Consider the following 57,671-nt stretch of genomic DNA (forward strand, 5'->3'; position numbering starts at 1 on the left):
CTTGCCGGCGATAGCGGTGTATCAGTCGCTGGAAATATTGACAGATCTACCGCGATCGCCGGCAAGCCGGGCTCCTACATTAGTGGACGCGGATCAGCCTGGGAAATTGGCCCGCAACGCCTCAAGCCCACCGCTGTAGACACCGGCAAACAGCTCTTCCACCGCTGCATCCGTGGTCCCCGCCGCCGGCGTGAACACACCGGACCAGGTCACTTTCGCCGACGCCTCGCTTAATGCCTCGACCTGCACCGTCGCCAGGTACGCACTCACCGGAAACGGCGACTGCTCGATGGTGTAGCTGTAAGTCCGGCCGACGTTATCAAAGCTCTGCAAACGTTCCACCACCACGCCGCCATCGGCGGTTTGCAGGTGACGCACGCGGCCGCCATCGCTGGCCTCGCTCTTGACGATAAACGGCAGCCAGTCCGGCAGGCTGTTGAAGCCGCCGATCAATTGCCACACCTGATCGGCCGATACCGGGATTTCAATTACAGAAGACGCTGTTGCCACGTTAATTACTCCAGAAAATAGAAAACAATTCAGATCGCCATGCTGTCGACAACACCGCCGTCGACCCGCAATGCAGCACCTGTGGTTGCAGAAGACAGGGGTGAAGCAATGTACGCCACCAGGTTGGCGACTTCATCCACATTCGCCGCGCGCTGGATGATCGACGTCGGCCGCGCATTACGCACAAACACATCCGCCTCGTCCCGCGCACTGCGCCCGGACTGCTGTGTCGCGTCCTTGAGCATCTGCTCCAGGCCGTCGGTAAACGTCGGGCCCGGCAGCACGGCGTTGACCGTCACACCGGTACCCGCGAGGCGCTTGGCCAGGCCATGGGACACCGCCAGGTTGGCGCTCTTGGTCACGCCGTAATTGATCATGTCCGCCGGTATCGCCACGCCGGACTCCGACGACAGGAAAATCACCCGTCCCCAGCCCTGCCCGACCATGCCCGGCACGTAATGCCGCGCCAGGCGCACGCCGGAGATCACATTGACCTCATAGAAGCGTGCCCATTCGCTGTCCGGGACCTCGAAGAAATCCACATCGTTGAAGATCCCCAGGTTGTTGACCAGGATGTCGGCACGCGGTTCGGCGGCGAACAGTTTTTCTGCGCCTTCGGCCGTGCCGAGGTCCGCCACCAGCCCGCGCAGGTCCGTACCGGGGACGGCCAGGCGGATGCTCGCCAATGCGTCGTCCACCTTGCCGGCTTCACGCCCGATCACCACCACGGTGGCGCCGCACGCTGCGAGCGCCTGGCTGATGCCCAGGCCAATGCCAGCCGTACTGCCGCTGACGATGGCCACTTTACCGCTCACATCAATTTTCATCGGTTGAACTCCTGAAGTTAAAGCGGCAGGGGGGCACGGTCCGAAATCAAACGGGCATCGCGCAGGGCCTGCCAGAAGTCTGCCGGGATCTTCTCTGACAACGCCGCGACGTCTTCGGCAATCCGCCCCGGACGACTGGCGCCTGGGATCACCGCCGCCACGGCCGGATGAGCCAGGGAGAATTGCAGCGCGGCGGCTTTTACGCTCACGCCAAACGCCTGGGCAATCGCCTTGATCTGTTCGACCTTGCTGATGATCGCCGGGCTGGCTTGCTGGTACTCGAAGTGTGCGCCGCCAGCGAGGATGCCGGAACTGTAGGGACCACCGACGACGATCTCGACGTTCTGCGCCAGCGCCGCGTCCATCAGGCGTTGCAGGGCGCGATCGTGGTCCAGCAGCGTGTAGCGGCCAGCCAGCAAAAAGCCGTCGGGTTGCGCTTCGGTCAGGTCCAGGGTCAGTTCGCAAGGCTCGACGCGGTTCACACCCAGGCCCCAGGCCTTGATCACGCCCTCTTCACGCAGGCGGGTCAGGACTTTGAAGGCTCCGGTGCGGGCCTGGTTGAAGTACTCCAGCCACTGGTCGCCATAGAAGTCCTGGGCGATGTCATGGATCCACACAATGTCGAGGCGATCGGTTTTCAGGCGGGCCAGGCTGTCTTCAATCGAGCGCATCGTCGCGTCGGCGCTGTAGTCGTTGACCATCTTGTTCGGGCGACCGTGTTCGAACACGCCGCTTTTTTCGCCGAGGTCGCGGGGGCTTGCTTCGATTTCGTCGAGAATCACCCGGCCGACTTTGGTGCTGAGCACGAAGTCATCGCGGTTGTACTGCGACAGGGCCTGGCCCAGGCGGATTTCCGACAGGCCCGAGCCGTAGAACGGCGCGGTGTCGAAGTACCGCACACCGGCGTTCCAGGCGGCCTCGACAGTGGCCTGGGCTTCTTCTTCGGGAATGGCGCGGAACATGTTGCCCAGGGGTGCGGTGCCAAAGCCCAGGACGCCGGGCAGTTTGTCTTTCAAGCTCATGGTTGGATCCTCAATCGGTTCGTGGTCGTCGTTACCGTTGAGCAGATCCTAGATTGCATAGATCGGACCGTCCAAGACATACTACGACCAACTTGAGTCCCAGCAGGTCTAATATGATCGATCTCCGCCAACTGCGCTACTTCGAAGTGGTCGCTGAAGAAGAACACGTCGGCCGCGCCGCCGAGCGTTTGCACATCTCCCAATCGCCGCTGAGCCGGCAAATCGCCCAGCTTGAAGAACGCCTGGGCCTGACGCTGTTCGAACGCAGTCAGCAACGCATCCGCCTGACCCGTGACGGCCAGACCTTTCTGGCGGAAACCAAGGCGCTGCTGACCCACGCCAATCGCCTCGAATCCCTGGGCAAGCGCCTGGGTCGCGGCGAAGAAGGTGGCCTGTGCATCGGCTATATCGAAAACGCCATGCATGCCGGTGTGTTGCCCAACGCCCTGCGTGTCCTGAGGGACGACCGACCCACCGTGCATATCAAGCTGTACAACCTGCCGTCCCTCGAACAACTCGAAGGCCTGCGCCAACGCAGCCTGGACATCGCCCTGGTCGGCGAACCACCGGCCGCCGATGACCCAGACCTGATCGCGCGGCAAGTGCTGGATGCCCCGATGCTGCTGGCCTTGCCCGAGCATCATCCGTTGGCCCGTCAAAGCGAACTGTTGCCCGAGCACCTGGCCGACCAGGAGTGGATCGGCGTGCAGCGCAAGCCCGGCGCAAACCCCGCCGACGACTTCGTGGCCGCCTGCATCCGCGCCGGTTTCACCCCACAGATCCCCATGGAAGCCAGCGAACCGTTTACCGCGCTGGGGCTGGTCGCGTCAGGGCTGGGCGTGGCAATGGTGCAAAAAGGCCTGAGCCGCAATGCCCCGCCCGGCGTGGTGCTGCGGGAGTTGCCGTGGCTGAGTTACACCACCCCGCTGTGGGCGGCGTGGCATCGGATCAACCTGCGCCCGCTGGTGGAAACCTTCCGCAAGGTACTCACCGAACCCAAGGCCTGACGCCGTTCAAAACTGTGGGAGCGGGCTTGCTCGCGAATGCGGTGGATCAGTCAGTGCATGTGTCACTGAAAGACCGCTTTCGCGAGCAAGCCCGCTCCCACATTAGGATGGTGGTGTCGGTTAGATCAACTCCCGCAGGCGATACCACAGCATCCCCAACGCCAGCAGCGGCGATCGCAACGCCTTGCCGCCGGGAAAGGTCATGTGCGGCACCTGGCTGAAAATATCCAGCCCCGTGCTGTGACCGGCGTGAATCCCCTCGGCCAGCAGCCTGGCGCACCAGTGCGTCACATTCAGCCCATGCCCGGAATAACCCTGGGCATAGAACACGTTGGGATACTGCTTCAACCGCCCAACCTGCGGAAAGCGATTGGCGGTGATGCCAATCTTGCCGCCCCACTGGAACTCGATGGCGGTGTTGGCCAGTTGCGGGAACACCTTGAGCATTTTCGGCTGCATATAGGCCGCGATGTCCGCCGGATCGCGTCCGGAGTAATGACAGGCGCCGCCAAACAACAGGCGACGATCAGCGGACAAGCGGTAGTAATCCAGCCCGACTTTCTGGTCGCACAGCGCCAGGTTCTGCGGGTTCAACTGATTGGCCATGTCCTCCGATAACGGCTCGGTAGCGATGATGTAGCTGCCGGCCGGGAGCACCTTGCCGCTCAAGCGCGGTTCCAGTTCTTCCAAGTGCGCATTGCAGGCCAGCACCAGGCTGGCCGCGCGTACGGTGCCGCCGGCACAGCGCACCTGCACGGTGTCGCCATGGAGCAGTTCCCGCACTTCGGTGTGCTCGAAAATCCGCACCCCCAGTGACTCGGCCAGCCGCGCTTCTCCCAACACCAGATTCAGCGGGTGCAAATGCCCGGAGCCCATGTCCACCAGCCCGCCGGCGTACACCGTCGAACCGACCACCTGCTGCATGTCCCCAGGACCGACCAGGCGGGTTTCATGGGTATACCCCAGCTCCGCCAGGTGCGCCTGCTCGCCCTTGAACGCCGCGAACTGTGCCGGCGTATTCGCCAATTCACAAAAGCCCCAGCGCAAGTCGCAGTCGATGCCGTGCTCACGAATGCGCTCGCCCACCAGCGCCACCGACTCGATGCCAGCGCGTTCCAGGTAGCGCACGCCCTCCTCGCCCACGTATTTGGCAAACCCCGACACGTCATGGCCGATGCCGCGAATCAGTTGCCCGCCGTTGCGCCCGCTGGCGCCCCAGCCGATGCGCCGGGCCTCCAGCAGGATCACCGAGAGCCCACGTTGGGCCAGTTCGATGGCGGTGTTGACGCCGGTGAACCCGCCGCCGATCACACACACGTCGGCGGTCAGGTCGGTGCCCAATGCCGGGCGCTCCACCAGGGCGTTGGCCGTGGCCCGGTAGTAGGACCGGGCGTGGTCAGTCGATTGAATCATTTGTTGGTCTTCACTTTGCTCCAGGCGCGGGTCATCAGGCGCATGGTCGCCGGGGTCGGCGTGGTGGAAATATAGAGTTTGTCGAGCACTTCCTGCGGCGGGTATACCTCGGCGTTGTTCACCAGTTCCGGGTCCATGAAGGCCTTGGCGGCAGGGTTGGCGTTGGCATACCCCACCGAGGCGCTGACCTTGGCGATCACTTGCGGGTCGAGCAGGAAGTTGATAAAGGCGTGGGCTTCCTTGGGGTTGCTCGCGTCGGCGGGAATCGCCAGCAGGTCGAACCACAGGTTGGAGCCTTCCTTGGGAATCGAATAAGCGATGTTCACGCCGTTCTTGGCTTCCTTGGCGCGGTTGGCCGCCTGGAACACGTCGCCGGAATAACCGAAGGCCACGCAGATATCACCGTTGGCCAGGTCGGAAATGTATTTGGAGGAATGGAAGTAAGTGATGTACGGACGCAGCGTCAGCAGCTTGGCTTCGGCCTGCTTGTAGTCCTCGGGGTTCTCGCTGCGCGGGTCCTTGCCCATGTAGTTGAGGATCGCCGGGAACAGCTCATCCGCCGAATCGAGGAAGGCCACGCCGCACTGGTTGAGCTTCTTGATGTTCTCGGGCTCGAACAGCACCGCCCACGAGTCAATGTGGTCGATACCCAGCACCTGCTTGACCTTGTCGACGTTGTAGCCGATGCCATTGGTGCCCCACAGGTACGGCACCGAGTGCGCGTTACCCGGGTCGTTTTTCTCCAGCAGCTTGAGCAGCTTGGGGTCGAGGTTCTTGAAGTTGGGCAACTGCGCGCGGTCCAGCTTGAGGAACGCACCGGCCTTTACCTGGCGTGCCAGGAAGTGGTTGGACGGCACCACCACGTCATAGCCGGTGCGCCCGGCGAGCAGCTTGCCCTCCAGGGTTTCATTGGAGTCGAACACGTCATAGATCGGCTTGATCCCGGTCTTGGCCTGGAAGTCGGCCAGGGTGGTCTCGCCGATATAGTCAGTCCAGTTGTAGACGCTGACCGTAGGCGCTGCCTGGCTGGCGCTGCTGAACGCGGCCACCAGGGCCAGCGGGAGAAGCTTTTTCACAAGACGCATATCGACACCCCTTTATTGGTTTTTTTAGACGCTCAACAGCAGGAACTCACGCTCCCAGGAACTGATCACCCGCTTGAAATTCTCGTGCTCGGCGCGTTTTACGGCGACGTAGCCACGCACGAATTTGTCGCCCAGGTACTGCTTGACCGTGTCGCAATCCTCCATGCGTGCCAGCGCATCCTCGAGGGTGAACGGCAGCCGCAGGTTGCGGCGCTCGTAGGCGCGACCTTCCACCGGAGCGCTGGGTTCGATCTGCTCGACCATGCCCAGGTAGCCACACAACAGACTAGCGGCAATGGCCAGGTACGGATTGGCATCGGCGCCGGGCAGGCGGTTTTCCACGCGCATGGCGTCGGGGCTGGAGGTGGGCACACGCAGGCCGACGGTGCGGTTTTCTTCGCCCCACTCGACGTTCACCGGCGCCGAGGTGTCGGGCAGGAAGCGGCGGAACGAGTTCACGTTGGGCGCGAACATCGGCAGCAGCTTGGGGATGTACTTCTGCAGGCCACCGATGTGATGCAGGAACAACGGGCTCTTGTTGCCCTCGGCATCGACGAATACCGGCTTGCCGGTGGCGATGTCGACCACGCTCTGGTGCAAGTGCATGGCGCTGCCCGGCTCGTCGGCCACCGGCTTGGCCATGAAGGTCGCCGCCACGTTGTGCTTGAGCGCGGCCTCGCGCAGGGTGCGCTTGAACACGGTGATCTGGTCGGCCAGGTCGAGGGCGTCACCGTGGCGGAAGTTGATTTCCATCTGCGCCGGGCCGTCTTCGTGGATCAACGTGTCGAGGTCCAGGCCCTGGGCTTCGCACCAGTCGTAGACGTCTTCGAAGAGTGGGTCGAACTCGTTGGCAGCGTCGATGGAAAACGACTGGCGGCCGGTCTCGGCACGGCCCGAGCGGCCCACCGGGGTTTTCAGGGGCAGGTCCGGGTCTTCGCAGCGCTGGGTCAGGTAGAACTCCATCTCCGGCGCGACAATCGGCTGCCAGCCCTTGTCGGTATAGAGCTGCAGGACTTTCTTCAGCACGTTGCGCGGCGACAGTTCGATGGGGTTGCCCTGTTTGTCGAAGGTGTCGTGGATCACGATCGCCGTCGGCTCGATGGCCCACGGCACCACGTAGGTGGCGTTGGACACCGGGCGGCAGATCATGTCGATATCGGCCGGGTCGAGCAGGTCGTAGTAGATGTCGTCGTCGACAAAGTCCCCGGTTACCGTTTGCAGCAACACACTTTCCGGCAGGCGCATGCCTCGCTCATGCAGGAACTTGTTGGTGGGCGCAATCTTGCCGCGTGCGATGCCAGTCAAATCACTGATCACGCATTCGACCTCGGTAATCTTGTGTTCTTTCAGCCAGGCGGACAGCTGATCGAAGGGGGCGTTCATAAGGACCTCGTCATGGGTTGGGTGCATGCGCCGGCTTGTACTCCTGGCGCATTGAGGTCTATCTTGATGCCGCCGCACCTTGGCATCTATCCACTTTGCACGAACCACAACGCACCAATAGAGTGCGCCCAGGTTACCCATGACACAGGCAACAGCTTTGCGCGTACAGGCCTTCACCACCGGTGATGTGGCCGCTCAATGCAGTGCGACACCCGGCTGGGTGCAGCAGTACCAGCAGATGTCCCCGGGGCATTTCGCCGGGCAGATCCGTTACCTCGACCTGCAAGGTGTCGAGGTGTACGAAGAGTGCATGAACACCCGTGTGGAGCAGCATTTCAACGCGCCCGCAGGCTCCCTGGCGTTCTGTTTCGACGGCAGCGACAACGCGCTGTACATGCTCAATGGCGAAAGCCGCAACACCTGGATCACCCCGGAAAACTACCGTGAAGTGGCGGTGGTGTTCGGGCCGCAGTTCGTGCAGCGCCACGGGCTGGATGTGGCGAAACTCGAAGGCCTGTTCATGGCGCCGCTGACGTGCCAGCAGAATGCGCTGTTCAGCCGTTGGCTGAGTGGCACCCTCACCCGCTTGTCCGCCGTGATCGAACCCGCCAGCCGCGACGCCCTCACCCAGCAACTGCTTGACGATTGCCTGTTCATCCTCGACAACGCCTGCGTGTGCCTGGACCGCCACTCGTTGCAGCGGCGCAGCGAAGAACGCCGGCTGATGGCGCGCATTGGCGAATGGGCGGCGGATGCGCCGGACGAGACCGTCAACCTGCTGGAACTGGCCCGAATTGCCGGCGTACCGCTGCGTCAGTTGCAACAGGGGTTCAAGACCTACACCGGGATGAGCCCGGCGCAGTGGTTGCGGTTGCGCCGGTTGAATGGGGCGCGGCGGGAATTGTTGGGGTCACCGGAGTCCACCGTGGCCGAAGTGGCAATGAATTGGTCGTTCTGGCATTTGGGGCGGTTCTCCAACAGCTACCGCGCGCTGTTCAAGGAACTGCCGAGCGAAACCCTCAAGCGCCACCCCTGACCAATTCTCCCCCCCGCAGGTGCTGGCAAGCCGGCGCCTACGGAAGTCTCCAGCCGCGAATCATTCTCGAAAACTTGTAAAAGTGCGCGCTTATGCCTAGCTTATGCGCCCCCCGCCCTGCGCTTTAAGGCCCAGCCCCCATGGTTTTGCGTTTTCGTCCCGTCGTCACCTCACGTTTCGCCCTCGGCCTGCTGCTCAGCGGTGGCATCGGCAGCAGCCTCGCGGCTGAAATCGAACTGCCGGCGGTCAAGGTCCAGGGCCAGGATGAATCCGGCTACCGCAGTGAAACCGCCTCGGTGGGCGGCTTCGATGACGCGCCGCTGCTCGATACGCCGGCCTCGATCAGCGTGATCAACGCCGCATTGATCAAGGACCAGCAGGCGCGCCTGCTCAGTGAAGTGCTGCGCAACGATGCCTCGGTGGGTGACAGTTATGCCCCTATCGGCTACTACGAAAACTTCGTGGTGCGCGGTTTCTCGCTGAATGCGGCGAGCAGCTACAAGATCAATGGGCGCACCATCACCGGCGAGCAGAACGTTGCCCTGGAGAACAAACAGCAGGTGGAAGTGCTCAAGGGCCTGGCGGGCATGCAAAGCGGCATCTCCGAGCCGAGCGGCGTGATCAACTACGTCACCAAGCGCCCGGAAGATGTGCGCTCGGTGACCGTCTCCACCGACGATCGCGGCAGCGGCTATATCGCCACCGATGTCGGCGGCTGGTTTGGCAGCGAACAACAGTTCGGCCTGCGTGCCAACGTGGCCCATGAAGACCTCAATGCCTATGTGGAACACGCCAATGGCCAGCGCGACTTCGTGTCCCTGGCCTTCGACTGGAACATCAGCCCCGACGCCGTGCTGCAACTGGATGCCGAGTACCAGGACAAGCAGCAACGTTCGGTGCCGGGCTACCAGTTGCTGGGCGGTACCGAAGTGCCACACGGTGCTTCGCCGAAAAAGCTGCTGGGGCACCAGACCGGTTCCAGGCAGGTGGGCATCGATTCGCTGAACCTCAACGGCAAGTTCGAATACCGTTTCAGTGATCAGTGGACAGGCAGCGTGAGCGCGGCGCGCAGCAAAGTGGTGATCGATGACTACAGTTCGTTTGCCTACGGTTGCTTCTACGTGACCGATTGCGGCACCGCCTTCTTCAGCCCCACCGGCGACTATGACGTCTACGACTACCGCAGCCCCGACGACACCCGCCGCGACGACGAAGTGCAGGCGACCATGACCGGGTTGTTCAACACGGCCAGCCTGGGCCATGAACTGACCTTTGGCACCAGCGCATTTCGCCGGGTGGTCGACAAGCGCAAGTCGGTCAACGAATACATCGGCAGCACCAATATCAACGTCGACGCCCCGGCCTTCACCCCCACCGACAAGCCGCTCAACGACAGTCACCGCAACCTCGACAGTCGCCAGTACGGCCTGTTCGTCACCGACCGCATCCGTCTCAACGAGCAATGGCAAACCATCCTCGGCGGCCGCGAAGTGCGCCTGGACGAAAAGGCCTTCGACGGCACCTCTGGCGACCAGGTTCGCCACACCCAGCAATACGTGTTCCTGCCGCAGGCTTCGCTGATTTACAAACCGGTCGAGAACATCTCGCTCTACACCAGCTACAGCAAAGGCCTGTCCCTGGGCGGTCAGGCGCCGTGGACCACCATCAACGACGGCGAAACCCTGGCGCCCACCACCTCACGGCAAATCGAAGCCGGCGTGAAATACGACTGGCGCCGCATCAGCTTTGCCGCCGCGGTGTTCCAGACCCGCCAGGCCTACCAGTACGCCAAGCCGGATGGCGCGGGCACCTTCACCTATGTGCAACAGGGCGAGCAGAAAAACACCGGGCTGGAATTGTCGGCCAACGGCTGGGCCACCGAGCGTTTGCAGATTGCAACCAGCGTGGCCGCGTTTCGTGCGCGGGTCACCGGCAGCGGCACACCAGCGTACGAAGATCACCAGGCGATCAACGTACCCAAGCTGCGCGCCAGTGTGTATGCCGACTATGCCTTGCCGTGGGTGAACGGCCTGGCGGTGCTGGGCGGCGTGCAATACAGCGCCAAGAAGTACGCCAATCGCACCGGCAATGTGGAGGTGGGGGACTACGCGGTGGTGAATGTGGGCAGCCGCTACACCACCAAGGTGAGCGGCTATGAAACGGTGTTTCGCCTGAGCGTCGACAACCTGTTCGACAAGCGCTACTGGCGCGACGCGGGCGAGTACCTGGGCGATGACTACCTGTTCCAGGGCGCGCCACTGACGGCGCGCCTGAGTGCGTCGGTCAACTTCTGAACACCCGCGGCGCGGCCAGCCACAGCGCCACCAGGCCGCAGGTCAAGAGGCTCCAGCCAAGGTCCTGCGCCCAGGCCACCAGGGTCAGCCCGGCGCCAATCACCAGGTAGTAGAGCAGGCCAAATACCGCGGCGGCGGTGCCCAGGCGGTCTTGATAAGCCACCAGCGCCGCCCCCAGCACATTGGGGATCGCCATGCCGAATGCCAGCACCACCAGCAGCATCGGCCCTACGAACAGCCAGCTGTCTTGCAGCATCAGGACTGACAGGCCGCCCAGCAGTGCCAACCCGGCAGCGGCCAGCACCAACTGCTCGCCATTCAGGCCACACTTGAGCAAGGCCTTGTTCAGCCACGCCCCAAGCCCCGACCCAAGCGCCAGCAACACACCGCTGTAGCCGAATTCCGCAGCGGACAAACCCAGCCGCGCGAACATAAACGGCCCCACGCTGTAGTAGCCAAACAGCGCAATATTGAACGCCGCCACCAGTCCGACGGAACGCCATACCCCGGCGTCCCGGAGCATCAGGCCCACAGTTTGCCCCAAGGGCGAGGCCGGCAAGGAGGCCGGGCGCGTCTCGGGCAAGGTCCACGCGCAGGCGGCCCACAACACCGTCGCCATCAACAGCAAGCCCGTGAGCATGCCGCGATAGCCGAAGTACTGCACCAGGGTTGCGCCGCTGAACAGGCCAAGTGCCGGGCTGGCCGCCAAGGCAATGCCCATCACGGAAAACACCTGGGCCAGTTGCGCACCGTGAAAGCGGTCGCGCAGCAGCGTCTGCGTGGCCACCGAGCCGACCGCCGCGCCGAAGGCCGCGATGGCCTGGGCCAACAGCAGACCGTTGAACGTGCGCACGCTCAGGGCCAGCAGCGTGGCGGCGACATACAGCCCCAGCCCGGCCAGCATCACGGGACGCCGGCCCCAGCGATCACACAAACGGCCCCAGACCACCACGCCGAACGCAAACGCCAGGAAGTACACCGACAAGGTCTGTCCGGCGCGTTCAGGCCCGACCGCGAAGACCTGGCCGATATCGCCCAGGGCCGGGCTATAGAGGGTTTGGGCCAGTTGCGGGAACATCAGCAACGCCACGGCCAGCACCAGCAAGTGTCTAGATGTCATGGGACAGAACCTTCACGGGAAAACAAGCGGAAGGATTCTAAGCAGTGTGGCCTGGGGTATTATCCGGACTTCGACAATATATCCATGAAATCGGACAAACCATGGCTTGGCTCGCCGCCGACGCATCCTTCGACCCTGACAGCTACCAGGCACCGGTCATCGGCATTGCCGCCCTCCTCGGCGACCACGACTCCGGCCTGCACCAGCACCGGTGCGGTCAACTGCTGTTTACCCAGCAGGGCTGCACCCGCATTACCCTGGACAATCAACTGTGCCTGCTGCCACCGACCCGCGCGGCGTGGATACCTTGCGGCGTGCCCCACCGTGCGGTGATGAGCAAGACCGTGGATTACCGCTCGGTGTACGTAAGCCCGACCGTTGCGGCCCGGTTGCCGACACAGGTGCGGGTGATCGAGGTGAACGCCTTGTTGCGGGCAGTGCTGGAACCGATGGCCATGGCGCCCTTCGACACCGATTGGCACACCGGCCGATATGCCCATTTACTGGCATTGTGCCTGGAGGAAATCCAGGGTGCGGCCGAGCAAACCCTGCGCCTGCCCCTGCCACAGGACAAGCGCCTGGCGCCATTGCTGGCCAATCTCGAACGATTGCCGCCCACGCTGCAAGACCTGGAAAAGCAGATCGGCGCCAGCACCAAGACCATCGGCCGGATCTTCCTGCGGGAAACCGGCCTGGGGTATCAGCAATGGCGCCAGCAGTGGCGCTTGATGCGCGTCATCGAGTTGCTCGCCACCGGGCGCAGCCTCGGCTATTGCGCCTTTGAACTGGGATTCGCCAGCGACAGCGCGTTGATCGCCTTCTTCAAGGGCATGACCGGGACCACGCCGCGCGGCTATTTCAAGACAGGCTGAGGCCTTATTTTGGCATCTTGCGGAAGCCCACGGCCAGGCGGTTCCAGCTGTTGATGGTGGTGATCGCCACGCTGAGGTCAACCTGCTCCTGAGGGCTGAATTCGGCGGCCAGGGCGTTGAAGTCCTCATCCGGAGCGTGGGTGTGGCTGAGCAGGGTCAGGCTTTCGGCCCAGGCCAGGGCGGCGCGCTCACGCGGGGTGAAGAACGGCGTTTCACGCCACGCCGACACGGTGTACAAGCGGCGCTCGGTTTCGCCACCCTTGCGCGCATCGGCGGTGTGCATGTCGAGGCAGAATGCACAGCCGTTGATCTGTGAAACACGCAGGCGCACCAGCTCCAGCAACGGCAGTTCGATGGACAGTTTGCCGACCGCGGCTTCCAGGGCGAGCATGGCTTTCATGGCGTCTGGGGAGGCCGTGTAGAAATCGGTACGGGTTTGCATGGTGGAACTCCAGAACGGTGGGATTGGTGGCTAGATTAGTCACCGGGGGTGGTGCGCGGAATATCCAATTGCGGGGAAGATCAGGTAGCCAATGTCTCAACCCGGCAGCGGAATCACCCGCAACGGTCGCACTGACTTGTAGGAAAAACTCGAGTAGATCTCCTTCACACACGGCAGCGTCTGCAACACCTCCCGCGCAAACTCGCCAAACGACTCCAGGTCCTTGGCCACCACTTCCAGCAAAAAGTCGTAGCGCCCCGAGACGTTATGGCATGCCACGACCTCCGGTATCTCCAGCAGGCGCTGCTCGAAAGCCCGGGCGATTTCCTGGGTGTGACTCTCCATCATGATGCTGACAAACGCGGTCACCCCATACCCCAGGGCCTTGGGCGAGAGGATCGCCTGATAACCGCTGATGACCCCGCTCTCTTCCAGGTTGCGCACCCGCCGCCAGCACGGCGAGGTGGTCAGGGAGATGCGGTCGGCCAGCTCGGCCACCGTGAGCCGGGCATTGCCTTGCAGCGCGTTTAAAAGGGCTTTGTCGGTACGATCCAGGCTGACGGGCATAACTTGCCTCTGATTGTTGTTTTTAGCGGTTTTTCATCCCAGGACGCGGGAATTCGCGGCAAATATTGCAACGTTCATCTTTGGTTATGAGCATAGCATTGTAGGAAATAAGGAGCGTCCGGCATGAACAATAAACACAATGCATTCGGCTTTTCCACCCGTGCCATCCACCACGGCTACGACCCCAAGGACCATCACGGCGCGCTCGTTCCGCCGATCTACCTGTCTGCCACCTTTGCCTTTCCCACCGCCGAATATGGTGCGGCATGCTTTGCCGGCGAGGCCGACGGCCACTTCTATACGCGCATTTCCAACCCGACCCTGGCGCTACTGGAATCGCGCATGGCGACCCTGGAAAACGGTGAGGCGGCGGTGGCGTTCAGCTCTGGCATGGGCGCGATCGCCGCGACGTTCTGGACCCTGCTGCGCCCCGGTGATGAAGTGATCGTCAGCCAGACCCTGTACGGCTGCACCTTTGCCCTGCTGCACCACGGCATCGGCGAATTCGGTATCAAGGTGCGGCACGTCGACCTCACGGACCTGGCAGCCCTGCAAGCGGCACTCTGCCCCGCCACCCGCATGGTCTACTGCGAAACCCCGGCCAACCCCAACCTGCAGTTGGTGGATATCGCCGCCGTGGCCGCCCTCGCCCACCAACAGCCCAACGTCACCGTGGTGGTCGACAACACCTATTGCACGCCCTACCTGCAGCGCCCCCTCGACCTCGGCGCCGATGTGGTGGTGCATTCGGCCACCAAGTACCTCAGCGGCCACGGCGATATCACCGCGGGCATCGCCGTGAGCAACCAGGCGCTGGCCCAGCGTATTCGCCTGCAAGGCCTCAAGGACCTGACCGGCGCGGTGATGTCGCCCCAGGACGCCTCGCTGCTGATGCGCGGCCTCAAGACCCTGGCCCTGCGCATGGACCGCCATTGCAGCAACGCCCAGGCGGTGGCCGAAGCCTTGCAGGCGCACCCGGCCGTGGAACGCGTGACTTACCCGGGGCTGCGCTCTTTCGCGCAATACGAGCTGGCGACGCGGCAGATGAAAATGCCCGGCGGCATGATCGCCTTCGAGCTCAAGGGTGGCATGGAAACCGGCCGCCGCTTCATGAACGCACTCAAGCTGTTCACTCGTGCAGTCAGCCTGGGGGATGCCGAGTCACTGGCCCAGCACCCGGCGAGCATGACCCACTCCACCTACACCCCGGAGGAGCGCGCCCGGCACGGGATCAGCGAAGGGCTGGTGCGTTTGTCGGTGGGGCTCGAGGACGTTGCCGACCTGCTGGCGGATGTGCAGCAGGCATTGGCCACGTGCAACGGCACGCTGCCAGGACGTGTCAGGAAGGCTTCAGCTTCAAATGCCGCGCATACCAGGGCCGCTTCGGCACGCGCTTGAACAGGCCCTGCAGCATGCCTTCGTCTTCGCCGAAGGTAATGCGCAGCGCCAGCTTCATGGTCTCCGGGTCCATCTCCATCGACCGGCCCATCTGCAGGCCCGGCGTGGTGCTGCAGCCATGGGTGTCCGGGCCCAGCCAGGGGTCGCCGACTTCCACCCAGCGGCCGGGCGCGAACCAGGCCACACCATTGACGTCCATGCGGCTGACCTCGCCCGGATTGAAACGCTCATGGGCGCGAAACCAGTCTTCGATGCGGTCATCGATCCAGCCGTGGAAGTGCCAGAACACCGGGTTGACGTGGGAAGAAAACGGATCGCCGAGGAAGTCGTTTTCCGCTGCATACCAGCGCGGGGCAAAGTCCGACGGGTCGCGGGCCATGGGTACGGGTGCGCCGTTGGAGGGATCGCGCGGCACCGAGGCCCAGCGCATGTGCAGCCAGTCGTGCAGGCCCAGTTCCATTTCGGAACCCAACTGCCCGAGGGTGAATCTGGCCAGGTAGCGCGGGTCGCGGTATTGGGACTCCCAGACCTGGAAGTTGCTGTGATAGGTCTCGGCAGCCTTGATGTCGCTCACCCACTGGGTGTATTCGCTGTCGTCCGGCGCCGACCAGGTGGGCGGCAGCGCGAAGCCGTCGTGGTTGTCGAAGTAACGCAGAAAGCCCAGGCGATCACGCTCCAGTGCCGGCTGCGGTTCGGGGAATTGCGGCCACGACGGCAGATCCTGCAGGGAGCGCGCAGTGCCGAGCATATGGCGGTGCATGAAGAAGAAGTCGATGCCCGAGCCGTTGCGGTCCTTGCGTTTACCACGGGCGTCGCGTTCCTGGCCGCGTGGGCCGGGTTGCCAGCCGATGCCGCGCAGGGCGTCGCGCTTTTCTTCGGAGAGTTTGTGCCACTGGTCACGGGTGGCGTGCCACAGTTGGTGAAACAGGCGGTGCTCGGGGGAAATCAGCCGGGCCAACAGGGTCGGATTCAGGCCGATACGCTGGCGGGCTTCGGGGAACCACTGCTTGTGGGCGATGAAACGATTGTCGCGCTCAACTAGAGCCAGCGGCCGGTCGAGGTCGAGGATCTGCCCACTGAGGGTGCTGCTGCCCGCGTTGGCAAAGTCCGCCCAGACCTGATCGAGGGTCATCTTGAATTCATAGGCGGGCGTGCCGTCGGCCGAGTCGCGGTCGATCAGGCGCCAGTAGAGCACGGCGCTCTCCCCCGTCAGCAGATCACCCAGCACACGGTAGCGCGGTTCGCCCTCGGCACGCAGGTTGGCGGCGGTGTCGAGGTAACCCCGCAGGCCACGCCCACGCGGGGCGATGTCGAGCAGCAGCGCCAGACCTTGCAGCGGCAGCCCCTTGAGGCCGGCGTCGCGGCCTTCCAGGCGCAGGTTCCAGACCCCACGCAGCGTGTTCGCCAGGTGCTGGCCGGCGGTGTCGGCCAGGTCCACCGTGGCTTCACCGGGGGTGATGGGGAATTCTTCTTCGCGCGTCAACTCGCGATGGGCATAGAAGGCTGCCGGCACGGCGGCACCTGTCAGTGCCAGGCCTGCGATGAACCCACGTCGAGAGATGGTCATTGTCTACCTTAGGAAACGGCTTTATCAGAGCTAGAACGTTTGCACGCCGGGGAAATTTACCGGTGCGCCCTGCCCGCCTAAATTTCCCCGCCCATCACTCGTTCTTCCCTGATAGCGAAGGCCTCAACTGACTGAGATGGCAATGACAAAACCACGTTCGAAAAAGGCGCTGTATATCGGCTTGCCGCTGGCACTGGCCATCGGTGCCGGGGCCGGTTTCCTGGTCTGGGACCACTGGTTCAAGGGCAATGCCGGCTATCCGCTGGCGGTGATCAAACAGGCCAATGAGATGCAGGACCGGCTGTTGTCGTTCGACAGCCATATCACCGTGCCCGTGGATTTCGGCACTGCCGGCAACGAGGCGGACAAGGACGGTGAAGGCCAGTTCGACTTGGCCAAGGCGGCACGCGGGCGGCTGTCGGGTGCGGCCCTGACGATTTTTGGCTGGCCGGAAATCTGGAACGGCCCCAATGCCCCGCACAAGCCCACCGACGGCTTTGTCGAAGCCGCCCGCAACGAACAGGAAGTGCGCTACAAGATCATCAGCGGCATGGTGCGCGACTACCCCAACCAGGTCGCCATCGCCTACACCCCGGATGATTTCCGGCGCCTGCACGGCGAAGGCAAATTTGCGATTTTTATCAGCATGCTCAACGCCTACCCGCTGGGCAATGACGTGAACCTGCTGGACCTGTGGGCGGCGCGTGGCATGCGCATGTTCGGCTTCAGCTATGTGGGCAATAACGCCTGGTCGGACTCGTCGCGCCCGCTGCCGTTTTTCAATGACTCCACCGACGCCCTCGACGGCTTGTCGGACATCGGCAAGCAAGCGGTGCACCGCCTCAACGACCTGGGGGTGATCATCGACGTGTCGCAGATGTCGACCAAGGCCCTGGAGCAAGTGGCGCAACTGAGCCGAACGCCGATGGTGGCATCGCACTCGGCGCCGCGCGCGTCGGTGGATATCCCGCGCAACCTGAGCGACAAAGAGCTGCAACTGATCAAGAACAGCGGCGGAGTGGTGCAGATCGTGGGCTTCTCCGCCTACCTGCGTCCGCTGAGCCAGCCGACCCAGGACAAGCTCAACGCCCTGCGCGCACGCTTCAACCTGCCGCCCCTGCCCAACCTCGCCGTGGCGCTGATGCCGGGCGACGCGATCATTGCCGCCTGGCCGGAACACACGTTCGGCGAATACGCCAGCGCGCTGTACGGCATCCTCGATGAAGAACCCAAGGCGACCCTCAAGGACTTGGGGGATGCCATCGACTACACCGTGCGCAAGATCGGCATCGACCATGTCGGCCTCGCTTCCGACTTCAACGATGGCGGCGGCGTCCAGGGCTGGAACAACGTCGGCGAAATACGCAACGTCACTGCCGAACTGATCCAGCGCGGCTACTCCGAAGCCGACATCGCCAAGCTGTGGGGAGGCAACTTCCTGCGGGTGTGGGACCAGGTACAAAAAGCCGCCAAGCCGTTGGCCAACCGCTAATCATCCAGAAGCCAGTCCATGACCGACCGCCGCACATTCCTCAAGCAGGCCGGTGTATTTGCCGCCAGCCTGCCACTGGGCGCCGCCCTGCTCCCGCAGGCCATCGCCGCCAACACAACCGATGACCCATGGACGAGGCTCAAGCAACTGTTCAACCAGGACCCGGACTACCTGCACTTCTCCAACTTCCTCGTGGCCACGCACCCCAAGCCCGTACGCGAGGCCATCGAGCGCTACCGCGCGCAGATCGACCGCAACCCTGGCCTGGCCATGGACTGGGACCTGCAGGAAACCTGGAAACGCGAAGGCCAGGTACGCGAGTGGGCCGGCCGCTACCTGAACGCCACGCCGCCGCAGATCGCCCTCACCGGCAGCACCTCCGAAGGGCTGGCGATGATTTATGGCGGGATCAAGGTGCGGCCTGACCAGGAGATCCTCACCACCGTCCACGAACACTACGCCACTGAGTTCAGCCTGGACTTCAGGGTGCGCAAGGAGCAGACCCAAGTCCGCAAGATCCGCCTGTTCGAGAACGCCCACCGCGTGTCCGTCGACGAGGTGCTGGGCAACATCCAGCGCAATATCCGCCCCAACACCCGCGTACTCGGCATGACCTGGGTGCAGTCCGGCAGCGGCGTGAAACTGCCCATCGGCGAGATCGGCAAGCTGGTGGCAGAACACAACCGCAACCGGGATGACAAGGACCGCATCCTCTATGTGGTCGACGGCGTGCATGGTTTCGGCGTGGAAAACCTCGACTTTCCGGACATGCACTGCGACTTTTTCATCGCCGGCACCCACAAGTGGATGTTCGGCCCGCGCGGCACCGGACTGGTGTGCGCTCGCGACCCGCAAAACAAATACGTGACCCCCATGGTGCCGACCTTCTCCGAAGACAAGGACTTCGCCACCATCATGACCCCAGGCGGCTACCACGCCTTCGAGCATCGCTGGGCAGCGGACGAAGCCTTCAAGCTGCACCTGCAACTGGGCAAGGCGCCGGTGCAGGCGCGCATCCATGCGCTGAATACCGAACTGAAAGACCACCTGCTGGCACATCCGCAGATCGAACTGGTCACACCGCGCAGCCCTGAGCTGTCGGCCGGCTTTACCTTCTTCAGGGTCAAGGGCCAGGAGAGTGACGCCGTGGTCGCCTACATGATGAAAAACCGCGTGGTGATCGATGCGGTAGACCGTGATGTCGGCCCAGTGATCCGCACCGCGCCTGGGCTGCTCAATTCTTCCGCAGAGATCCAGCGCTTCATGACGCTGCTGGGCCAGCGGGTGTAACGCACACCTTTTCCACGTTGAATGAGAGGACCCCATGAACAAACCCCTCACGGCATTGGCACTGACCGCCCTGTGCGGCGCCTTGTTGCCAAGCCTCGCCCAGGCCGCCGCGCCACAACCCGGCAAAGTGTTCAAGGACTGCAAGGACTGCCCGGAAATGGTGGTGCTGCCCGCTGGCACCTTCACCATGGGCACACCCGAGGGTGAAGTCGGCCGCGAGCCGGATGAAGGCCCGATGCACGACGTGACCTTCGCCAAGCCGTTCGCCATGAGCCGCTTCCATATCACCGCCGGCGAATGGGACAGCTACATCCGCCAGACCGGCGTGAAAATCGCCGACGGCGACACCCGCCCCGGCCGCGAATGCATCGCCAGCAAGCCGCGCTACCCTCAGGGCCCGCGCCAGCCGGCGGTGTGCATGGACATGGACGACATCAAGCAGTACGTGGCCTGGCTGTCGAAAAAAACCGGCCAGCAGTACCACATGGTCAGCGAAGCCCAACGTGAATACGCCGCGCGTGCCGGGTCTACCGGGCCGTTCCCCTTCCCGTTCGATGAGGGCAAGGACTACAGCATCGCCAAGCACGCCAACACCTATGGCCCGGCCGATGGGTACAGCTATTCGTCACCGGTCGGCAGCTATCCACCGAACGCTTTCGGCATGTACGACATGCATGGCAACGTCTACGAACGAGTGGCCGACTGCGAACACCCCAACTACGTCGGCGCGCCCACTGACGGCAGTGCGTGGATGACGCCGAACTGCGAGGGCTACATGATTCGCGGCAATGACTGGGGTGAAGCGCCGGTGTTCTCGCGCTCGGGTAACCGCAACACCATCTACCCGCAGACGCGGGGGGATTGGATCGGCTTCCGCGTCGTGCGCGACCTCTAATAACGCCAGAGATCCAATGTGGGTTGGGCTTGCTGTGGTGAGCAGGCTTGCCCTGCGCGGGGCTGCGAAGCAGCCCCATTAGATCTGCGGTGAACCCGTCGGGGGACAAGCCCCACTCACCACAGCAAGCCCGCACACATTTTCAACCGTGCCCGCTTTAGATTGCCTGCTTTGCCAGCAACGCCAACCCTTCATGCAACGCCGGGAACAGGCTGTTGTTGAAGTTGTTCCAGCGCAGTTCGAGGATGGTATCGTCCGGCGAGATCTCGGTCTTGAGCACGTCGTGGAACACTTCGCCCGAATCGATGCCGTTGTCCACGTAGTGGAACGAGGCGCCGGTGAGGTAAAGCGGTTCCGAAGGCGTCGTGGCCTTGGTGGCCCAGTCCGTGACGTTCAACCCACGCGCACCGTACAGGGCGTTCCAGGTCGCATAGGCGCCCCGGCGCTCGTAAGGTGACTCGATGCGAGTGATCCCTGGGTGGATGTTCATGATGCGACGGGCAAACGGCGCACCGGGACGCACCAGCTCATCGAGAATCACCAGCAATCCGTCCAGCACCACGATGTCGGCCTTCAGCTCCACCAGCGTGTCGTGCAGGCGGCGTTCGAAATCCTGCTTGCCGGCGATGTGTTCCGCACTGCCCCGTGGCAGGCGCCGATAGGTGGACGGCACGCTCAGCAGCAAATCATTGACCAGGCGTCCCTGCACACGCAGATCGGCCGGATACAGCCACTGGCGCCCCGGCTGGTAGGCAAAACCGTAGTCACGGACCAATTGCTGGTCACGCGGGTTCTGCTCGTCATCGTCGTACACCACCCCCACCAGGTTGTACGCCTCGCCCAGCTGCGTGTCGTTCAGCGCCCCCGCCAGGGATTCCAGCACCGACATCATGTAGCGCTCGTGGTCCTTGTAGGCCACCGGCTGCCCGGCCTTGTCGGCAGCGGCATTGCGCAGGGACCACACGTACACCAGGTTCTTTTTCGTCATTGTCTCGCTCTCGCTGGATAGATCAGGCACGCGCCAATACGCGTGCGCCTACACCACAAGAACGAACCAGGCCCTGCCCGATTTATCGATCACCGCCACCGCCGGGCACGCCGAGCTAAATAGTCGCGCCAATCCTTCGTTTGTCATGGGTAAGGGTCTGTGTGCCCAGCCCCCTCTTTTTCATTTTCCGGGAAGTATTTATGACCGACCCCAAGCGCGGCGCCTTCAACGGTTTGCTCGCATTGCTCAGGCCCTTTCGCACCATTGTGATCGTTTCCGTCGCCCTGGGCATGGCCGGCGGCCTGGCCATCACGTTGTTGCTGGCGACCATCAATAACGCCCTGCACTCTTCCACCGGGATGACGCAGGGAGTGATCCTGACGTTTGCGGCGTTGTGCGTGTTGGCGCTGACCAGTTCGATCGTCTCCGATATCGGCACCAACTATGTGGGCCAGCGGATTATCGCCGCCCTGCGCAAGGACCTCGGTGAAAAGGTGCTGTCAGCGCCCATCGAACAGATTGAGCAGTATCGCTCCCACCGGTTGATTCCGGTGCTGACCCACGACGTCGACACCATCAGCGATTTTTCCTTCGCGTTCACCCCGCTGGCCATCGCCACCACCGTCACCCTCGGGTGCCTGGGCTACCTGGCGTACCTCTCGGTGCCGATGTTCCTGATGATGATCGTCGCCATCGTGATTGGCAGCAGCGTGCAGTTCATCGCCGGGCACAAGGGTATCCGCGGCTTCGACGAGGCCCGCGACCAGGAAGACGAACTGCAGCGCTACTACTCCGCGATTGCCTCGGGCGCCAAGGAGTTGCGTATCCACCGCCCTCGCCGCTATCGCATGAACACCCACCGTATCCAGGAAACCGCCGACCGCATCAGCGATATCCAGGTGCGCTCGGTGAACATCTACATCGTCGCCAAGACCTTCGGCTCGATGCTGTTCTTCGTGGTCATCGGCCTGGCCCTCGCCATGCAGGCCTACAACCCCAACCCGGACCCGGCGGTGATCACTGGCTTCGTGCTGGTGCTGTTGTACATGAAAGGCCCGCTGGAGCATGTAGTGGGTTACTTGCCGATCATCGGCAAGGCGCGGATTGCCTTTGCGCGCATCACCGAGCTGTCCGACCGCTTCTCCTCCCCCGAACCGCACCTGCTGATGGATGGCAGCGAAGCACCCACGCCGGTGGTCAACAGCCTGGAATTGCGCGGCGTGACGTACAGCCCGCCGCCGGTGGAAGGCAGCCAGCCGTTCCATCTTGGGCCGATCAACCTGAGCATCCAGCAGGGCGATATCGTGTTTATCGTCGGCGAAAACGGCTGCGGCAAGACCACCCTGATCAAGCTGTTGCTGGGCCTGTATCAACCCCACGCCGGGGAAATCCGCCTCAACGGCGAAACCGTGACCGACCCGGCACGCGACGACTACCGCCAACTGTTCACCACGGTATTCGCCGACTACTACCTGTTCGATGACCTGGTCCAGGGCAGCGCCACGCAGTCGCTGGACAGTGCCGCCAAGTACCTGGAACGCCTGGAAATCGCGCACAAGGTCAGCGTCAAGGACGGCGTGTTCAGCACCACCGACCTCTCCACTGGCCAGCGCAAACGCCTGGCCCTGGTGAATGCCTGGCTGGAAGAACGCCCGGTACTGGTGTTCGACGAATGGGCCGCGGACCAGGACCCGGCCTTCCGCCGCGTCTTCTATACCGAGCTGCTGCCGGACCTCAAGCGCCTGGGCAAGACCATCATCGTGATCAGTCATGACGACCGCTATTTCGATATTGCCGATCAGTTGGTGCGCTTGAGTGCCGGCCAGGTGGTGCATGAAATGGAACCCGCGTGAATTTCTTTTCCGGTTTCTGCAGGTAGGAACGTCTCACTAGTGGTAATGAGAACCAACCACAACAAATATTTATAATCTGCCCACTAAATATCTAGAAGAGAATTCACCCATGCCAGCAACATTTGGTCTGAGTCCCTTGAGCAAGGCACTCTCCATGCGCCGCCTCTTGAACACCCGCGTACTACCAGGCGCTATTGCCGTTGCGCTGACGCTGCCAGTGGCAGGTTATGTTCAAGCGCAGGAGATCGAGCTGAATGTCCCCGCACAGTCGCTGGGTAGCGCTCTTCAAGAATTTGGTAAGCAGGCCAACCTGCAAGTGCTGTACAGCCCGACTGACGTCGAAGGTAAGCGCAGCCACAAGGTCAAGGGCAAGTTGCAGCCTGGCCAAGCCATGACGACCCTGCTGACCGGCACCGGCGTCGACTTCGACCTGCAGGGCAACACGATGACACTGACTGCCGGCCGCTCGTCCGCCCTGGAGCTTGGCGCCACCCAGGTGACCGCCAACCAGCTCGGCACCATCACCGAGGGCTCCGGCTCCTACACTCCCGGTACCATTGCGACCGCGACCCGCATGGTGCTGACGCCACGGGAGACGCCGCAATCGATCTCGGTGGTGACCCGCCAGGCCATGGATGACTTCAACCTCAAGTCGATCGACGACGTGATGCGCCATACCCCCGGCATCACCGTCGCCGCGTATGACAGCGAACGGACCAGCTATTTCTCCCGTGGTTTCGCCATCCAGAACTTCCAGTACGACGGCATTCCAATCCTGCAGGATGCCCAGTATTCGTCCGGCCACACCTTGACCGACACGGTGATCTACGATCGCGTCGAGGTGCTCAAAGGCGCTACCGGCCTGCTGACAGGTGCCGGTGGCCCTGGCGGTACCATCAACATGGTACGCAAGAAGCCAACCTCGGAATTCAAGGGCTACGTCGACCTGGGCGCCGGTTCCTGGGATAACTACCGCTCGGAAGTCGACGTCAGCGGTCCGCTCACAGAGTCCGGTAACGTGCGCGGTAGGGCTGTGGCGGCCTACCAGGACAAACACACATTCCTCGATCACTACCAGCGCAAGACCAGCGTGTACTACGGCATTCTGGAATTCGATCTGGCACCAGATACGCTGCTGACCGTCGGTGGCGACTATCAGGACAGCGACCCGCAAGGCTCCAGTTGGTCAGGCTCAGCCTCGCTGTATGACTCCGAGGGCAACCGCATCAGCACCCCGCGCTCGTTCAACAACGGTGCCAAATACAGCAAGTGGGCACAGTACACCCGTACTGGCTTCGCGACCCTGGAACACACTTTCGATAACGGCTGGGTCGGCAAGGCGCAGTACAACCACCAGATCAACGGCTATAAGGCTCCGTTGTCCGCCCTGCTGGCGCCGAACGCGACCACCGGCAAGGCCTCGCTGCTCACGCGCACCTACAATGGCGAGACCACCAGCGACACAGGCGACCTGTACGCCACCGGGCCTTTCAGCCTGTTCGGCCGCGACCATGAGCTGGTAGTCGGTGCATCGGTCTCGCGTTCCCGCTGGCTGGGCCGCGACTACACCAACGCCACCAACTACAACAACAGCCACGACTACTTCGATTGGGACGGCGACGCACTCAAGCCTGACCGCGGCCCACAGACCAAGCGCAACGATGAACTCACCCGCCAAAGCGCCCAGTACATCACCGGCCGCTTCAGCCTGGCCGATGACTGGCACCTGATCCTGGGTACCCGCGTCAACAACTACGAAGTCAGCGGCACCAGCCAGGTCAAGGACACCGGCAAGGTCGTGCCTTACGCCGGTATCACCTACGACTTCACCGAGAACCTCTCGGCTTATGCCAGCTTCACCGAGATCTACCTGCCCCAGGACGACTACCGCGACCGTAACAACAAGCCGATCGAGCCGGATGAAGGCAAGAACTACGAGGTCGGCTTCAAAGGCGAGTTCTTCGACGGACGCCTCAACGCCAGCCTCGCCTACTTCGAAGTGCACGAGAAAAACCGTGCCATCGACGACAATGACTATATTCCCGACAGCTACCCAGGCCTTGACTATGCGTCCAAGGGCACCGAGGCGAAGACCAAGGGCTACGAAGCGGAAATCTCCGGCGAGCTGGCACCCGGCTGGCAACTGCAGGCGGGTTACACGCACAAGATCATGCGCGACAAAGACGGTGAAAAACTCTCAACCTGGGAGCCGGAAGACCAAGTCAACATCTACACCAGCTACAAGCTGACCGGCGCCCTGGACAAGCTCACCCTGGGCAGCGGCGTGCGCTGGCAAGGCACGGGCTGGAAGCTGCTGACGAACAACTACACTACAGGTTCTCAGGATAACTTCTCCCAGGATCCGCTGTGGCTGGTGGACCTGATGGCCCGTTACCAAGTCACCGACAACGTATCGGCCAGCCTCAATGTCAACAACGTCTTCGACAAGAAGTACTACACCAACATCGGCTTCTACAACTCGGTTTACTACGGTGACCCGCGTAACATCATGCTCAGTACCCGCTGGAACTTCTGATGCGTAGAACCTAGACGCACCACTCCAAGCCCCTGGTCATGCGCAATGACCAGGGGCTTTTTAGTGCCTGCACACCACCTGCGCCTGCGCGCAAGCCAGGCAAAAAAAAGCCCCTGGCCATTGGGCCAGGGGCGTTGGGTTGACGTTGACCGCTACTTCATTGCATCGGCGAAGCTCTGTACGAACGCGGCGTTATCGATGATGCGATCGTGGGTGGAATCGATCATGACTGACTGCTGTATGCATGCGCTGCCCACCACCTGCTGCATGGTCGCCTCGATCAACTGGCGATGCTGTCCCGCACGGCTCCCGGCAGCCCACCAGCAACTGATCGGCGCCTTGAGCGGCTTGAAGTCGGCATCCTTGAGCCGCTGGCCCAAGGTGCGATCCAGCTCCCAGGAAATCTGCGCTTCATCACCCTCGAGCAAGGTGGCCTTGATTTCCCGAAACGTCTCACCCAACGCGTCGTCAGCCCAGGCACCCAGCGCCTGCCATTGCTGCCCTTCATCGCTGGAGAGCACCTGGCTGTCCAGCCAGGCGGAGTGGATTTGCTGGCTCGAGGCGGGAAACATCACCTGCAACAGTTCAACACGGCGCTGGTTGACCGACAATTCAACGTCATCAGCAATGACCGCCGCGTCCCAGTAAGCCTTCAGCCAGTATGGTGGCGAGGCATCGATCCAACCGACAACTTCCACCTCGCGCCCGGCTTGCTCCAATGCATAGGCAACTTCCATGGCCAGGTTACCGCCCATGGACCAGCCGGCGAGGCGATAGCGGCCCTCGGGCAAGGCATCGAGCAACTGTGCGGTGTAATCCTCGACCATCGCTTGCCAGCTCGGTACTGCACTGCCCTGCTCCGCCAGCGCGCGGCAGATCACCCCCATCACCGGTCGCTGCTCGCGCAGGGCCAAGCCGATGGCCTTGTAACAATGCACCGAGCCGTAGCTTGGGTGGAACAGGAACAGCGGCGTACCTTGCGTCTGGCTGTTGAGCTTGACGATCAGAGAGTGCCCTGCACCGTTACCCAGGCAGCTCACCTGCCCTGCGACCGTCGGGTTAAGCATCAACTGGCTGACCGACAGCGACCTGCCGGTGGCCTTGCGGATACGCTCCCGGAGCATCAGCACCAGCAGCGAATGACCACCCAGCTCAAAGAAGTTGTCAGCCAGGCCAACGCGCTCGACGTCCAGTACCTCACCCCAGATCGTTGCCAGACATTGCTCCAACTCGGTCTGCGGCGCACGAAACGCCTGCGTGTGCTGACCTGCATCGGGCTTGGGCAATGCCTTGCGGTCCAGCTTGCCATTGGGACTCAGGGGCATCTGCTCCAGCAGCACCCACTGCGCCGGCACCATATAGTCGGGCAAGTGCGCAGCCAGGTGCGCACTCAGCGGCTCGCGCCAGTTATCACCCGGCGCTTGCAACACCAAGTAGCCGACCAGGTGCCTGCCATCGACAACCTGCACCGACGCCTCCTGCACGTCATCGGTTTCGAGGATGCGCGCTTCAATTTCACCCAGTTCAATACGCAGGCCACGCAACTTGACCTGATGATCCAGGCGCCCGAGGTATTCGATGACACCATCGACGCGCTGGCGTACGCGGTCGCCGGTACGATACAAGCGCGCTCCCGGCTCGAACGGCGAGGCAATGAAACGCTCGGCCGTCAGCCCGGGACGGCGATGGTAGCCACGCGCCAGACCGATGCCACCCAAGTACAACTCGCCTGCTACACCTACGGCTACTGCTTGCAACTGTGCATCCAGCACATAGGTCTGCAAATTGGCAATGGGTTGGCCAATAGGTACTGTATCGCGGCCCTCTTCGACGCAAGTCCAATGGGTCACGTCGATGGCGGCTTCAGTCGGACCGTACAGGTTGTACAAGCCGGCGGCGGGCAATTTGGAGAATACCTGTTGCTGGGCATCCGCCGGCAGCGCTTCACCGCTGCACACAATGCGTCGCAAACAGTGGCAACTGGACACTGCTGCATCCTGCAAGAACGCCTGCAACATCGACGGAACAAAGTGCAGCGTCGTCACCTGCTCGGCATTGATCAGCGCCACCATCCTGGCGGGGTCGCGGTGATCACCCGGCGCTGCGACCACCAGACGCGCGCCGGTCATCAGCGGCCAGAAAAACTCCCACACCGACACATCGAAACTGAACGGGGTCTTCTGCAAGACCGTATCACTGGCGGTCAGGGCATAGGCTTCCTGCATCCAGCACAGTCGGTTGACCAGTGCCGAATGGCGGTTGCCCGCCCCCTTGGGCTGGCCGGTTGAGCCGGAGGTGTAGATCACGTAAGCGAGGTTTTCACCATCCAGCACGATGCCAGGATTGGTGTCGGGGTAACGCTCGAACGTCGACTCCCCCAGCACCAGGCACTCGACGCCTTGGGCAATCGGTAGCTGTTCCAGCAAATGGGATTGGGTCAGCAGCAGCTTCACACCGCTGTCTTCAAGCATGTACGCCAAGCGCTCACGCGGGTAGTCCGGGTCCATTGGCACATAGGCGCCGCCGGCCTTGAGCACAGCCAACAAGCCGACCACCATTTCGATAGAACGCTCCACGACCAGCCCGACCAACACGTCAGGGCCGACGCCGGCATGGATCAGTCGATGGGCCAACTGATTGGCGCGCCGGTTCAACTCGGCGTAGCTCAGACGCTGTGCGCCAAAAACGAGTGCCGGGGCATCCGGGGTCTGCGCAACCTGCGCTTCGATCAAGTGATGCACCGGCTGCCGCGGATAGTCGCGCGTGGTGGCATTCCATTGATCTACCAAGACCTGCTGTTCGGAAGGATCCAGCAGCGGCAACTGGCTGACGCGCTGCTGCGGATCTTTGAGCATGCCCTGCAGCAGGTTCTGCCAATGAGCCAGCATGCGCTTGAGAGCGGCTGGCTCAAACAAGTCGGTAGCGTAAGTCAGGGTGGCGTGGATGCCATCCGCCGAGGCCTGGGTGTCCAGGCTCAGGTCGAACTGCGCGGTTTGGCTGCCCCAGTCCAGTCCTTCTACACGCAAGTCGGGCAATGACTGCCCCGGAGTCATCAGTCCAGCATCGCTTTGGTGGTTGAACATCACTTGGAACAGCGGGTTATGGCTCAGGCTGCGCTCCGGTTGCAGGGCTTCCACCAACTGTTCGAACGGGAGGTCCTGATGGCTCTGGGCATCCAGGCTACGGCGCTTGACCTGCTGCAACAGCTGGCCGACGGAGATCTGACCGTCGATATCCGCCTTGAGCACTTGAGTGTTGACGAAGAAACCGACAAGACGCTCCACCTCAATCCGATTGCGGTTGGCGACCGGAACACCGATGCGGATGTCTTGCTGACCACTGTAGCGGTACAACAGGCTCTGGAAAGACGCCAGCAACACCATGAACAACGTGACGCCCTCACGCTGGGCCAAGGCATTGAGCCCGGCCGAGAGCGCTTCTGGCAATTCAAGTTGCAGGCTCGCACCGCGATAGCTTTGCACCGCTGGCCGCGCGTGCGCGGTGGGCAGTTCGAGCATCGGCTGTTCGCCGCCGAGCAACTGTCGCCAATACGCCAATTGACGCTCGCGCTCGCCCGTCGCCATCCATTGGCGCTGCCAGTGCGCGTAATCGGCGTATTGCAGTGCCAGTTCCGGCAACTGCAGCGTCTGGCCTTGGCTGTTGGCGGCATACAGCTGCACCAGCTCATCGACCATCACTTGCATCGACCAGCCATCGCTCACGATGTGGTGCTGCACCAGCACCAACACATGTTCATCGTCGGCCAGGCGCAGCAAGGTAACGCGTAGCAGCGGGCCAGCCTGCAAGTCGAATGGCCGGGCAATTTCGGCTTCTACCTGCTGTTGGAGGTTGGCGCCGTCGGCATCCGCCCGCGCGATTTCCAGTGTGGTCGCTGGGCGAACCCGTTGAAACGCGCGCTCGCCATCCTGATACACCTGGGTACGCAAGCTCTCATGGCGCGCCACCAGAGCGTCGAAGCTGCGCTGCAGGGCACGCTGGTCCAGACGCCCGTTCAGGCGCAACACACTGGGAATATGATAAGCCGCGCTGTGCGGGTCCAATTGCCAAAGGAACCACTGGCGTTCCTGGGCGAACGACAGTGCCAACGGTTGGTCACGCCCGACCGCCAGCATCGGCGGAGCCGACCTCTGGTCCGTCGCCTGCAAGGCCAGTACGAAGCCTTCCAACTGAGGCTGCTCGAACAGGGTGCGCAGGGCGACCTCCCGCGCCAGCAACTGCCGCACGCGAGAAATCACCTGCATGGCCAGCAATGAATGGCCGCCCAGCTCGAAGAAGTGATCGTTCAGGCCGATACGCTCAGCCCCCAGCACCTGCGCCCAGATCGCCGCAACCTGCCGCTGCAACGGCGTCACCGGCTCCACCCAAACACCTTGCGATTGCGCCGTATCCGGCTGCGGCAGGCCCTTGCGGTCCAGCTTGCCGTTGGGGGTCAGCGGCATCTGGGCCAGGAACATGAAGTGCGCCGGCACCATGTAATCCGGCAGATTGATTTTCAGCGCGCGGCGCAAGGTTTCGCGAAACCCGGTTTCGTTGGCCAACGGGCCATCGGCCGGAACCACATACGCGACCAGTTGCTTGCCGGTCGGGCTGTCCTGGGCAATGACCACGGTTTCGCCCACGTTGTCCAGCTCGCGCAGGCGCGCTTCGATTTCGCCCAGTTCGATGCGGAACCCACGGATTTTCACCTGATGGTCGACACGACCGAGATAATCCACCACGCCATCCGGACGCCCACGGGTCAGGTCGCCGCTGCGGTACACGCGGCTACCCGGTTTGCCGAATGGGTCCGGCACAAAGCGCTCGGCAGTCAGTGCCGGGCGCTCAAGATACCCACGGGCCACGCCTTCGCCCCCCAGGTACAACTCGCCGGCCACGCCAATCGGTTGCAGGTTGAGTTGCGAATCCAGCACGTAGCCGCTGCGGTTGCCCAGCAGCGTGCCAATCGGTGCGTAGACGGCGCCGCACGGATCACCCTTGCGTGCTTTCCACAGCAGTGGCGTGACCACAGTTTCGGTCGGGCCGTAGCCGTTGAACAGGTAGGTCGGCTTGAGTGCACGCCAGGCCAAGTCATAGCTGGCCTGGGCGACGGCATCACCGCCGAAGCAGTACACACGAACCTTCGGCGGGTTGCCGTCACGCTCGGCATGCTCGGCCAGTTGCTGCAGGTACACCGGTGGGAACACCGCCATGGTCACGTTGTGGCGATGCATTTGCTGGTAGGTGTATTCCGGCAGCCACAGGCTGTCGTCCCGAATCAGCACGCTGGCGCCGTTGATCAACGGGTGCATCCAGCCTTCGTGAGAACCGTCGAAGGCAAAGGACATGAAGTGCAGTTCGCAATCGGCCGGCGAGGTTTCATAACGCTCGCCGGTGGCGACGATGTGGGCCACCAACGGGCCGTGGGACACCGCCACGCCCTTGGGCATGCCGGTGGAGCCGGAGGTGTAGATCACGTAGGCCAGGTTATCGCCGTCCAGCTTCACGTCGGGCGCCGTATCGCTGTAGCCGGCCCATTCCTCGGTACGATCAATCGCCAGGCTATCGAGGCCGTCTGGGATCGGCAGTTGCTGCAACGCGCTGGTGTGGGTCAGCAGCAACTGCGCGCGGCTGTCCTGCATCATGTACAGCAGGCGATCGCGCGGGTATTCAATGTCCAGCGGCACGTAGACGCCACCGGCTTTCATCACCGCCAGGAACGCCACCATGATTTCGGCGCTGCGCGGCATGGCGATGGCCACGCGCACTTCGGGACCAACGCCACGGGCGATCAGCGCATGGGCCAGGCGGTTGGCCTGGCGGTCCAGCTCGCCGTAGGTCAGGGTTTGTGCGTCGAACTTCACCGCCACGGCATCGGGGGTTTCCCGGGCGCGGTCGGCCACCCGCTCGTGCACCAGGCGCTCGGCCGAGAAGCCGGCGTCGGTCTGGTTCCACAGCTGCAGGATGTGCTGTTGCTCATCCTGGCCCAGCAGGTTCAGTTGGCTGATGGGTTGCTGTTGGTCGGCAACCATCGCCTGCAGCAGGTTCTGCCAATGCCGCGCCATGCGCTCGATGGTAGAAGCCTCGAACAGATCGGTGGCATACCCCAGTGACGCCCAGAGCCCGTCCGCTCCCTCCTGAACATCCAGGTCCAGATCGAAATGTGCGGTACGCCGGTCCCACGCCAGTCCTTCGATGCGCAAACTGGCCAGTGACGGTGGCTCATCACCTGGACGCCCTTCGGCCTGGTGATTGAACATCACCTGGAACAATGGGTTGAGACTCAGGCTACGCTCGGGCTGCAAGGCTTCTACCAGTTGTTCGAAGGGCAGATCCTGGTGCGACTGGGCATCCAGCGCACGCTGTTTGACCTGGGCCAGCAACTGGGCAACGGTAGTTTGCTCATCGATCTCGGCCTTGAGCACCTGGGTGTTGACGAAGAAGCCGATCAGCCGTTCGGTCTCGACACGATTGCGGTTAGCGATCGGCACACCGACGCGAATATCCTGCTGGCCGCTGTAGCGGTGCAACAAAATCTGGAACGACGCCAGCAGCAACATGAACAGGGTCACGCCCTGTGCCTGGGCCAAGGCCTTGAGCTCGGCGGCCAGGGCGATTGGCAGCGGCACATCCAGCCGCGCACCGCGATGGCTCTGTTGCGCCGGACGCTGATGATCGAACGGCAACTCCAGCACCGGCTGCTCACCGCCGAGCAAGTCACGCCAGTAATCGAGCTGACGCGCTTTTTCCCCAGCCTCCATCCAGGCACGCTGCCACACGGCATAGTCCGCATACTGGATCGGCATATCCGGCAGTTGCGGCGCCTGGCCCTGGCTGAACGCGGCATACAACTTCACCAGTTCTTCGACCATCACCTGCATCGACCAACCATCGGACACGATGTGATGCTGCACCAGCACCAGCACATGATCGTCCTCGGCCAGGCGCAGCAAGGTCACACGCAGCAAAGGCCCTTGCTGCAAATCAAATGGACGGGCGATCTCGGCTTCGACCTGCTCCTGCAGATCAGCCTCTGCGATCGGGTCCAGCCTGATCGGCAAAGCAGCGTCAGGCCGAATCACCTGCAGCGCTCCGCTCGGTTGCTCCTGCACACAGGTGCGCAGACTTTCGTGACGGGCCACCAAGGCATCGAAACTGCGTTGCAGTGCCGAAATATCCAAAGCGCCCTTGAGGCGCAAGGCACTGGGGATATGGTACGCGGCACTGGAGGGGTCCAGTTGCCAGAGAAACCACTGGCGCTCCTGCGCGTAAGACAGCGGCAACGGTTGTTCGCGACCGATCGCGAGCAACGGTGGTACCTGCTCGCCTTCATGCACCTCCAAGGCTTGCAGAGCGGTGGCGAAACCTTCCAGACGCGGTTGCTCGAAAACCAGTTTCAGTGGCACTTCACGGCCCAATACATGGCGCAGGCGCGAGACTACCTGCATTGCCAAAAGCGAGTGCCCGCCCATTTCGAAGAAGTGATCGGCCAGCCCTACCCGTTCAGCCCCAAGAATGTCTGTCCAGACAGCGGCGACCTGTTGCTCCAGTTCCGTGACCGGGGCAACCCACACCTGTTGCGATTGGCTGGCCGCGGGTTTGGGCAGCGCCTGGCGATCCAGCTTGCCATTCGGGTTCAGGGGCATACGCTCAAGCAAGATCAGGTGCGCAGGCACCATATAGTCCGGCAGTTGTTCACGCAGGATCGACTTGAGCAGTTCGACGTCATGGCGCTCGCAAACCAGATATGCCACGAGCTGGTTATCGGCAGCCAATACCAAGGCCTCACGCACGCCGTCCTGCGCCAGCAGCAACGCTTCGATCTCTCCCAGCTCGATGCGAAAACCACGGATCTTCACCTGGTGGTCGACCCGGCCGACGTATTCGATGACACCATCGGCGCGGTACCGAGCCAGGTCTCCGGTGCGGTACAGGCGCTCGCCGGGTTCACCGAAAGGATCCGGTACAAAACGCTCGGCTGTCAGCACTGCGCGATTCAGATAGGCACGCGCCAAGCCGCATCTGCTACCGATATACAGCTCGCCCACGGCGCTCAACGGCGCCAGGTTCAAGTCGCGGTCCAGCACATACAGGGCGCGGCCCGGCAGCGAGCGGCCAATCGGGCTGGCAGTGGCGCCGATGGTTTCAGTACCGGACGTGCAATCCAGCACGCTCGATACCACCGTGGCTTCCGTCGGACCGTAAGTGTTGAGCAAACGCACATGGCCGAGACCGGCTTTCAACCATTGCGCTGGGCCGTCCAGCGGCATGGCTTCGCCGCCAATATGAATTTGACGCAATGCCCCGTAAGAGCGAGGGCCAGCGGCCAGGCAGTCGAGCAGGAACAGGTTCCAATAGGCGGTTGGCAAGTCGGCCAGGGTGATGCCCTGGGCAATAATTTCGTCGTACAGCCGCGCGCTGTCCCACAGTTCGGGGCCGCGCAGGACAACCGTGGCCCCATGGGTCAGGGCCGGGTACAACTGCTCGACAAACCCATCGAAGTTCAGGGTAGCGAATTGAAGCACCCGGTCTTCAGCGGTCAACTGCGAGTAACCGGCGGCAATACTGGAGAATTCGGTCAGCGCCGCATGGTTGATCGCCACGCCCTTGGGCTTGCCAGTGGAGCCCGAGGTGTAGATCACGTAGGCCAGGTTTTGCGCGGCAACGGCCACCTGCGGATCGCTTTCAGGGCACAGCGCCAGGCGTGCATCCGCCAGATCGACCGTCGCCATGCCTTCGGGCAATGGCATCGCCACATGGGCTTGGGTCAGCACCAGGCGCACGCCACTGTCTTCAAGCATATGCAACAGCCGCTCACGCGGGTATTGCGGGTCCAGCGGCACATAGGCGCCGCCGGCCTTGAGCACCGCCAACAGGCTGACCACCATGTCGAACGAGCGCTCGACCGCCACCCCCACCAGCACTTCCGGACCAATGCCTTGGTCGATCAGGTGATGGGCCAGACGGTTGGCCAGACGGTTCAGCTCGGCATAGCTGATGGACTGATTGTCCAGGCACAGGGCAATCGCATCAGGCCGTTGCCGGACCTGGGCCTGGAACAAGCCATGCACGCCCACGACGTCTTCAAACGCCGTGGCGCTGCTGTTCCAGTCTTGCAATAGCCTGCGTTGCTCGTCATCAACCAGCATCCCGAGCTGTGCAATACGATTGCCAACGCGCCCCACCACCGCCCGCAATAACATTTGCCAGTGCCCGGCCATCCGCCGCACCGTCGCAGCCTCGAACAGGTCGGTCGCATAGCTCAGCGAGGCCCAGATGCCTTCCGGAGATTCCTGGGTATCCAGGCTCAGGTCGAACTGCGCACTCTGGCTGTCCCACTCCAAAGCCTCCACGCCCAGGCCAGGTAACTGCTGCACGCCACGTGGCCCGCGGCCTTCGGCCTGGTGGTTGAACATCACCTGGAACAACGGGTTATGGCTCAGGCTACGCTCGGGCTGCAAGGCCTCCACCAACTGTTCGAACGGCAGGTCCTGATGACTTTGGGCCTCCAATGCACGTTGCTTGACCTGGGCCAGCAACTGGCTGAAGGTCATTTGTCCGTCGATGTCCGCCTTGAGCACCTGGGTATTGACGAAAAAGCCGATCAGCCGTTCGGTTTCCGCACGATTGCGGTTGGCAATCGGCACACCGACACGGATATCCGACTGCCCGCTGTAGCGATACAACAAGGTCTGGAAGGACGCCAGCAACAACATGAACAGCGTCACGCCTTCGCGCTGGGCCAACGTCTTGAGTCCGGTGACCAATGCCGCGTCCAGGCTCATATCGAGCCGGGCACCACGATAGCTCTGCACGGCCGGGCGCGGGTGATCCAGCGGGAGTTCCAGCACCGGTTGCTCACCGCCCAACTGCGCGCACCAATAGCCCAGCTGACGCTCTTTTTCGCCGGCCTCCATCCAGCTACGCTGCCACAAGGCATAGTCCGGGTATTGGATCGACAAATCCGGCAGACGCAAATCATGGCCTTGGCTGTACGCGACGTACGACTGCACCAGCTCGTCGACCATCACCTGCATCGACCAGCCATCGGAGACGATGTGGTGCTGCACCAACACCAACACGTGCTCATCGGGTGCCAACTGCAACAACTTGACCCGCAACAGCGGACCTTGTAGCAGATCGAAGGGCTTGGCGATTTCTGCTTGCACCAACCGTTCAAGCTGCGCGGCATCAGCGCTTTCAAAGGCGATTTCAAGCGACAACTCGGGCCTGACCACCTGCAGCACTTGGTCGACATCCTGATGCAAGTAAGTACGCAGGCTTTCGTGGCGGGCGATAAGGCTATCGAAGCTGCGCTGCAAGGCCGCCCGGTCAAGGCGACCTTTCAAGCGCAAGGCGCGCGGCAGGTGGTAAGCCGGACTCTGCGGCTCCAACTGCCACAAAAACCACTGCCGCTCCTGAGCATAAGAAAGCCGAAGGGGCTCACCTTCCTGGCGCTTGAAAACCGGGGCGATCTCAAACAGGTTGATGCCCTGCTGCTTGAGCATTACCGCCAACGCTTTCTTTTGTTGCGCCGAAAGTGACCCTACCGACTCGATTAATGCTTGCACGCCACGCCCCTCAGGAAATCAATTTATCCAAATCTTCTGCTGATAGACGTTTGAGGGCCTCCAAGGATTTAGCCAATGCGTCCTGCACCGGCGAATTATTTGTCTGCCGGGCAGCCACATGGGCGCTGAAATCAGCCAGGATCGGGGTGGTGAAGATCGATTTGACGTCGAATTCAGCGTGCAACTGCTCGCGCAGGCGCACCACCACCTGCGTAGCCAATAGGGAATGCCCGCCCAGCTCGAAGAAGTTGTCGTGCAGGCCCACGCGCTCAACGTCCAGCACTTCGGCCCAGATCGCAGCGATCTGTTGCTCCAACTCGCTCTGCGGGGCCACGTATTCCCGGGCTTGCAGGTTGGCGTCCACCTTCGGCAGCGCTTTGCGGTCCAGTTTGCCGTTGGGGCTCAGGGGCATCTGTTCCAGTAGCATCCACTGGGCCGGGACCATGTAGTCCGGCAGGTGTTGAGCCAGGTGCGCACCCAGCACATCGCGCCAGTCATCGCCGGCGTTGTGCAGCACCAGGTAGCCCACCAGGTATTTGCCGTCGACCGCCAGCACGGCGGCTTCACGGACCCAGTCGTGTTCCAGCAGGCGCGCTTCGATTTCGCCCAGCTCGATGCGCAGGCCGCGCAGCTTGACCTGGTGGTCGATACGCCCGGCGTATTCGATCACGCCATCTTCGCGATAACGCGCCAGGTCGCCGGTGCGGTACAGGCGTTCGCCTTTGACAAACGGGTGCGCGATAAAACGTTCGGCCGTCAGGGAAGGACGGCGGTGATAACCACGGGCCAGGCCAACGCCGCCCAGGTACAGCTCGCCCAGTACACCCACCGGCACCGGCTCGAAGTTGCTGTCGAGGATGTAGCACCCAAGGTTGGCAATCGGGCGGCCGATCGGCACCGCGTCGCGGCCTTCATCCACGCAGGTCCAGTGGGTCACGTCGATGGCGGCTTCGGTCGGGCCGTACAGGTTGTAGAGCCCGGCCTGCGGCAGTTTGGCGAACACTTGCTGCTGAGCGTCCACCGGCAAGGCTTCGCCGCTGCACACGATGCGGTGCAGGGTGTGACAGGTCGCCACCGTCGGGTCCTGCAGGAACGCCTGCAACATCGATGGCACAAAGTGCAGCGTGGTGACTTGTTCGGCATTGATCAGGCGAACCAGCTTGGCGGGGTCACGGTGATCTCCGGGCGCGGCGACCACCAGACGCGAGCCGGTCATCAATGGCCAGAAGAACTCCCACACCGATACGTCGAAGCTGAACGGGGTCTTTTGCAGCACCGTGTCACTGACATCCAGGCCATAGGCTTCCTGCATCCATTGCAGGCGGTTCAGCAATGCTGAATGACGGTTGCCCGCGCCTTTGGGCTGGCCAGTGGAACCAGACGTGTAGATCACGTAGGCAAGATTTTCGCCGTCCAGCACGATGCCAGGGTTGGCGTCGCTGTAGACCTCAAAGGCCGACTCGCCCAGCACCAGGCTGTCCAGGCCATCAGGGATCGGCAACTGATCAAGCAGATGCGCCTGGGTCAGCAGCAGTTTCACACCACTGTCGTCGAGCATATAGGCCAGGCGCTCACGCGGGTATTCCGGGTCCAGCGGCACGTAGGCACCACCGGCCTTGAGCACCGCCAGCAGGCCCACGACCATTTCGACGGAGCGTTCCACCGCCAGGCCCACCAGCACGTCCGGCCCCACGCCGGCTTCGATCAGGCGATGAGCCAGGCGGTTGGCGCGGCGGTTCAGTTCGGCATAGCTCAAGCGCTGCTCGGCAAACACCAGCGCCGCAGCGTCTGGCGTGCGCGCCACCTGCTCTTCAATCAGGTGATGCACGCAGTGTTGCAACGGGTAGTCGCGCGCCGTGGCGTTCCAATGGTGGACCACTTGTTGACGCTCAGCCGCATCGAGCATCGCCAGGTCGCCCAAACGCTGCTGGCCACCCTCAAGCATGGCGCGCAGCAGGTTGACCAGATGGCGGCCATAGGTGTGCATCGTGCCTGCACCGAAGTGTGCACGCGCAAAGCTGAACTGCACCGACAGCGTGTCACCGACGTCCACCAGCACCGTCAACGGGAAGCTGGTTTGCTCACGGGAGTCCGGCGGGCCAAAACGGATACTGCTGCCACCGCTCTGCTCCAGGGCCTTGGACACCGGGTAGTTCTCGAACACCAGGATGTTGTCGAACAAGGCCTCACCGCCCTGCCCGGCCCAACGCTGGATATCGTACAGCCCGGTGTGTTCATGCTCGCGCAAGGCCAGGTTCTGCGCCTGCACCGCCTGCAACCAGTCGGCCACGCGTTGCTGGCCATCTACTGCGCAGATCACCGGCAGGGTATTGATGAACAAGCCGATCTGCTGCTCCACTCCCACAAGGTCCGCTGGACGCCCGGCCACGGTGGCACCAAAGGCCACCACCGACTGCCCGCTATGGCGCTGCAACAGCACCAGCCATGCCGCCTGGATCAGGGTGTTGAGCGTGACTTTGTGGCTGCGCGCAAAGGCCTCGAGGCGTTCGGTCAGTGGGCGATCCAGGCTCAGTTGATGTTCGCCCTGCCCGTCTGCCGCCATCGGCTGACTGCTGCCCAGGCGGGTCGGTGCTTGCAGTGCACTCAACTGCTCGCGCCAGAAGGTTTCGGTCGCACTGGCATCACGCTGCTGCAACCAGCCGATGTACTCGCGATAGCGTCCGGCCGCTTCAGGCACCGCCGTTCCGGCGTAACGTTGCAACACTTCACCGAACAATCGCGAATTGCTCCAGCCGTCCATCAGGATGTGGTGGTGGGTATAGATCAACTCATGGCGTTGCTCGTCGGTGCGCACCAGCACCAGGCGCACCAGGGGTGCCTTGGCCAAGTCAAAACCCTGGCGACGCTGGGTTTCCTGCAGGTTTTGCAGCGCCAGCTCACGCTCCGGCTTCGCGCGCCAATCGAGGTGTTCGATCGGCAAACGGGCTTCGCGGTACACCACCTGGCACGGCCATTCCAGCTGGCCTTCCCAGAAGAACCCACTGCGCAACACGTCATGGGCTTGCACTGTGGCATCCCACGCTTGCTGGAATCGCGCCACATCCAGGCCCTCGGCGGTCACGCGGATCTGGTTGATGTAATCACCCGCCGCCTGTTCGTACAGGGTGTGGAACAGCATGCCCTGCTGCATGGGCGACAAGGTGTAGATGTCTTCAATGGCATCGGCCGCCAGCGGCAAGGACTCCAGTTGCTGTTGGTTCAAGCGCGACAACGGGAAATCGGAAGCCGTCACGCCACGGTTGCCCGGGGTGCAGCAGTGCTCGACCAACGCCGTGAGTTCGCGGGTAAACGCCTGGCTCAAGGCGTCGATCTGCGACGCCTCGAACATCAGCGGGCTGAAGGTCCAGCCCATGTGCAGTTCACCGCCGAACACCTGGCCGTTGAGCGTCAACCAGTTGCCCAGCGGCGCCTCGGGGCTCTGCTCGGCACCCGCGCTTTCTGGCGCTGGCACGAACAAAGCGTCTGGCTGATCAAAGCTGCCGTCGATCTGCCCCAGGTAGTTGAAGGTGATGCGTGGCACCGGCAACTCACTGAACGCCTGGCGCGTAGCGTCGTCGCCGAGGTAGCGCAGCGCGCCGAAACCCAGGCCTTTGTCGGGCACGGCGCGCAGTTGTTCCTTGATCTGCTTGATCGAGGTGGCAAGGGATTCGGCTGGGGTCAGGCGCACCGGGAACAGGCTGGTGAACCAGCCCAGGGTACGGGTCAGGTCGATATCGTCGAACAGGTCTTCACGACCATGCCCTTCCAGCTGGATCAGGCTGGAAGCCTGCCCCGTCCACTGGCAGATAACCCGCGCCAGGGCCGTCAGCAGCAGGTCGTTGATCTGGGTGCGATAGGCCGTAGGCGCCTGTTGCAGCAATTGCCGGGTGTGCTCGGCGTCCAGTTGGCTGACCACGGTCTGCGCCAGGCGGCCGGGGCGCGCACCTTGCGGATCTCGGCACGGCAGGTCGGTCGGCACGCCCTGGAGCTGTTGCAGCCAGAAGTGTTTTTCCGACTGCACGGCTTCGCTGCGGGCATGGGCCTGCAAACGCTCGGCCCAGGCCTTGAACGATGTGGTCTTGGCCGGCAACTGCTGGTGGCGATACAGGCTTTGCAGGTCTTCGAGGAACACCCGCCAGGACACGCCATCCACCACCAGGTGGTGCATGACCAGCAGCAGGCGCTGGGAACCGTCACCCATCTCGGCGAGTACCGCGCGCAGCAACGGGCCTTGTTGCAGGTCGAGGCTACGCTGGGCCCGCTCGCACAGGGTTTGCAGTTCGGCGGCGTCCTGCACGCTCGCTTGCCACAACAGATTGGCGGCCGGGGCATCGTGGCGTGCGGTCCAACCGTCGGCCTGTTGGCTGAAGCTCAGGCGCAGCACATCGTGGTGCCGGGTGAGCGCTTGCAGCGCAGCGTCCAAAGGCTCGGCCAGAAGAGGCTGGCGCGGCGTCAGCAGCAAGGACTGGTTCCAGTGGTGACGGTCCGGCAGGTCCATCTCGAAGAACAATTGCTGGAACGGCAGCAACGGTGTCTCGCCCTGCACCGGGCCCTGGTCGATCACTTGAGCCGTTTGCAACTGCGCCACGCGGGCCAGGCTGCGCACCGTTTGGTGCTGGAACAACGCCTTGGCAGTGAAATGGATACCGGCGGCACGGGCGCGGCTGACCACTTGAATGGAGATGATCGAGTCGCCGCCACGCTCGAAAAAGTTGTCGTTCAACCCCACTTGCTCGACGCCCAGCACGTCAGCCCAGATCGCGGCGATCTGTTGCTCCAGCGTACTTTGCGGCGCTTCGTAAGAGTGGGTGGCTTCGGGCTTGGGCAGGGCCTTGCGGTCCAGCTTGCCGTTGGGGCTCAGGGGCATCTGTTCCAGTAGCACCCACTGCGCCGGGACCATGTAGTCCGGCAGATGTTGAGCCAGGTGTGCACCCAGCACATCGCGCCAGTCATCGCCGGCGTTGTGCAGCACCAGGTAGCCCACCAGGTATTTGCCGTCGACAGCCAGCACGGCGGCTTCACGGACCCAGTCGTGTTCCAGCAGGCGCGCTTCGATTTCGCCCAGCTCGATGCGCAGGCCGCGCAGCTTGACCTGGTGGTCGATACGCCCGGCGTATTCGATCACGCCATCTTCGCGATAACGCGCCAAGTCGCCGGTGCGGTACAGGCGTTCGCCTTTGACAAACGGGTGCGCGATAAAACGTTCGGCCGTCAGGGAAGGACGGCGGTGATAACCACGGGCCAGGCCAACGCCGCCCAGGTACAGCTCGCCCAGTACACCCACCGGCACCGGTTCGAAGTTGCTGTCGAGGATGTAGCACCCAAGGTTGGCAATCGGGCGGCCGATCGGCACCGCGTCGCGGCCTTCATCCACGCAGGTCCAGTGGGTCACGTCGATGGCGGCTTCGGTCGGGCCGTACAGGTTGTAGAGCACGGCTTGCGGCAGTTTGGCGAACACTTGCTGCTGAGCGTCCACCGGCAAGGCTTCGCCGCTGCACACGATGCGGTGCAGGCTTTGGCAGCTCGACACCGCCGGGTCCTGCAGGAACGCCTGCAACATCGATGGCACAAAGTGCAGCGTGGTGACTTGTTCGGTATTGATCAGGCGAACCAGCTTGGCGGGGTCACGGTGATCTCCGGGCGCGGCGACCACCAGACGCGAGCCGGTCATCAATGGCCAGAAGAACTCCCACACCGATACGTCGAAGCTGAACGGGGTCTTTTGCAGCACCGTGTCACTGACGTCCAGGCCATAGGCTTCCTGCATCCATTGCAGGCGGTTCAGCAATGCTGAATGACGGTTGCCCGCGCCTTTGGGCTGGCCAGTGGAACCAGACGTGTAGATCACGTAGGCAAGATTTTCGCCGTCCAGCACGATGCCAGGGTTGGCGTCGCTGTAGACCTCAAAGGCCGACTCGCCCAGCACCAGGCTGTCCAGGCCATCAGGGATCGGCAACTGATCAAGCAGATGCGCCTGGGTCAGCAGCAGTTTCACACCACTGTCGTCGAGCATATAGGCCAGGCGCTCACGCGGGTATTCCGGGTCCAGCGGCACGTAGGCACCACAGGCCTTGAGCACCGCCAGCAGACCCACGACCATTTCGACGGAGCGTTCCACCGCCAGGCCCACCAGCACGTCCGGCCCCACGCCGGCTTCGATCAGGCGATGAGCCAGGCGGTTGGCGCGGCGGTTCAGTTCGGCATAGCTCAGGGTCGCCTCGTTGAAGCGCAACGCCGGGGCTTCCGGCTGCGTCAGCGCCTGGGCCTCGAACAGCTGATGCACCCAACGCCCTTGCGGATAGTCGCGCTCGGTGGCGTTCCACTCAGAGAGAATCTGCTCGCGCTCATGGGCGTTGAGTGTCGCCAGGTCCTGCAAAGGCAACGCGGTGTTCGCCACGGCGGCACGCAACAGGCTCAGCCAGTGCTCGGCCATGCGCGCCACGGTGGCGGCATTGAACAGGTCGGTGGCGTAAGTCAGGGAGGCCCAGATCGCGTCGCCGCTCTCCTGGGTGTCCAGGCTCAGATCGAACTGGGCGCTGTGGGTGTCCCATTCGAGGCTGGCCACGCGCAAGCCTGGCAGTTGATGCGCCGCTGCTTGAGTACTGGCCTGGTGATTGAACATCACTTGGAACAATGGGTTGTGGCTCAGGCTGCGTTCCGGCTGCAGCGCCTCGACCAATTGCTCGAAGGGCAAGTCCTGATGAGCCTGGGCTTCCAGCGCCCGGCGCTTGGTGTGCTGCAACAGTTGGGCGAAGCTCATCTGGCCGTCGAGGTCGGCCTTGAGCACTTGGGTATTGACGAAGAAACCAATCAGCGATTCGGTCTCGACACGGTTGCGGTTGGCAATCGGCACGCCGACGCGAATGTCCTGTTGACCGCTGTAGCGGTACAGAAAAGCCTGGAACGAGGCCAGCAGCAGCATGAACATCGTCACGCCTTCTCGCTGGGCCAGGGTTTTCAAGCCTGTAACCAGTGCTGGCTCCAGCGCGATGTCCTGGCGCGCGCCGCGAAAGCTCTGTTGCGCCGGGCGCGGCTGGTCGAACGGCAACTCCAGCACCGGCTGCGCGCCGCTGAGCAGTTCGCGCCAGTACGTCAGTTGACGGGCCTTCTCCCCCGCTTCCATCCAGCTGCGTTGCCACAGTGCGTAGTCGGCGTACTGGATCGGCAGCGGCGCCAATGCACAGTCCTGGCCCTGGCTGTAGGCGGCGTAGAGTTGCATCAGTTCCTGCACCATCACGCCCATCGACCAACCGTCGGAAACGATGTGATGCTGCACCAGTACCAGCACGTGTTCCTCTGCACTCACGGCGAGCAAGCTGACCCGCAGCAACGGACCTTGCTGCAAATCGAAGGGGCGGGCGATTTCGGCTTCGACGCGGGACTTGAGGTGTGCTTCGTCGACTGCACTTTCGGCGATCTCGATCACGCCGTGGGCCAGCACCTCCTGGGTACGATCCTCGGCGTCCAGGTGCAGGCGCGTGCGCAGGCTTTCATGGCGTGCCACGAGGGTGTCGAAACTGCGTTGCAGGGCAGCCTTGTCCAATTGGCCGCTCAGGCGCAAGGCGCCAGGGACGTGATAAGCGTCGCTGTCCGGGTCCAACTGCCAGAGAAACCACTGGCGCTCCTGGGCGTAGGACAACGGCAGCTTCTGGCCGTCCTCGCGGATCGAGGCAATCGGCAGTTGAGCGAAGCTCATGCCCCGGCTTTGCAGGCGCTGGTAAAACTGCTGGCGCTGTTCCAGAGGCAGGCGAAGAAAGCGCGAAACCAGATCGATATTAGGGTTGGAAAGCATGGTTCAAATCGCCTCTAGTTCGCTCAAAAAGTCACGAAGATCATCAAAATCTTCCGCGCTGCCGGCGCGGAAGGTGGCGGCGGCCTGGACATAGGCGCGCAGCGTTTCGGTCTGGAACACTTCCACCAGCGGCACTTCCAGGCCCAGTTCGGCCTGGACCCGCGAGGTGATCTGGATCGCCAGCAGGGAATGGCCGCCCACTTCGAAGAAGTTGTCGTTCAGGCCCACTTGCGGCAGGCGCAGCACGTCGGCCCAGATTGCGGCGATCTGCTGTTCCAGCTCGGTTTCGGGGGCCACATAGGCCTGTTGCAGCAAGCTCGCATCCGGCTCGGGCAAGCCCTTGCGGTCGAGCTTGCCGTTGGGAGTCAACGGCATCTGCGCCAGGAACATGACGTGCGTCGGCACCATGTAGTCCGGCAGACGGGTTTTCAGGGCGCGGCGCAGGGTTTCGCGCAACTCGGTTTCGTTGGCCAGGCTGCCGTCTGCGGGCACCACATAAGCCACCAACTGCTTGCCGGTCGGTCCTTCCTGGGCCACCACCACGGTTTCGCCGACGTTGCCCTGCTCACGCAGTCGGGCTTCGATTTCGCCCAGCTCGATACGGAAACCACGGATTTTCACCTGATGGTCGACGCGCCCCAGGTAGTCCACCACGCCATCCGGACGCCCACGGGTCAGGTCGCCGCTGCGATACACGCGGCTGCCCGGTTTGCCGAATGGGTCCGGCACAAAGCGCTCGGCGGTCAGTGCCGGACGCTCCAGGTAACCGCGAGCCACGCCCTCGCCGCCCAGGTACAACTCGCCGGCCACGCCGATGGGTTGCAGGTTGAGTTGCGCATCCAATACGTAGCCGCTGCGGTTGCCCAGCAGCGTGCCAATCGGTGCGTAGACGGCGCCGCATGGATCACCCTTGCGCGCTTTCCACAGCAGTGGCGTGACCACAGTTTCGGTCGGGCCGTAGCCGTTGAACAGGTAGGTCGGCTTGAGTGCACGCCAGGCCAAGTCATAGCTGGCCTGGGCGACGGCATCACCGCCGAAGCAGTACACACGAACCTTCGGCGGGTTGCCGTCACGCTCGGCATGCTCGGCCAGTTGCTGCAGGTACACCGGTGGGAACACCGCCATGGTCACGTTGTGGCGATGCATTTGCTGGTAGGTGTATTCCGGCAGCCACAGGCTGTCGTCACGGATCAACACGCTGGCGCCGTTGATCAGCGGGTGCATCCAGCCTTCGTGGGAGCCGTCGAAGGCGAAGGACATGAAGTGCAGTTCGCAATCGGCGGGCGAGGTTTCATAACGCTCGCCGGTGGCGACGATGTGGGCTACCAACGGACCGTGGGACACCGCCACGCCCTTGGGCATGCCGGTGGAGCCGGAGGTGTAGATCACGTAGGCGAGATTGTCGCCGTCCAGCGTCACCTGAGGGGCAGTGTCGCTGAAGCCTGCCCATTCCTCTGTACGATCAATCGCCAGGCTATCGAGGCCGTCCGGGATCGGCAGTTGCTGCAACGCGCTGGTGTGAGTCAACAGCAGTTGCGCACGACTGTCCTGCATCATGTACAGCAGGCGATCGCGCGGGTATTCAATGTCCAGCGGCACGTAGACGCCACCGGCTTTCATCACCGCCAGGAACGCCACCATGATTTCGGCACTGCGCGGCATGGCGATGGCCACGCGCACTTCGGGACCAACGCCACGGGCGATCAACGCATGGGCCAGGCGGTTGGCCTGGCGGTCCAGTTCTCCATAGGTCAGGGTTTGTGCGTCGAACTTCACCGCCACGGCATCGGGGGTTTCCCGGGCGCGATCGGCCACCAACTCGTGAACCAGGCGCTCGGCCGAGAAGCCGGCATCGGTCTGGTTCCACAGCTGCAGGATGTGCTGTTGCTCATCCTGGCCCAGCAGGTTCAGTTGGCTGATGGGTTGCTGTTGGTCGGCAACCATCGCCTGCAACAGGTTTTGCCAGTGGCCGGCCATGCGTTCGATGGTCGCCGGGGCGAACAGGTCGGTGGCGTAGCTCAACGATGCGCCCAACTGGTCACCCGACTCCTCGATATCCAGGGTCAGGTCGAAATGCGCGGCGGTTTCATCCCAGCTCACCGGGCTCATGTCCAACTGCGCCAGGCGTTGCAAATGCTGGCCGGCCAGGCTGATGTGGTGGTTGAACGCAACCTGGAACAAGGGGCTCAAGCTCAGGCTGCGCTCGGGTTGCAAGGCTTCGACCAGTTGCTCGAACGGCAGGTCCTGATGGGCCTGGGCTTCCAGCGCGCGCTGTTTGACCTGGGTCAGTAGCTGGCGAACGGTGGTCTGCCCGTCGACATCGGCCTTGAGCACCTGGGTATTGACGAAGAAGCCGATCAGGCGCTCGGTCTCGACCCGGTTGCGGTTGGCAATCGGCACGCCGACACGAATGTCTTGCTGGCCGCTGTAGCGATGCAATAACGCCTGGTACGAAGCCAGCAGAACCATGAACAGTGTCACACCTTCACGCTGGGCCAGAGCCTTGAGGCTGTCGACCAGCGTAGTCGCCAGCGCAATATTCAGGCGTGCACCCCGATGAGTCGGCACCGCCGGGCGCTGGTGATCGAACGGCAACTCCAGCACCGGCTGCTCACCGCCGAGCAAGTCACGCCAGTAATCGAGCTGACGCGCTTTTTCCCCAGCCTCCATCCAGTCACGCTGCCATTTTGCGTAGTCGGCATACTGGATCGGCATCGCCGGCAATTGCAGCGCCTGGCCTTGGCTGTAGGCCGTATAAAGCTGCACCAACTCGTCGACCATCACCTGCATCGACCAACCGTCGGAGATGATGTGATGTTGCACCAGGACCAACACATGCTCGTCTTCGGCCAGGCGCAGCAGACTCACACGCATCAGCGGCCCCTGGCGCAAATCGAAAGGTTGGGCCACCAGCGCTTCAACCCTGGATTTGAGCTGTGCTTCATCGGTGAGCGCCGACGCCAGTTCGATCCGCGCCTGTGGGCTGACCACTTGCACCGTACGGTCCGCCTTTTGCTGCAAATGCGTGCGCAGGCTGTCATGGCGCGCCACCAAGGTATCGAAGGCACGTTGCAGGGCGGAACGGTCCAGCGGGCCTTTCAAGCGCAGCGCACTGGGCACGTGATAGGCCGAACTGTGCGGGTCCAGCTGCCAGAGGAACCACTGGCGTTCCTGGGCATAGGACAACCACAACGGCTGATCGAGATCCGCCGCCACCATCGCCGGCGCCGAAGCGCTGACGGCCCCCAGACGGTTGACAAAATCGCCAAGCACGGGCTGCTCAAACAGCGTCCTGAGCGATACCTCGATGCCCAGCCCATGACGCACCCGCGACACCACCTGCGTAGCAAGCAACGAATGCCCGCCCATCTCGAAGAAGTGATCGTTGAGCCCTACCCGCTCGGCGCCCAACACCTGGGCCCAGATGGCCGCGACGCGTTGTTGCGTCTCGGTGACCGGTGCAATCCAATCGGCCAGGGGTTGGCTGAGGTCCGGCTTGGGCAGCGCGGCACGGTCCAGCTTGCCGTTGGGGCTCAGTGGCAGACGCTCCAGCAGGAGCAAATGCGCCGGCACCATGTAGTCCGGCAGCTCTTCGCGCAACGCGGCCTTGAGCGCCGTGCGCAACTCGGTCTGCTGGGGGTCGGACAGCGCCTGGCTGGCTACGACGTAGCCGACCAACTGGTTGTCCGCGGCAATCACCAGCGCCTCGCGCACACTGGCCTGGGCGAGCAGACGCGCTTCGATTTCGCCCAACTCGATGCGGAAACCGCGAACCTTGACCTGATGGTCGATTCGCCCTACGTACTCGATCATCCCATCGGCGCGATAGCGTGCCAGGTCACCGGTGCGGTACAGGCGGCCGACGCCGTCGCGGCAGAAGGGATCGGGAATGAAGCGATGGGCCGTCAGGTCCGGACGATTGAAGTAACCACGCGCCAGTAACGGCCCGCCGATCACCAACTCGCCCGCGACGCCTACCGGCACCGGGTTGAGGTTGGCATCCAGCAGGTAGATGGCACGGCCATCCAGCACGCGGCCAATCGGCATCATCGACGGCAAGGCTTCACGGCCCTCGACATACGCGGCGCAGTCCAGGGCGGTGGCGGTCACCGTGGCTTCGGTAGGGCCGTAGGTGTTGAGCAGGCGCACATGCTGCAGGCCCGCTGCACGCCAGGCATTGAGGCCTTCAGGCGGCATGGCTTCGCCGCCGATGTGCAGTTGGCGCAGGCGCCCGTAGCCACGCGGGCCCAGGCCTGCAAAGTCACGCACCAGCGACAGCCAATAGGCCGTGGTCAGGTCGACCACGGAGATATCGTGTTCAAGCAGTTGCTGGTAGAAGGTGTCGCTGTCCCACAGCTCGCCACCGCGTACCACCACCGCCGCACCGCAGCACAGCGCCGGGTAGAGCTGCTCGACAAAACCGTCGAAGTTGAACGTGCCGAATTGCAACACCCGGTCATGGGCTTGCAGCGCAAACAGTTCGGTGAATACCTCCACATGCCGTGCCAGGGACGCCCGGTCGATGCCCACGCCTTTTGGCCTGCCGGTCGAGCCGGAGGTGAACATGACGTAGGCCAGGTTGGCCGGCTGTGCCCTCGACACGGGGTTTTCGGCGCTGTAGTCGGCCAGCCAGCCGGCGCCGGTTTCCAGGCAGACCAGGGTCAGGTTCGCGCTGATCGGCAGATGCTCCACCAACGGCTGCTGGGTCAACAGAAATTGCAAACCGCTGTCCTCGATCATGCATTGAAGGCGCTCGGCCGGGTATTTCGGGTCGAGCGGCACATAAGCACCACCGGCCTTGAGCACCGCCAGCAAGCCGACGATCATTTCCAGGGAGCGGTCCACCGCAACGCCTACCACGGTGTCGGCACTGACGCCCCACTCGATCAGGCGATGGGCCAGGCGATTGGCGCGCACATTGAGGTCGGCGTAGGTCATGCGCTGCTGATCCAGGATCAGCGCGATGTTTTCCGGGTGCAACGTCGCTTGTCGTTCGAAGCGCTGCAATACGTCGGCCTTGGCGGGCTGAGCGACACCCCGTGGGTTCCAGTCTTGCAGCACACGAGCGTATTCATGGTCCAGCAGCAAGGGCACCGCGCCCACGGCTTGCTCGGGCGCATTGATAAACTGCTGCAGCAAGCCCTGCAGGTAGGCGCCGATGTGCTGCACGGTGTCGGTGGCGAAATCCGCCTGCAGGTATTCCAGGTGCAGGCTCAGGCGCTCGCCGCCGTGCACGGTGAGCGTCAACGGGTAGTTGGTGTGCTCCTGGTGGCTGACGCCGCTGAAACGCAAACCGCCCTCGCCCGACTGCTCCAGCGTCTTGGCCACCGGGAAATTCTCGAACACCACCAGCGTGTCAAATAACGCCTCACCGGCCGAACCGGCCCAGCGCTGGATATCGAACAGCGGCGTGTGTTCATGTTCGCGCATTTCCAGGTTCAGGGCCTGTACGCTTCGCACCCAGTCGCTCACGCTTTGCGCCGGGCTGGCGGCGGCAATCAGCGGCAAGGTGTTGATGAACAGACCGACTTGCTGCTCGACATTCGCCAGCGCCGCGGGGCGCCCGGAGACCGTCACCCCACAGGCGACGCTGGACTGGCCGGTGTAGCGCTGCAGCAGCAACAGCCACGCCGATTGCACCAGGGTGTTGAGGGTCACCTGGTGTGCACGGGCGAAGGCCGCCAGACGCTGGGTCTGGATAGCATCCCACTCACAGAGGACTTCACCGTATTCAGCGCCACTCTGTGCTGCGCTCCTGGCCACACTGCGCGCCAGGTGCGTCGGCTCGTCCAACTGCGCCAGGCGCTGGCGCCAGAAGACCTCGCCCAACGCCGGGTCCTGCCGTTGCAACCAGGCGATATGCTGGGAAAACGCCGCGCCCACCGGCGGCAACGCCTGGCCCTTGCAGGCTTGCAGCACTTCATTGAGAACCAGGGCGTTACTCCAGCCATCCATCAGGATGTGATGGCTGGTGTAGATCAAGTGCCAGCGGTCTTCACCCGTACGCACCAGCGCCACCCGCAGCAACGGCGGACGCGCCAGCTCGAAGCCCGCGCGATGGTGCTCGGCGGCCAGGCTGTCGAGGGCAACGGCAAGGTCCTGACGGCCACGCCAGTCGTATTCGGTAAACGGCAAGCTGACCTGGCGATGCACCACTTGCAGGGCCTGGCCTTGGTCGTCCTGCCAGACAAACCCGGTGCGCAACATGTCATGCCGTGCCAGCACCTGCTCCCAGGCGCGCTGGAAAACCGCCACGTCCAGGCCCTGCGCATCGGCGCGCAGTTGGCTGACGTAGATGTCATCCTCATCCTGCTGGTACAGGCTGTGGAACAGCATGCCCTGCTGCATCGGCGACAGCGGGTACAGGTCCTGCACCTCCCGTGCGGGCAACGCCAGGTCGTCCAGCTGGGATTGGGTCAATTGCGCGAGGGTCACGTCGGCCGGTGTCAGGCCGCCCTGTGCCGGGTCGACGCAATGTGCGATCAGCGCCAGCAGTTCCTGCTGGAAATCATCTGCCAGGCGCTGCACAGTCGCCACCTCGAACATCTCGCGGCTGAAGCCCCACTGCAGCGCCAGCTCACCGCCGTACACCTGCCCTTCCACCGTCAGCCAGTTGGCCAGCGGTGCTTCCGAGTCCTGGGCCTGCCCACTGCCTTGGGTGGCCGGGACGAACAGCGCCGACTCGTTGAACTGACGGTCGAACTGGCCCAGGTAGTTGAAGGTGATGCGTGGCGCGGCCAGGTTCGACAGGGCTTTACGAGCCTCAGGCGTGCCGAGGTAACGCAGCAGGCCGTAGCCAATGCCTTTGTTAGGCACGGCGCGCAGTTGTTCCTTCACCGACTTGATCGCCGCCGACAGCTCGCCATCGGCGTGCAGGCTCACCGGGAACAGGCTGGTGAACCAGCCGACGGTGCGGCTCAGGTCGACCGTGTCGAACAGGTCTTCGCGGCCATGGCCTTCCAGCTGGATCAGCGCGGCGGGCTGCTCGCTCCAACGGCTGATAACCCGTGCCAGCGCGGTCAGCAGCAGGTCGTTGACCTGGGTGCGGTAGGCCGCCGGGGCGTCTTGCAGCAGTTGACGGGTATGTTCGGCACTCAGGCGGATTTCGAGCTTGCTGCCCAGGCGGTTTTGCAGGCCGCCCTGGGGGTTGTCGCACGGCAGATCGGCGCTGGCGGTCTGGGCCTGCCAGTACGACAGTTGGTCGTCCAGTGTCTGCGCATGGGCCTGCAACTGCTGCGCCCAGACTTGGTAGGCACTGGTCTTGGCCGGCAATGCGGTGTTGCGGTAAGCCTGTTGCAGGTCTTCGAGCAGGATGCGCCACGACACGCCATCGACCGCCAGGTGATGCACCACCAGCAGCAGCCGCTGGGCACCGTCGGCCATCGTGACCAGTACCGCGCGCATCAGCGGGCCCTGTTCAAGGTCGAGGCTGCGCTGGGCTTCGTCGCAGAGAGCGGCCAGCTCAGCCTCGTCAGCGACCTGGGACTGCCACATCGAGGCGCTTGCAACCGGCTCGGCGTGAGCCTGTTGCCAACCGTCTGCCCGCGGCGAAAAACGCAGGCGCAGGGCGTCATGGTGGTTGACCAATCGGGTCAAGGCCGCGTCAAGGCGCGCGGGTTCCAGGGTTTCACGCGGGGTCAGCAGCAACGACTGGTTCCAATGCTGGCGCACCGGGATCGCCTGCTCGAAAAAGCTGCGCTGCACGGGCGTGAGGATCACCTCGCCGGTGACCGGCCCCTGGTCGATGACCGTCGCCTGCTCAAAGCTCGCTACCAGCGCCAGGCTGCGCACGCTCTGGTACTGGAACAGGTCCCGTGGGCTTAAGCGAATGCCCGCCTGGCGCGCACGGCTGACCACCTGGATGGAGATGATCGAATCGCCGCCCAGTTCGAAAAAGTTGTCGTCCAGACCGACCTGCTCCACCGCCAGCACATCGCTCCAGATCGCCGCTACGGCTTTCTGCACGTCGTTTTCCGGTGCGGCATAGGCCTGTTGTGGCGCAGCGTCCGGCAACGGCAGGGCCCTGCGGTCGAGCTTGCCGTTGGCGGTCACTGGCAGCTTGGCCAGGTGCACCATATGGGTCGGCACCATGTATTCCGGCAGACTGCTGAGCAGCCAGGCCTTGAGGTCGGCCGGTGCCTGGTCTTCCAGCACCAGGTACGCCACCAGTTGCTTGCCGCCCTGCACCAGCACCACGGCTTCGCGCACCGAGGGGTGCTGCATCAGGCGTGTCTCGATTTCACCCAGTTCGATACGCAGGCCGCGCAGCTTGACCTGATGATCGAGACGCCCCAGGTATTCGATCACCCCGTCGCCGCGTTGGCGCACGCGGTCGCCGGTGCGATACAGGCGCGCGCCGTCACCGAAGGGGCTCGGCACAAAACGCTCGGCGGTGAGTGCCGGGCGCCGGTGATAACTGCGCGCCAGGCCAGTGCCGCCCAGGTACAGCTCGCCGCTGACGCCAGCGGCGACAGGGTTGAGCTGGGCGTCGAGCACATAAGTGCCCAGGTTGGCGATCGGCCGGCCGATGGGCACGCTGTCGGCGCCTTCGTCGACGCAGGTCCAGTGGGTGACGTCGATGGCGGCTTCGGTCGGCCCGTAAAGGTTGAACAGACCCGCCTGTGGCAACTTGGCGAACACCTGCAACTGCGCATCCAGCGGCAAGGCTTCGCCACTGCAGACAATACGTCGCAGGCTGCTGCAGGCCTGCACACCCGGCTCATGGATAAACGCCTGGAGCATCGAGGGCACGAAGTGCAAGGTGGTGATGCGGTGCTGCCCGATGGTCTCGATCAGCCGCGCCGGCTCGCGGTGTTCGCCGGGGGCCGCCACCACCAGGCGCGCGCCGGTCATCAGCGGCCAGAAAAACTCCCACACCGAGACGTCGAAGCTGAACGGGGTTTTCTGCAAGACCGCGTCGCTCGCCGACAGCCCGTAAGCCTGCTGCATCCAGCACAAGCGGTTGACCAGGGCACGATGGCTGTTGCCGGCACCCTTGGGCTTGCCGGTGGAGCCAGAGGTGTAGATCACGTAGGCGAGGTTGAGGGCATGGATCGCCACGGCGGGCGATTCGCTGCTGTAGCCGTCGAGCCACAGCGCAGGCTGGTCCAGGGCAATCACCCGGATACCGGCGGCGGGCAGCGACGACAGCAGGCGCTGCTGGCTGAGCAGCAAGCGGATGCCGCTGTCCTCGATCATGTAGGCCAGGCGTTCTTGCGGGTATTCGGGGTCGAGCGGGACATACGCACCGCCAGCCTTGAGAATCGCCAACAGGCCGACCACCATTTCGATGGAACGCTCGACGCAGATCCCCACCAGCACATCCGGGCCAACGCCCTGCTCGCGCAACACATGGGCCAGTTGATTGGCGCGGGCATCAAGCTCGGCGTAGGTCAGTGTGGTGGCACCGAACACCAGTGCCGGCGCATCGGGCGTGGCCTGTACCTGGTCTTCGATCAGTTGATGAATGCCGCGCTCGGTCGGGTATGCCTCGGCGGTCTGGTTCCAGGCGTGGACCAGCACCTGCTGTTCATCCTCGGCCAACATCGGCAACTCACCGATGCGCTGCTCGCCATCGGCAACCATGGCGTGCAACAGGCGTGTCCAGTGCAGGGCCATGCGCTCGATGGTCGGTGCGTCGAACAGGTCATTGGCGTACGTCAATGCGGCGTGCAGGGTGCCGGATTTTTCATAGGTGTCGAGGGTCAGGTCGAACTGGGTGGTGCGGCCTTGCCACTCCACCAGCGCCAGCGCCAGGCCGGAGGCGGTGCTGACGCTCGCAATGTCGGCCACTACCGGCTGGTGGTTGTACATGACCTGGAACAGCGGCGTATGGCTGAGGCTGCGCTCGACCTTGAGGGCTTCCACCAGCCGCTCGAAGGGCAGTTCCTGATGGGCCTGGGCACCCAGGGCATGCTCCTTGATGCCTTGCAGCAGCTCTGTGATGCGGGTTTGCCCGGTCAGCTCGGTGCGCAGCACCTGGGTGTTGACGAAAAAGCCGATCAGCCCCTCGACTTCCGTGCGGTTGCGGTTGGCAATCGGCACGCCGACGCGGATATCGCCCTGCCCGGTATAGCGATGCAACAGCACATTGAAGGCGCCGAGCAACAGCATGAACAAGGTGACGTTGTGTTTTTGCGCGCAGCTACGCAGCTGCGCGGCCAACTGCGGGTCGACCGCGAAGTTGTGGCGCGTGCCCTGGTAGCTCGGCACGGCCGGGCGCGGGCGATCGGTGGGCAGTTCCAGCACCGGGTGCTCATCACCCAGGCGCGCCTGCCAGTATTCCAGCTGGCGCGCCTGCTCCCCGGCTTCCAGCCAGCGGCGCTGCCACAGGGCGTAGTCGCTGTACTGGATCGGCAAGGCCGGCAATTGCGGGGCCTCGTTGCGCTCATGGGCCTCGTAGCAGCGGATGAACTCGTCGATCAGCACGTTCATCGACCAGCCATCGGAAACAATGTGGTGCAGGGTCAGCAGCAGCACGTGCTCCTGGGCGTCGAGCTTGAGCAGTTGCACGCGCAGCAGCGGGCCGTTTTCCAAGTCGAACGGCAGCAGCGATTGACGGACCGCGGCCTGGTTGACGGCCTGTTCACGTTCGGCGGGCGCCAGGTGGCTCAGGTCCAGTTGCTCGATGCTCAACGACGTGTCTGCCGCCACCTGCAACAGCCGCTCATCGGCCTGGCGCTGGAACACCGTGCGCAGGGTTTCGTGACGCGCGACCAGACTGGCAAACGCTTGCTCCATCGCGCCCAGGTTCAACGTACCTTTGAGCCGCACGGCACCCGGCAGGTTGTAGGCACCGCTGGCCGGGTCCAATTGCCAGAGAAACCACATGCGCTGCTGCGCATAGGACAGCGCCTGGCGATCCTCCACCTCTACCCCTGCCGGAATCGGAAACCGGGAAAAATCCACCCCTTCTTTCTGCAAGGCCAGCAGGAACAATTGGCGCTTTTCCAGGGGCAACCCGATAAACCGGCGAGCAAGTTTCAAGGAGTCTTCAGCATTCATTTCTTGGAGTCCGGAGCAATAGGCAGGAAGCACAAAGGCACGTCGTCCCTATAAAACGAACCGGAGAGGGAAAAATTAGCGGGGGGATGGGAGGCGCGTATCCACGGGGAATGCGGGCTGGCGGGAAATGTCCGACAAGAAACCCGTACCCCAAGTGCCATACCGGCACAGTAGAGACCAGCGTCGAGGACAACTGTCTGTCTGGCAGGCTTTTGTTCATCGACGCATTGGTCAGCTACGAAGGGCAAAACCCACAGGCATTGGGGGTCGCCTTTCGCGAGGCCGTAAAAAACTTCCTGAGCGGCGAACGCACTATGCGTCCATCACCCCAACCGCCTATACCCCAACACCGCTGACCCCAGCACCACCGCCCCCGCCGCCAACGCGACCCAAAACCCGCTGGTGGCGCCAAAGTGGTCGATCATCCAACCGGAGCTGGCGGCGCCGATGGCCACGCCGATGCTGAGGCCGGTGATCAGCCAGGTCATGCCTTCGGTCAGGCGGCTGGCGGGCACGATCTGCTCCACCAGGGCCATGGACACGATAAGGGTCGGGGCGAAGAACAGCCCGGAGACAAAGATCGCCACCGCCAGCCCCGGAATGTTGGTCACCAGCAACAACGGTAAGGTCGTCAACGCCGTGGCCACGCCGCAGAACAGAAACTGCCGAGGCAACGACGCCTTGAGCTTCAGGGTGCCGAACGCCAGTCCCGCCAGGCAGGAGCCGATGGCATACACCGACAGCACGATGCTCGCCGCCGCCGGCTGGCCCTGATGCTGTGCAAAGGCGACGCTGACCACGTCCACCACACCGACGATCACACCCATGGCCAGCAACAGGATCATCAGGATCAGCACCGGCGGCGACGCGATCAGCCAGCGGCCGTGATGGTCCTGATGCTCATGGACGGGAGGCTCGGTCTCACGCTGCAACACAAAGGTGGTAACGCCCACCGCCAACAGCAGCGCCGCCACCAGGGGGCCAGCCTCGGGAAACAGCACCACGCTCAGCCCCACCGAAATCGGCGGGCCGATGATGAAACACACCTCATCCAGTACCGACTCCAGGGCGAAGGCGGTCTGCAGCTTGGGTTGGCCTCGGTACAACTCGGTCCAGCGTGCCCGCACCATGGCCGACATGTTGGGCATGCAACCGGCCAGGGCCGCGAACAGGAACAGCGTCCAGTTCGGCGCCTGCAAGCGGGTGCACAGCAGCAACATCAACAATGCCCCACCGCCGATCAGTGCGGCAATCGGCAACACCCGGCCCTGGCTGTAGCGGTCCACCAGCCTCGACACCTGCGGGGCGCAAAACGCCGTGGCCAGGGCAAATACCGCCGCCACCGAGCCTGCCAGGCCGTAGCCGCCCTGCACCTGCGCGAGCATGGTGATCAAGCCAATGCCCGTCATCGACACCGGCATGCGCGCCAGCATGCCCGCCAGTACAAAAGCCCGTGCGCCAGGAACCTGGAACAACTCGGCGTAAGGGTTTGCCATGACTCAGAAGCCTTCTGTCCTTAAAGTGCGCAACCTTTTATCACACCAATCGCTTGATCTGCTTGTGCCGCCATACCAAGCGGTAATAAGCGGTCTGCAATACCAGCATGGCCAGGTAGGTCACCGGAAACGCCATCCACACCCCTTCCAGCCCGAAGTGAGCGTTGAGCAGGTACGCCATCGGCAGCTCGACGCAGAGCACGCAGAAGATCGAGATGACCACCGGCATCAGTACCACGCCGCTGGCGCGCATGATCCCGCCGATCACGGCCTGGAAACCGAATACCAGGATGCTCCACAACATGATGTGCAGCAGGTGTTCGGCGTTGACCCGTGCCGCATCGTCGGTGATGAACAGGCCGAGCAACCAGTGGGACAGGACATAACCCAGCACGATCAGGCCACCGGTGAGGCAGGTGTTGATCAGCAGGCCGGTGCGCAGGATCGGCCCGATGCGCTCCAGGCGCCCGGCGCCAATCGCCTGGGCACCGAGGATCGACGCGGTGATGGCAATCGACAGCGCCGGGAACTGCACGTAGTTGACGATCTGCGTCACCGCGCCATAGGCCGCCGTGGCCTGGGAACCGTGGCCGTTGACCAAAGCGAGGATGACCAATTCCGACAGCGACAGCACCACCATCTGTAGGCCAGTGGGCAAACCGATGCGCAGCACTTTGCCGAGAATGACGCGATCCAGGCGCAAGGACGCGAGCAGTTCGCGGTCCGGTGCCATCACGTGGTTCTTGTGGCGCAGACGCAGGATCAGAAACACCATGGCCGCGGCGTTGCCCGCCAGCCCGGCGTAGACCGCACTCTGGATACCCAAGGGAGGCAGGCCGATCCAGCCGCGAATCAGCGCCGGGGTCAGCAGCAGGCCGACCAGGGTCGATACCATCAACGCCAGCAACGGCGAGATCGTGTCGCTGACGCCGCGCAGCAACTGCGTATAAAGGATAAAGACCAGCAGCAGTGGCATGATCAGCATCATCATCTGCGCATAGCCCACCGCATCGTCGAGCACATCGATCGGGGTGCCCAACGCCTGCAAGGCCGGGCGCGCAAACAGGCTGCCCAACACCGCCGCAATCACGCCCACCAGCGCGCCCAGGGTCAGGGTCGCACCGGTGATCGCCTTGACCATGCCCGTCTCCTGGGCGCCCCAGGCCTGGCCGATCAACACCGAGGCGCCCGCTCCCAGGCCGATCACCAGGGCA

26 protein-coding genes (1 of these 26 running past the window's edge) are annotated in these 57,671 nt (G+C 63.2%); 10 read left to right on the top strand and 16 right to left on the bottom strand.

Translation table 11 applies throughout. The annotated features are described in order from the left end of the window. Positions 1 to 93: 93 nt before the first annotated feature. The 3 genes from BM70_RS0108830 to BM70_RS0108840 are packed head-to-tail and all read right to left on the bottom strand — an operon-like array spanning position 94 to position 2,359. Entirely contained in the window at positions 94 to 510 is a 417-nt protein-coding gene (locus BM70_RS0108830; RefSeq protein WP_025855666.1) for an SRPBCC family protein, read from the bottom strand. Positions 511 to 539: 29 nt separating this feature from the next. Then, positions 540 to 1,337, bottom strand: a complete 798-nt coding sequence (locus tag BM70_RS0108835) for an SDR family NAD(P)-dependent oxidoreductase (RefSeq protein ID WP_025855667.1) — start codon at positions 1,335 to 1,337, stop codon at positions 540 to 542. A 17-nt stretch (positions 1,338 to 1,354) separates the two neighbouring features. Beyond that, the gene (locus BM70_RS0108840) at positions 1,355 to 2,359 is read right to left on the bottom strand and encodes an aldo/keto reductase (protein ID WP_025855668.1); all 1,005 of its coding nucleotides are present in this window, start codon (positions 2,357 to 2,359) and stop codon (positions 1,355 to 1,357) included. A gap of 113 nt (positions 2,360 to 2,472) precedes the next feature. Between BM70_RS0108840 and BM70_RS0108845 the strand changes: the two genes are divergently transcribed. Continuing rightward, positions 2,473 to 3,366, top strand: coding sequence for a LysR substrate-binding domain-containing protein (locus BM70_RS0108845; RefSeq protein WP_025855669.1), 894 nt, complete (start codon positions 2,473 to 2,475; stop codon positions 3,364 to 3,366). Between the two features lie 120 nt (positions 3,367 to 3,486). On the opposite strand, the gene BM70_RS0108850 is transcribed toward BM70_RS0108845, so the two are convergent. The 3 genes from BM70_RS0108850 to BM70_RS0108860 are packed head-to-tail and all read right to left on the bottom strand — an operon-like array spanning position 3,487 to position 7,247. Further along, positions 3,487 to 4,779, bottom strand: coding sequence for an FAD-binding oxidoreductase (locus BM70_RS0108850; RefSeq protein ID WP_025855670.1), 1,293 nt, complete (start codon positions 4,777 to 4,779; stop codon positions 3,487 to 3,489). Continuing rightward, a complete protein-coding gene (locus BM70_RS0108855) occupies positions 4,776 to 5,864 on the bottom strand; it encodes a polyamine ABC transporter substrate-binding protein (protein ID WP_025855671.1) in 1,089 nt (362 codons plus the stop codon). The genes BM70_RS0108850 and BM70_RS0108855 overlap by 4 nt, the downstream gene beginning before the upstream one ends. A 24-nt stretch (positions 5,865 to 5,888) precedes the next feature. After that, positions 5,889 to 7,247 (bottom strand): glutamine synthetase family protein, encoded by a 1,359-nt coding sequence (locus BM70_RS0108860; protein ID WP_025855672.1) that lies wholly within the window; start codon positions 7,245 to 7,247, stop codon positions 5,889 to 5,891. 139 nt (positions 7,248 to 7,386) lie between these two features. Between BM70_RS0108860 and BM70_RS0108865 the strand changes: the two genes are divergently transcribed. Continuing rightward, entirely contained in the window at positions 7,387 to 8,283 is an 897-nt protein-coding gene (locus tag BM70_RS0108865) for a helix-turn-helix domain-containing protein (RefSeq protein WP_025855673.1), read from the top strand. Between the two features lie 140 nt (positions 8,284 to 8,423). Then, the gene (locus tag BM70_RS0108870) at positions 8,424 to 10,577 is read left to right on the top strand and encodes a TonB-dependent siderophore receptor (protein WP_025855674.1); all 2,154 of its coding nucleotides are present in this window, start codon (positions 8,424 to 8,426) and stop codon (positions 10,575 to 10,577) included. Here the strand turns inward: BM70_RS0108870 and BM70_RS0108875 are convergent. Continuing rightward, positions 10,567 to 11,697 (bottom strand): MFS transporter, encoded by a 1,131-nt coding sequence (locus BM70_RS0108875; protein ID WP_025855675.1) that lies wholly within the window; start codon positions 11,695 to 11,697, stop codon positions 10,567 to 10,569. The genes BM70_RS0108870 and BM70_RS0108875 overlap by 11 nt on opposite strands. Before the next feature lie 101 nt (positions 11,698 to 11,798). Here BM70_RS0108875 and BM70_RS0108880 point away from each other — a divergent pair, with 101 nt between their 5' ends. Continuing rightward, positions 11,799 to 12,569: a helix-turn-helix domain-containing protein gene (locus BM70_RS0108880; protein ID WP_025855676.1), complete on the top strand. Its 771-nt coding sequence runs from the start codon at positions 11,799 to 11,801 to the stop codon at positions 12,567 to 12,569. A gap of 4 nt (positions 12,570 to 12,573) precedes the next feature. On the opposite strand, the gene BM70_RS0108885 is transcribed toward BM70_RS0108880, so the two are convergent. Beyond that, complete coding sequence (locus BM70_RS0108885) at positions 12,574 to 13,011, bottom strand: carboxymuconolactone decarboxylase family protein (RefSeq protein WP_025855677.1); 438 nt, start codon at positions 13,009 to 13,011, stop codon at positions 12,574 to 12,576. 96 nt (positions 13,012 to 13,107) lie between these two features. Then, positions 13,108 to 13,578: an Lrp/AsnC family transcriptional regulator gene (locus BM70_RS0108890; protein ID WP_025855678.1), complete on the bottom strand. Its 471-nt coding sequence runs from the start codon at positions 13,576 to 13,578 to the stop codon at positions 13,108 to 13,110. 123 nt (positions 13,579 to 13,701) lie between these two features. On the opposite strand from BM70_RS0108890, the gene BM70_RS0108895 reads away from it, so the two are divergent. Next, positions 13,702 to 14,976 (top strand): methionine gamma-lyase, encoded by a 1,275-nt coding sequence (locus tag BM70_RS0108895; protein WP_025855679.1) that lies wholly within the window; start codon positions 13,702 to 13,704, stop codon positions 14,974 to 14,976. On the opposite strand, the gene BM70_RS0108900 is transcribed toward BM70_RS0108895, so the two are convergent. Continuing rightward, positions 14,918 to 16,543 (bottom strand): hypothetical protein, encoded by a 1,626-nt coding sequence (locus BM70_RS0108900; RefSeq protein WP_025855680.1) that lies wholly within the window; start codon positions 16,541 to 16,543, stop codon positions 14,918 to 14,920. The genes BM70_RS0108895 and BM70_RS0108900 overlap by 59 nt on opposite strands. A 142-nt stretch (positions 16,544 to 16,685) precedes the next feature. Between BM70_RS0108900 and pvdM the strand changes: the two genes are divergently transcribed. The 3 genes from pvdM to BM70_RS0108915 are packed head-to-tail and all read left to right on the top strand — an operon-like array spanning position 16,686 to position 20,220. Further along, positions 16,686 to 18,035 carry a pyoverdine-tailoring dipeptidase-like protein PvdM gene (gene pvdM / locus BM70_RS0108905; RefSeq protein ID WP_025855681.1) on the top strand — a complete coding sequence of 450 codons (1,350 nt, stop codon included), beginning with the start codon at positions 16,686 to 16,688 and terminating at the stop codon, positions 18,033 to 18,035. 18 nt (positions 18,036 to 18,053) lie between these two features. Beyond that, complete coding sequence (locus BM70_RS0108910) at positions 18,054 to 19,325, top strand: aminotransferase class V-fold PLP-dependent enzyme (protein ID WP_025855682.1); 1,272 nt, start codon at positions 18,054 to 18,056, stop codon at positions 19,323 to 19,325. Positions 19,326 to 19,359: 34 nt separating this feature from the next. Beyond that, complete coding sequence (locus BM70_RS0108915) at positions 19,360 to 20,220, top strand: formylglycine-generating enzyme family protein (protein ID WP_025855683.1); 861 nt, start codon at positions 19,360 to 19,362, stop codon at positions 20,218 to 20,220. A 157-nt stretch (positions 20,221 to 20,377) separates the two neighbouring features. Here the strand turns inward: BM70_RS0108915 and BM70_RS0108920 are convergent, their stop codons facing one another. After that, positions 20,378 to 21,208: a N(5)-hydroxyornithine transformylase PvdF gene (locus BM70_RS0108920; RefSeq protein WP_025855684.1), complete on the bottom strand. Its 831-nt coding sequence runs from the start codon at positions 21,206 to 21,208 to the stop codon at positions 20,378 to 20,380. Between the two features lie 200 nt (positions 21,209 to 21,408). On the opposite strand from BM70_RS0108920, the gene BM70_RS0108925 reads away from it, so the two are divergent. Both BM70_RS0108925 and BM70_RS0108930 read left to right on the top strand, forming a co-directional pair. After that, on the top strand, positions 21,409 to 23,061 hold the full coding sequence (locus tag BM70_RS0108925) for a cyclic peptide export ABC transporter (RefSeq protein WP_025855685.1): 1,653 nt from the start codon (positions 21,409 to 21,411) through the stop codon (positions 23,059 to 23,061). A 154-nt stretch (positions 23,062 to 23,215) separates the two neighbouring features. Further along, positions 23,216 to 25,597 (top strand): TonB-dependent siderophore receptor, encoded by a 2,382-nt coding sequence (locus BM70_RS0108930; RefSeq protein WP_043274192.1) that lies wholly within the window; start codon positions 23,216 to 23,218, stop codon positions 25,595 to 25,597. Between the two features lie 152 nt (positions 25,598 to 25,749). Here BM70_RS0108930 and BM70_RS0108935 read toward each other — a convergent pair whose 3' ends face one another. The 5 genes from BM70_RS0108935 to BM70_RS0108955 form a co-directional block, all read right to left on the bottom strand. After that, positions 25,750 to 36,165 (bottom strand): non-ribosomal peptide synthetase, encoded by a 10,416-nt coding sequence (locus BM70_RS0108935; protein ID WP_051556746.1) that lies wholly within the window; start codon positions 36,163 to 36,165, stop codon positions 25,750 to 25,752. A 10-nt stretch (positions 36,166 to 36,175) separates the two neighbouring features. Next, positions 36,176 to 43,957, bottom strand: coding sequence for a non-ribosomal peptide synthetase (locus BM70_RS0108940; protein ID WP_025855688.1), 7,782 nt, complete (start codon positions 43,955 to 43,957; stop codon positions 36,176 to 36,178). Between the two features lie 3 nt (positions 43,958 to 43,960). Next, complete coding sequence (locus tag BM70_RS0108945) at positions 43,961 to 54,961, bottom strand: non-ribosomal peptide synthetase (protein ID WP_025855689.1); 11,001 nt, start codon at positions 54,959 to 54,961, stop codon at positions 43,961 to 43,963. A gap of 323 nt (positions 54,962 to 55,284) precedes the next feature. After that, positions 55,285 to 56,457: an MFS transporter gene (locus BM70_RS0108950; protein ID WP_025855690.1), complete on the bottom strand. Its 1,173-nt coding sequence runs from the start codon at positions 56,455 to 56,457 to the stop codon at positions 55,285 to 55,287. 40 nt (positions 56,458 to 56,497) lie between these two features. Next, positions 56,498 to 57,671, bottom strand: the 3' portion of a protein-coding gene (locus tag BM70_RS0108955) for an MATE family efflux transporter (RefSeq protein WP_025855691.1). It continues 182 nt past the right edge of the window; the window shows 1,174 of its 1,356 coding nt (coding positions 183-1,356); its start codon lies off the right edge, out of view — the gene reads right to left on this strand; its stop codon occupies positions 56,498 to 56,500.

The organism is Pseudomonas sp. CHM02, assembly GCF_000612585.1.
GTDB lineage: Bacteria > Pseudomonadota > Gammaproteobacteria > Pseudomonadales > Pseudomonadaceae > Aquipseudomonas.

What these genes read in the sequence shown, in the direction of transcription:
- BM70_RS0108945 (WP_025855689.1), bottom strand. Translation starts at nt 54,961, where the DNA reads ATGAATGCTGAAGACTCCTTGAAACTTGCTCGCCGGTTTATCGGGTTG.
- BM70_RS0108950 (WP_025855690.1), bottom strand. Translation starts at nt 56,457, where the DNA reads ATGGCAAACCCTTACGCCGAGTTGTTCCAGGTTCCTGGCGCACGGGCT.
- BM70_RS0108865 (WP_025855673.1), top strand. Translation starts at nt 7,387, where the DNA reads ATGACACAGGCAACAGCTTTGCGCGTACAGGCCTTCACCACCGGTGAT.
- BM70_RS0108930 (WP_043274192.1), top strand. Translation starts at nt 23,216, where the DNA reads ATGCGCCGCCTCTTGAACACCCGCGTACTACCAGGCGCTATTGCCGTT.
- pvdM (WP_025855681.1), top strand. Translation starts at nt 16,686, where the DNA reads ATGACAAAACCACGTTCGAAAAAGGCGCTGTATATCGGCTTGCCGCTG.
- BM70_RS0108925 (WP_025855685.1), top strand. Translation starts at nt 21,409, where the DNA reads ATGACCGACCCCAAGCGCGGCGCCTTCAACGGTTTGCTCGCATTGCTC.
- BM70_RS0108860 (WP_025855672.1), bottom strand. Translation starts at nt 7,247, where the DNA reads ATGAACGCCCCCTTCGATCAGCTGTCCGCCTGGCTGAAAGAACACAAG.
- BM70_RS0108835 (WP_025855667.1), bottom strand. Translation starts at nt 1,337, where the DNA reads ATGAAAATTGATGTGAGCGGTAAAGTGGCCATCGTCAGCGGCAGTACG.
- BM70_RS0108915 (WP_025855683.1), top strand. Translation starts at nt 19,360, where the DNA reads ATGAACAAACCCCTCACGGCATTGGCACTGACCGCCCTGTGCGGCGCC.
- BM70_RS0108845 (WP_025855669.1), top strand. Translation starts at nt 2,473, where the DNA reads ATGATCGATCTCCGCCAACTGCGCTACTTCGAAGTGGTCGCTGAAGAA.
- BM70_RS0108855 (WP_025855671.1), bottom strand. Translation starts at nt 5,864, where the DNA reads ATGCGTCTTGTGAAAAAGCTTCTCCCGCTGGCCCTGGTGGCCGCGTTC.
- BM70_RS0108890 (WP_025855678.1), bottom strand. Translation starts at nt 13,578, where the DNA reads ATGCCCGTCAGCCTGGATCGTACCGACAAAGCCCTTTTAAACGCGCTG.
- BM70_RS0108895 (WP_025855679.1), top strand. Translation starts at nt 13,702, where the DNA reads ATGAACAATAAACACAATGCATTCGGCTTTTCCACCCGTGCCATCCAC.
- BM70_RS0108850 (WP_025855670.1), bottom strand. Translation starts at nt 4,779, where the DNA reads ATGATTCAATCGACTGACCACGCCCGGTCCTACTACCGGGCCACGGCC.
- BM70_RS0108940 (WP_025855688.1), bottom strand. Translation starts at nt 43,957, where the DNA reads ATGCTTTCCAACCCTAATATCGATCTGGTTTCGCGCTTTCTTCGCCTG.
- BM70_RS0108910 (WP_025855682.1), top strand. Translation starts at nt 18,054, where the DNA reads ATGACCGACCGCCGCACATTCCTCAAGCAGGCCGGTGTATTTGCCGCC.
- BM70_RS0108885 (WP_025855677.1), bottom strand. Translation starts at nt 13,011, where the DNA reads ATGCAAACCCGTACCGATTTCTACACGGCCTCCCCAGACGCCATGAAA.
- BM70_RS0108920 (WP_025855684.1), bottom strand. Translation starts at nt 21,208, where the DNA reads ATGACGAAAAAGAACCTGGTGTACGTGTGGTCCCTGCGCAATGCCGCT.
- BM70_RS0108840 (WP_025855668.1), bottom strand. Translation starts at nt 2,359, where the DNA reads ATGAGCTTGAAAGACAAACTGCCCGGCGTCCTGGGCTTTGGCACCGCA.
- BM70_RS0108870 (WP_025855674.1), top strand. Translation starts at nt 8,424, where the DNA reads ATGGTTTTGCGTTTTCGTCCCGTCGTCACCTCACGTTTCGCCCTCGGC.
- BM70_RS0108900 (WP_025855680.1), bottom strand. Translation starts at nt 16,543, where the DNA reads ATGACCATCTCTCGACGTGGGTTCATCGCAGGCCTGGCACTGACAGGT.
- BM70_RS0108880 (WP_025855676.1), top strand. Translation starts at nt 11,799, where the DNA reads ATGGCTTGGCTCGCCGCCGACGCATCCTTCGACCCTGACAGCTACCAG.
- BM70_RS0108875 (WP_025855675.1), bottom strand. Translation starts at nt 11,697, where the DNA reads ATGACATCTAGACACTTGCTGGTGCTGGCCGTGGCGTTGCTGATGTTC.